Raw genomic sequence first — 56,886 nt, 5'->3', positions numbered from 1 at the left:
ATGTAGCGCACAATCGTAAAGGCTGCCGTTACCTCTGGCTGCAGCGGCACTTTGGGCTTCTTGCGCTCCGAGCCGATCTGTGGGTCGTCGTCGGGAGTATCGATACAGTCATAAATAGGTCGGGTATCGAGCAGCACGCGACCTGCGCCCAGACTGGTGAGCATTTGGTTGAGGCGGGTGGCGTGGGGGGCGGCGAACCAGTCGAGATGGCGCACCTCCACTGCGATCGGGTACTGCTGCCGGGGCCAGCGGGCCAGAAATTCTCGCAGGTCTGACAGGTGTTCAGGGCTGTAGGTGGGCGGCAGCTGAATGAACAGCGGCCCCAGGCGGTCTCCCAGGGGCGTCAGCGTTTGCAGAAATCGGTGGGATGCTGCGATAAAAGGCACCAGCTTGCCCTGGTGGGAGAAGGCGCGGGGCAGCTTGGGGCAAAACCGAAAGCCGGGGGGCATGGTGGTGGCCCAGCGATCGATGGTTTTGGCATCGGGCATGGAGTAGAAGGTGGTGTTGCCCTCGACGGCAGTCATGCGATCGCCGTACAGCCGCAAAAAATCGCTCGCCTTGCTGCCCCTGGGGTAGAAGTTTCCCTCACCCACCCAATCCTTAAATGCCCATACGGCGCACCCGGTAAAATATTTCCCTGCCATTGCGCTGCCCCCGGCGTCGCCTACTCCCCAATTTTGACGCAATCCCGGCTGTTCTTCGCGGGTCGCTGCATGGGCAGATGTCGCCGACGCCACGCACCTGAGGCCGTCTCAAACCGCTGAGGGGGCGTTGTCACGGCGGCAAACATCGTTAAGGGATGAGACAGGGGCAGCCTGGGCCGAGCTAGCGTTAGCTATGCTTAAGACCCTCATCGCAGGGAAAAATGCCCCTCACCCGATATTTTTCATGGATGCTCAATCGTTTCTTAGTGACTTTACCCCAGAGCGCATGGTGGTTAAACCTGGCACCCACGTAAAGCTGCAGAACTTTAACCCTGGTTTTACCGGAGACTTTAACAAAGACGAAGCTAAAGCCTTGCTTCGCCAGGGTGTTCAAGACCTGGCTCGCTATCAGGATGTGCTCTACGCCCAAAACACCTACGCCCTGCTGCTGATTTTTCAGGCCATGGATGCCGCCGGCAAAGACAGCACCATTAAGCACGTCATGTCGGGCATTAACCCCCAGGGCTGTCAGGTGTTTAGCTTTAAGCAGCCCTCCGCCGAAGAGCTAGATCACGACTACCTGTGGCGATCGTTCAAGGCTCTGCCCGAGCGCGGCAACATCGGCATTTTTAACCGCTCGTACTACGAAGAGGTGCTGGTGGTGCGGGTGCATCCCGAACTGCTGGCCCAGCAGCAGATTCCCAAAAGTGTCAAGAGCGATCGCATCTGGCAGCAGCGCTTTGACGACATCAACAACTTTGAGAAGTACCTGACCAACAACGGCATTGTGGTGATGAAGTTCTTTCTCAATGTCTCAAAGGCAGAGCAGAAAAAGCGCTTTCTCAAACGCATCAATCGCCCCGACAAAAACTGGAAATTTTCGCTCTCCGATGTCCGCGAGCGAGCCTACTGGGACGATTACAGAGCCGCCTACGAAGACGTTTTCACCCACACCAGCACCGATTGGGCCCCGTGGCACGTGATTCCGGCTGACCACAAGTGGTTTACCCGCCTGGTCGTCGCCAACCTGATTAGCAAAAAGCTGCAGTCGCTCAATCTGGCCTATCCCGAACTGGAGGAGAACCACATGGATCGACTGAGGGAGGCGAAGGTGATGTTGGAGAGTGAGGAGTAGAGGAATGGATGCGTGGGTACGTGGATGTGTGGATGAATTCAAAATTAACAGTTCAAAATTTTGAACTTTGCACTTTGAATTTTGCACTTCCCCTTCCTTACCTTCTCATCTTCCTCATCTCCTCACCACTCCCTTCTCCGCTAGCCACGCGGCGACCCGAAACAACTGCGCCTCCTGGTATGGGGCGGCAATTAGCTGTACTCCAACAGGGAGGTGGCCAGGGCGATGGATGGGCACCGAGAGCACGGGCAACCCTATGAACGAGAGCGGCTGGGTGTAGAAGCCCAGGTGGGGGCGCAGGGGATAGGTGGTGCCGTCGATATCCAGCGTGGTTTGGTCGAGGGGTGGGGCGACGCAGGGGGTGGTAGGGGCGATGAGAACGTTCACGTATTGAAAAACTTCGCGGACGCGATCGCGGTACCACTGTCTCAACCGCTGGGCCTGCAAATACCAGGCGGCGGGAATCATGGCTCCGGCTAGAAAGCGATCGCGGGTGGCTGGGTCAAAGTCCATTGGGCTGTGGCGCAGTCGCTCCAGGTGCAGCTGGCTGCCCTCGCAGGCGGTAATCAGGTAGGCTGCCGCTCTGGCCCGGTGGGTTTCGGGAAATTCTACCGTTGTCGCGATCGCCAGCGCCCCGGCAACGTCATCGAGAATGTCGCGCACCAGCGGTTCCATGCCGCGATCGAAGTGGCCCCCCAAACGGGCGATTCGCAAACCCTCGATGCCCTCGGTCAGGTACGGCGTAACAAAGTCGGGGGACCGCTGGGTACAGACGGGGTCGGCTGGGTCTGGTCCCTGCATCATGTCGTAGACCATAGCCAGGTCGGCAAGCGATCGCGCGAAAGGGCCCACATGATCCAAGCTGGCGGAAAACAGGTAGGCCCCCGCCCGCGACAGCCGCCCGTAGGTGGGTTTGAGGCCATACAATCCGCACAGCGACGCGGGCACGCGAATTGAGCCATTCGTATCGGAACCCAGGCTAAAGGGCACCAGCCCCGCCGCCACCGCCGCCGCCGACCCGCCCGACGACCCGCCCGCCATCCGGCTGGGATCGTGGGGGTTGGGCGTGGTGCCGTAGTGGGCGTTGATGGTGACAAAGCCGTAGGCGTACTCATCCATATTCAGCGCCCCGACCAGTACCGCCCCGGCCTGCTGGAGCCGAGCGATCGCCGTGGCATCCTGCGCGGCGGGAGGATTGCTCTGGTTGAGCTTGGCCCCCGCTACCGTGGTAACGCCCTGGATATCGAACAGGTTTTTGACCGCGAAGGGCACGCCCGCCAGGGGGCCGGGGTCTTGGCCAGCGGCGATCGCATTGTCGATGGCCTGGGCCTGCGATCGCGCCCGTTCTGCCGTCACCGCTGTAAAACAGTTCAGCGATGGGTTGCGCGTGGCGATATCGGCCAAAGTGGCGTCCACCACCGTCGAGGCAGACAGCTTCCCGGCTTTAATGGCAGCGGCTAGGGCCAGGGCATCGGGCGGTTGGGTCATGGCTCAAAGGTGGCGGCGCTTTCTACCGTATCGGGTAAAAGAAAGGTGAGCACGGGCTGGGCGATCTCCCAAATGTGCTCCACGTTGGCCACCACCGCCGGCATAATTTCGTCGGGAATAGCCAGCTCCAGAGCCGTCGCCATTGCCTCCACATAGGCCGCAAAATCAAACTTGTCAGGTGTTTCCATCGTCATATCGCCGTGCTCTATCTGTGACGTACGCGCCAACCTCTCATCTCGGCCAGTTCTCTATGCGCCAGCCCTCTGCGAGACCGGGGGTGCTGCTTTTATGATGGAGGTATCGTCCGTTGCTGGGTATGTCTTCCCATGGCTTCACCCTTTCCGGGTATGGATCCCTATCTTGAGCAACCTGCCTTTTGGGCATCGTTTCACAGTCGGTTGATTGTGGCCCTAGCCGACGCCATTGAAGTGGCGCTCAAGCCAGAGTACTACGTGGAGGTCGAAAGCCGTACCTACCGTAGCGAAACCGAGGGAGGGCTGCTGATTGGCATTCCCGATATGGTTGTAGCCACTGCACCCCCTCAAAATGCTCCTTTGATTGATGCCCACAACGGTAGCAGTGTAGCTACCCAGGTGAAACCCCAGCGGGTAAAGCTGCCCATGCCCGAAGAGGTAACGGAGCGCTATCTCGAAATTCGCGAGGTAGAGACAGGCAACGTAATCACCGCCATTGAGGTGCTGTCGCCCAAAAATAAACAGCCCGGCAAGGGCCGTCTGGCTTACGAAGAAAAGCGCAACCAAGTGCTCAGTAGTTTGACCAACTTAGTAGAAATTGACCTACTGCGCCGGGGTCAACCCCTAATGCAGCTAGACGGAGCAGACTACCAGGATTACTACATTTTGGTCAGCAGCAGTGACCAGCGCCCCACTGCTGACCTCTACTCGTTTTCGATCCGCCAACCGCTGCCTGATATCCCCATTCCGCTCAAGCCGGGAGATGAGCCAGTGGTCATTGGCGTCCAGCCCATTGTGGCGGGAATCTATGATCGAGGTCGCTATGACAAACGTATCGACTACACGCAACCGCCGCCGCCGCCACCGCTCTCAGAATCTGACCAAGCCTGGCTGACCCATGATGTATTCGCCTAGCCCAACGATCTATCGCTTCTCGGCCCCCGGCTCGCCCAACACGCTGGCACTAAACAGCCCCGCCGCCTCTTGCTGAATGGCGGTGTACTGGTCGATTACGGGCTGCACCGCCGCCTCTTCGTGCTCCACGTAGTCGTAGAACTGGGTAAAAATGCGCTCTACTTCTTCGTAAATAATCCCCAGCTTTTCGTTCAGGCGGCTGGCAATTTCTTCTTGAAAGCGCCCTTTCTCGTTGTCGAGGGCCTGCTCAAACTTGGCGATAATGCGGTTGCGCTGCCAGAGAATGCCGATGCCCAGCACGATTACCCCCACGCCGGCAAAGGCGATGCCAATGGCGCTCATAATGGCCTCTGCCACCGCAAACTGAATCACGTGCAAAATTGTGCCCGATACGGCCAAGATCGCGCCGCCGACAATTTCGTTGGCCATATCGCCCGCCTGGGTTACCAGCATATCCCCCAGGCCCTGATTGACCAGCAGGTTGTCAACCTTGGCACGCACGCTTTCAATCACCTCCTGGCGACGCTCTAGCACCTTGAGCGAGATGTGGCTGCTCTCAATGCGCTGGGCCTTAACACTCTCTAGATCTTGGCTGAGCCCGTCAAATAGCTGTCGAATGCCGTCAACAAAGTGCTGGGCCCCCTCATTCGAGGCTTCTTCGAGCGAGGCGCGCAGGTCGCGGGCGCAGCGTTCCTGAAAGTCGTCTACCCAGGCCTGCATGGAGGCATCCTGGTTGAATATGCCAACGAACGATCGCCGCACTACCATAGGCACCGTCAGGCTGTCGCGAAAGTCGCGCTTAATGCGGGCCGAGATCACTTCGTAGCGGGCGGCGAGGCGATCGGCCAGGGTGTTGACCTCGTAGCGCGATCGCCCCTTGCCCGCATCAATTTTGCCGCGAATGTTTTGGGCGGTGGTGCGATCTACCGCTAGCTGCTGGTTCAGTGCCTCTATGTCGCCGTTGAGCAGGCCAATAATTTGCTGGGTGGTCTGGCTCACCGATCGCAGCTTAATTCTGTAGCTCTCCCCCGACGACACCATCGCCTGAATATACTGCCGCACCGGCTCAAAGCCGCTGTTGGCGGTGTCGCCCTCCTGCTCCAGCGCCGCCGAGGTAGGGAAGATAATTGGCGCTTTGATCTGCTTTTGGTAGGCGTATTCTTTCACCCGCTCCATGTTGGTTTGCAGGTCGGCGGGGCGCAGCAAATCGGCCTGCTGCAAAATAAACACCACCTTTTTGCGCCATTCAGCGCTGACAAAATCGAGAAAATCCCAGGCGCTCTTCTGGTAAGGGTTTTTGGCAAACAGCACAAAGAAGGTCAGGTCACTGTTGGGAATGTAGCGCTCGGTGATGATCTGGTGCTCGGCGATTACTGTGTTGGTGCCCGGCGTATCCACAATCGAAATGTCTTGCAGAATCGGGATCGGTCGGCCAATCTTGCGCAGGCTGGGCTCCACCTGTTCGGCGAACTCCTGCTCGGCGTAGACAATCTGCTGAATTGAGTCGGTGCAGGGCTCAATGTCGGTGGCGCAAACTTCGGCGTCGAGCAGGGCATTGACAAAGCTGCTTTTGCCCGCCTTAACCTCACCTACCACCACAAACAAAAAGGGCTCGTTGATATTGCGCCGCAGGTTGTGGGTGGTGCGCAGCAGGTTGGCATTGTTGATGTGCTTGGTTAAGGCCTGCACGCGCTCTAGCAGGCGATCGAGGTCGTCGCGGTAGGCGTGGAGCGTTTTGTCAATGATTTGGCTGGCCACGGCAACGTCTCCCCAATGTCGTTCTTAAGCCCAGTGGGCACAGCGCTAAAACGCCCGCCTACCATCAAATTAACGCACAGTCACCACTTTGGGCCGATTTTGGGCTATCGAGGAGGGTATGGGCCTCTAATTACGAAGATGCCCTATGCGGCGTGGCGGCGGCTATGCGACAGGTGGATGCGGGGTGGTTGTAAGCGCCATAAATATAGGGCGTTCGAAGCGTGATGTATAGGGTTCGCCTCTATTACGAACCCGTCGAACTAGCCGCTGCCGGTTAGTGTCAAGAGCGTTGCCAAAGCCATTTCAGTCGTCGTCTTCAAACACGCCTTTGAAGAACTCGATGGTGTCCTTAAGGGCAGCCATAAAACTATCAATCTCGGCCCTGGTGTTGTAGAAATATAGGCTGGCCCGCGCGGTGGAATCTACGCCCAAAATGCGGTGCAGGGGCTGAGTGCAGTGGTGCCCCGATCGAATTGCAATCCCCGACTGATCCAGCAGGGTAGACAAGTCTTGAGCGTGGACGCCCTCAACGGTAAAGGTGGCTAATGCTGCCCGACCGCTGCCGTCGGCCTCAGGAAGCGGGCCGTAGAGCTTGACTTCCGGAATGGTCTGCATTTGCTGGTACAGATAGGCTGTCAGCTCGTGCTCGTAGGCGGCGATGTTCTCCATGCCGATCGCAGTGAGGTAGTCGACCGCTGCCCCCAGGGCGATCGCCTCCGCGATCGCTGGCGTCCCCGCCTCAAATTTGTGGGGTAGCTCCGCATAGGTGGAGTGATCGAGAAACACATCGGCGATCATTTCGCCGCCGCCCATAAACGGGGGCATCGATTCGAGCAGGTCCAGCTTGCCGTACAAAAAGCCGATGCCGGTGGGGGCACACATCTTATGGCCCGACGCCACAAACCAGTCGCAGCCCATCGCGGGCAGATCTAGCGCCAAATGGGGAGCGCTCTGGCAGCCGTCGATCAAAACTTTGGCACCGTGCTGGTGGGCGATCGCGATAATCTCTTCTACCGGGTTAACACAGCCCAGGGTGTTCGACACGTGGTTGACCGCCACCAGGCGAGTCTTAGCGTTCACGAGCGCCCGGTACTGGTCCAGGTCAAAGGATTGGTCGGCGGCGAGGCCCACAAATTTGAGCACGGCCCCGGTGCGCTGGGCCACAAACTGCCAGGGCACCAGGTTGCTGTGGTGCTCCATCACCGAGAGAATGATCTCGTCACCGGGTTGCAGGGTATTCATGCCCCAGGCGTAGGCCACCAGGTTAATCGCCTCGCTGGCGTTGCGGGTGAAAACAATTTCGTTGCGGCTGGTCGCCTTCACAAAAGCGGCTACTTTATCGCGTGCCCCCTCGTAGGATTCGGTGGCGCGGGCGCTGAGGTTGTGCACGCCCCGGTGCACGTTGGCGTTGTCGAGCTGGTAGTAGTTTTGCAGCGCCTCCAGCACCGCCCTGGGCTTTTGCGAGGTGGCCGCGTTGTCGAGGTACACCAGCGGGTGACCGTTCACTTCCTGATGGAGGATCGGGAAGTCGGCGCGAACCTTAGCGGCGAGGGTGAGTTCCTGAGCGACGGTCATGGGGGAGTGGGGGGAGAGGGTGGATGGGTGGGCGGGTGGATGGGTGACGGTCCCTGAGCAAAGTCGAAGGGGGTGGTGGATGGGTGGGCGGGTGGATTTTGGCTTGGAGATTTTAGAAAGCTTTTCTAGCTTCCCTTTCCCAGAGGGCTAGTGCTAGGGGGTTACGCCCACTTAGAAATGGTTTCGGCAAGGCGCGATCGCAGCGTTTCCACCGCAATGGTCTCTAACATCTCCATAGCAAAAGCATAGATCAGCAGGCGCTGAGCCTGGGGGGCGCTAATGCCGCGACTTTGCAGGTAGAAAATCTCGTCGGCCTGGAGCTGGCTGACGGTGGCCCCGTGGGCGCATTTAACGTTGTCGGCGACAATTTCGAGCTGGGGCTTGGTATCGACTCGGGCTTTGTCGGAGAGCAGCAGGTTGCGGTTGAGCTGGCTGGCGTTAGTGAGCTGAGCCTTTTGAGCCACCGCCATGCGTCCGTTGAAGACGCTGTGGGCGTGGTCATCGACGATGACCTTGTGCTGCTGCTCGACTGTGCCGTGGGGATGGCTGAGGGCCACCAGGCTGTGGGTGTCGATGTGCTGGTGAGCGGCGATCGCCCCCAGCCCGTAGATCTTGGTGGTGGTTTGCTCGCCAGTCTGGTAAATTTCCCAGTTGTGGCGGGCCAGCCTGGCCCCAAAGTCGACGGCGGTGCCGATGTACTGGCTGTCGCGGGCCTGGGTGACAGCAGTTTTGCCGATGTGAAAGGTGCCTGCGCCCTCCCGCTGAATGCGGCTGTGGGTGAGCTGGGCATTGGCATCGAGCCACAGCTCGGTGACGGCGTTGGTAAAGTGGGGCGCGGCGGACTCTCCCGAAAAATCTTCGATCAGGGTGAGGGCGCTGCCCGTCTCAGCCACCACCAGGCAGCGGGGCTGAACCAGCAGCGGCGTTTCCTCGGGCTGAGACAGGTAGATGATTTGCAGCGGGGTCTCAACGACGGTGTTGCGGGGCAGCCAAACCACCACCGCATCCTGAAAGCCAACAGTGTTGAGGGCGGTAAAGACTTCGTGGTGGCCGCTGGCCTGGGCCAGGCGTTCAACCATCTGAAGGTCGGGGTGGCTGCGAAGAGAGCCGACGATCGCTCCGTCCGGCAGGTTCTGCAGCTGCGATCGCTCGATGCTGATCCGGCCATTCACGACGACGACTTGGGCACCCGCTGTCTCTGGCAGGCGTAGATCGGCAGCGTCGGCCTCCGCAACGGTCACCTCTCCGGGGGCCACAAAGTCGTGGGTGAGCAGGTCTGCCAGGTCGGTAAAGCGCCAGTCCTCGTCGCGGGCAGAGGGAAACGCATGCTCGTTGAGCAGGGCTTCGGCCCGCGATCGCACCGTCTCCAGCGCCAGCTCTTTAGGAACAGCGGCCTTCACCCGCTGCACCAGCCCTTTCAGATAGGTATCGCGCTGGTCAGCCGTCATCCTGGAGCGCACGTCAGCCATAGAACTTGCCATTATGCCGTCACCCCTGCGCGAAATTCTTCCAGCACCCACTCGTAGCCGCGCGACTCCAGCTCTTTGGCCAGGTCTTTGCCGCCGGTCGTAATAATGCGGCCATCGGCCATCACGTGTACGTAGTCGGGCACGATGTAGTCGAGCATGCGCTGGTAGTGGGTGATCAGCACCACGGCATTGTCGGGGGTCGCCAGCTGGTTCACACCACCGGCTACGGTTTTAAGGGCGTCAATATCTAAGCCCGAATCGGTTTCATCCAGAATGGCTAGGGCAGGCTCTAGCAGCGCCATTTGCAGAATTTCGTTGCGCTTTTTCTCGCCGCCCGAAAAGCCTTCGTTAACGCTGCGATCGAGGAACGAGGCGTCCATCTTGACGACACTCAGCTTTTCTTCGATCAGGTCGTCGAAGTCGAACACATCGATTTCCTCTTCGCCCTGCGCCTTGCGGTGGGCGTTGAAGGCGACCCGCAAAAAGTCGCGGTTGCTCACCCCAGGAATCTCTAGCGGGTACTGAAAGGCAAGAAAAATACCAGCGGTGGCGCGATCGTGGGGGTCTAGCTCTAACAGGTCTTGCCCTTTGAAGTGGATCTCCCCGGCTGTAACTTCATAGTCGGGGTGGCCCGCCAAGACCTTCGAGAAGGTACTCTTACCCGAGCCGTTGAGGCCCATAATGGCGTGAATTTCACCGGCCCTTACTTCCAGATTGAGGCCCTTGAGAATCTCGGTGCCGTCCACGTTGGCGCGGAGGTCGCGCACCGAGAGAATAATGTCGCTGTTCTCGTTAATCATGGTTTTCCTGTGGTGTGGGCACCGCCCACCATGCTCCTACGCGTTGAAATTTTGGATTTTAGATTAGGGTTCCTGCCTCTCACCGAGGATTCGTAGGGTGCATTCGCAACGCAATGCACCTGTGGGGATCTCGGCGGGGATGGTGCATCGCTTCGCAGATGCACCCTACGGGTTTACCCTACGGTGTTTTCGAGCTTCAGGGCTAGCAGCTTGTCCGCCTCGGCGGCAAACTCCATCGGCAGCTTGTTGAACACGTCGCGACAGAAGCCGCTGATGATCATCGACACCGCATCCTCCGGTGAAATGCCCCGCTGGGCAAAGTAGAACAGCTGGTCTTCCCCGATCTTGGAGGTGGAGGCCTCGTGCTCGACCTGAGCAGTGCTGTTCTGCACCTGAATGTAGGGGAAGGTGTTGGCGCTGGAGGTGTCGCCAATCAGCATTGAGTCGCACTGAGAGTAGTTGCGTGCCCCCTCGGCTTTAGGCCCAATTTTGACCAGACCCCGGTAGCTGTTCTTTGACTTCGCCGCCGAAATACCTTTGGAGATAATGGTGCTGCGGGTGTTTTTGCCCACATGCACCATTTTGGTGCCAGTGTCGGCCTGCTGATAGTTGTTGGTTAGCGCCACCGAGTAGAACTCGCCCACAGAGTTGTCGCCCACCAGCACGCAGCTGGGGTACTTCCAGGTAATGGCCGAGCCGGTTTCGACCTGGGTCCAGGAGATTTTGGAGTTCTTCCCGGCGCAGAGGCCGCGCTTGGTGACGAAGTTGTAGATGCCGCCCTTGCCGTTTTCGTCGCCCGCAAACCAGTTTTGCACAGTGGAGTAGTTGATGCTGGCGTTGTCCATGGCGACTAGCTCGACGATCGCGGCGTGGAGCTGGTTGCTGTCGTACATGGGGGCGGTGCAGCCCTCCAGGTACGTCACCGAACTGCCCGCTTCTGCCACAATTAGGGTGCGCTCAAACTGGCCTGAGTCGCCATTGTTGATGCGGAAGTAGGTTGAGAGATCCATCGGACACTGGGTGTCTTTGGGGATGTAGACAAACGACCCATCGCTAAACACCGCCGAGTTCAGCGCCGCGAAGTAGTTGTCGCCAATCGGAATTACCGTACCCAGGTACTTCTCCACCAGCTCGGGGTGCTCTTGCAGCGCCTCGGAGATCGAGCAAAAAATGACTCCCGACTCGGCCAGCTTTTCTTTAAAGGTAGTCGCTACCGAAACGCTGTCAAAGATGGCGTCTACCGCGACGTTGGCCAGCCGCTTTTGCTCCGAGAGGGGAATGCCCAGCTTCTCGAAGGTGTCGAGCAGGGTGGGGTCAACCTCGTCTAGGCTGCCCAGCTTTTTAGCCTGGGTCTTGGGGGCCGAGTAGTAGACGATATTTTGATAGTCGATGGGCGGATACTTGACGTTGGGCCAGGCGGGCTCGGCCATGGTGAGCCACTTGCGGTAGGCCCGCAGGCGAAACTCCAGCATGAACTCCGGCTCATTCTTCTTGGCCGAAATCATTCGCACGACATCTTCGCTGAGGCCGCGAGGAATAGCGTCGGCCTCAATGTTGGTGGTAAAGCCGTACTTATAGGGCTGGCTAACAAGGGACTGAACAGAAGCACTCATGATGCGACTCTCTTAGCGGGCTGATAGTGGCGAAATGAACTCGGCGGGCCTAAATCTCGGGTTTCGATGGGCCAGGGCTCAACGGTCTAGTATTTGCTGGTCTCGGTGCGGATGGTGTCAAAGGAAATGTCTTGCTGCTCGCCCGCGAAGGGGTTGTCGGGGGTAAGAAAGAGCATGCAGTGGCACTCTTTGCGCTCTTGCATGGGCACACAGGGGCAGTTCCAGTAGATGGTCTTGACCTCGGCCTCTTTGTCTTCGTAGTGGCGGCAGGGGCAGAGTGGCGAACCAAAGTCGTCTTTATGCTTAGCCAAACCTTCCAGCACCACGGCGGTTACGCCAGGGTCGGAGCAGAAGTAGGTACCGGTGCGCTTGGCATAGCTCTGGGCAAAGTTGCGCATCAGCTCTAGATTTTTGTCGGTGGCCTGGTTGGTTTTGGGGTCAGTCATTACTAGATTGGTACGGTACACAGCCCAATAATTTTATACAATTAAAGCAACATTTAAGTTGCCTAACTAGATTTTAGACTAGTTTAGCAACATAAAGGTTGTCAAAGTAGATTATCTCTCGATGGGTTGGTCTAACGCCTACCCAAATGGGTAAGGTCTATGGGGCAACCTGTGCCACGTTCTCTAATGTCTCGGTGGGCCAACGCCATGACCTCTGTGCAGCAACCCTCTACATCCACAAAAGACGACATTTTGATCTACCTGCTCAGGCAGGGTGAAGCCACGGCCCACGCTATAGCCGACCATGTTGAGGTGAGTACCCAGGCCATTCGCCGCCACCTGAAAGACCTAGAGGCGGAGGGGTTAATTGAGCATCGGGCTGTGCAGGAGGGGATGGGGCGGCCCAACCATCTCTACCAGCTCAGCGCTAAGGGGCGCGATCGCTTCCCCGCTAAGTACGATGAGTTTGCTATTTCGCTGCTCGATACCCTGGCCGCCACTATGGGTCAAGACCAGGTGGGCAACGTACTGCGCAAGCAGTGGGAGCGCAAGGCACTGGAGTATCGCGATCGCGTTGGCACCGGGAGTCTGGCCGAACGGGTGGCTCGGCTGGTGGAGATTCGTCAGGCCGAGGGATATATGTCTGAGTGGCACGAGGTCAGCGATGGCGATGTGCGCCAGACCGGTCCTGGCTACATCATCACTGAGTACAACTGTGCCATTTCCCACATTGCCGAGTCTTTCCCCAGCGTTTGCGGCCACGAGCTAGAGATGTTTCAGGTGGCCCTGACCGACTGTACGGTGCAGCGCACCCACTGGCTGGTGAAGGGTGAGCATCGCTGCGGCTACCTGGTGCAGGGGCGAGGCTAGGGTCCGACATCTTGCCCCTCAGACGTTTCCCTTGACTCTCAGCAAAAAAACAACTGCCTCTGAAGCGGCTCTGGTAGGGTGGCGTTCGACCCGTCTTTGATTGAGCGATGCCCACAGAGCCTGACGTGGTTGATAGCTGTCGAGCCTAAAATCTGCCGTTTGGACCAGCGAAATGGCCCAAGCACCCCGCTTCGCGCGTTCTCCTGGGTCGTGCGACCAGAACAGAATCCATTTACCCATCCATCCATGCCGTCAGGCTCGTAATCTAGAGCAGCCTGACGGCATAATCTTGTCACTCTTATAAAGCTAAGGGGCGCTACGAATGGTTGAAAACACCCTCACCTGGGTTTTACTGGCGGGTTACTGCGGATTTTTGCTCTACCTGGTGCGCCAGACGACTCCCGATCGCGTCAGTCCGCCGGAGTTTTTTGAGGGCCAGTCGAGCACTGGGCAGGCACCGGGCCTGGGGCTGCTGGTGGCTAGCGCCGCTATTTCCTGGATTTTTGCCAAATCGATCGACAACGCCGCCAGTTTGGGGCAGGCCTTTGGGGTGCTGGGCGGTTTTGGCTACGCCATCTACTACCTGAGCTTTGTAACGGCGGCGATCGCGCTCTACTTTCTGCGTACGCGGGGCGGCTACCGCTCGATACCAGAATTTTTGGTCAGCAAGTACGGCAAGGTTTGCTCGCGGCTGTTTTTGGTTGCGATCGCCATTCGCCTGCTCAACGAAGTGTGGTCTAACACCAAGGTATTTTCGCTCTACTTCGGCCCCGAGGGCAGCACCGGGTACTGGCTGGCGGCGGCTGTCGTCACCCTGTTTACCGTGTACTACACCCTGCTGGGTGGTCTGCGCAGCAGTCTGCTCACCGACGGGGCGCAAATGGTGCTGGCTGCCGTACTGCTGGTGGTCATTTTGGCCACCGTTGGCCCTGGCCTAGTCCGCGAGGGGCTGCCCGTAACCGATGCCGACACCCGCCGCGCCGCGCTCACCTTCTGCGGCCTGGCCTTTGTGCAAATTTTTAGCTATCCCTTCCACGATCCGGTGATGACCGATCGCGCCTTCATCACCGGGCCGCGCACCATGTTCAAGGGCTTTATCTGGGCAGGCATTGTCAGCGGCGGCTTTATCTTTTTGTTTAGCAGCGTCGGTCTGTACGCCCGCGCCGTGGGGGCCGAGGGGTCGCCCAGTCTGACCGTACCGGCGCTGTTTGGTCTGCCGATGCTGCTGGTGTTCAACGCCATCATGCTGACCAGCGCGGGCTCAACCCTAGACTCCACCTTTTCCAGCACCGCTAAGGTGGGGGCGCGCGACTGGTTTCACCGCAAGGGTGCCCCCACCGAGGGGCAGGCCCGCATTGGCCGCTGGTGGATTATTGCGATCGCGCTGCTGGGCAACGTGCCTTTGCTGAGCATCTACATGGGCGATCGGGTGGGTCCGGCGATTATTTTGGCGACCACCATCAGCGGCACTATGGTGATGGGGCTGGCCCCAATCTTTTTGCTGGCCTTTTTGCCCAGGGCCGGGGCGCTCAGCTTTCACCTGGCCTTCTGGCCAGGCATTTTGCTCGGCGTGCTGCGGGTGGCCGAAAACGTCATCGGCGCTTCCATTTTTCCGGCCTGGGTGAGCCTGGGCAGCGGCAAGTACGCCGTCGATCTGGGTGTCAATATCTACGGGCTGCTGCTGTGCACCGCTGGCTACCTGCTAGGAGCCTGGTTGGGCCGTCCCAGCTCCAAAGCATCCAAAGTGCTGCCCGAAGCGTAGATCTAATGCGACCCTCTCCAGGTGACGGCGGCGGCTCAGAAACGTCTGGCCGTCGCTTTTTTATGCCTAAGTACCCGCTGGGTACATTCCGGCAGCCGATTTTGCTAACCCTAGCCAGGTCTGACAATATACATACAGTTGCCCTCTGCATACCTCGCCCACCATGCTTGACCAATCCCTCCAGTTCCTCACGCCCGAAGAGTCGGCGGAGGTCGATAAGGCCCTGCTATCGTCCCCAGAGAAATTTTTGGCCCGACTCACTATCTCTACCAGAAAGCTGCTGCAGGTGATCGCCGCCGATATCGGCTCCCCGGTTGAAGCGCTGACAGCGGTACAGATTGTCCAGTGGTTTGAGAAAGACGCCAAGCTCAAGCGCGAGCAGGGGGTGAATGCGTCGGTGCTGAAGTGGGATGCGGAGAATTTGGAGTAGATGGGGGGATGGGAGGCTGAATTTAAGGTTCAAAATTGAGAATTCAAAAGTTTGAACCTTGAACTTTGAATTTTGAACTTCCCCTGCCCCACCCCTCCGCCCGATCGCCGCTGGCTTTCTGTAAACTGGTAAAGACCATCGCAACACCGTAACTAAGGAAGCAGCACGTCATGGGGTTATTTGATCGCGTTAGCCGAGTGGTTCGCTCTAACCTAAATGCGGCGGTGAGTTCGGCTGAAAATCCAGAGAAAATCCTGGATCAGGCCATTATCGACATGCAGGAAGACCTGGTGCAGATGCGCCAGGCGGTGGCGGGCGCGATCGCCAGCCAGAAGCGGGTGCAGCAGCAGTACGACAAGGCGCAAAGCGAAGCCAATACCTGGCAACAGCGAGCCCAGCTGGCCCTGCAAAAGGGCGACGATGACTTGGCCAAGCAGGCCCTGCTGCGCAAGAAAACCCAGGCCGAGACGGCTGTAGCACTCAAGAACCAGCTCGACTCCCAGAGTACGGCGGTCGAACAGCTGAAGCGCAATTTGATTGGCCTGGAGAGTAAGCTATCTGAGGCCAAGACCAAAAAAGACATGCTCAAGGCGCGGGCCAGTGCCGCCAAGGCCAACGAGCAGCTGCAAAACACCACCAGCCGCATGAACACCAGCAGCGCCATGGCCGCCTTCGAGCGCATGGAAGAAAAAGTGCTGCAAATGGAAGCGACCTCCCAGGCGGCGGCAGAACTGGCTGGGGCCGATCTGGAGAGCCAGTTTGCCTCGTTAGAAGCCGGGGGCGACGTCGATCTAGAGCTGGCGGCTATGAAGGCGCAGCTGGCTGGCGGCACCGTAGATCAGGGGCAGCTGCCGCCTGGCGAGACATCCATTCCTGCTACCGAGTCAACGGAAGTCGATGCTGAGCTAGAGGAACTCAGATCTCAGATTGACAAGCTCGACTAGTTCTTTCTGCGGGTCAGGGTTAGAGGCTGCGCTCTCACCTCTGACCCGCCAAGGATGGCTGGGGGCAAGCGCTTGAAGGGGCGTCAGACGCTGGGGCACTCGGCACTGACAAGCATGTGGTCTACGCTAACGGCGCGATCGCGGCCGTGGTTTTTGGCCCAGTAGAGCGCCCTGTCGGCCAGGGTGAGCAGGGTTTGGGGGGTTTCACCGTGGTGCGGGAAGCTGGCCACTCCCAGCGAAATTGTCAGCGGCGGCAGCACCTGACCGTTAAACGAATTAGTGATGTACTTCACCGCCCGCCGAATTTTTTCGGCTCGCTTCAGGGCTACCTCCGGGGTCGTATCGAGCAGCACCATGCAAAATTCTTCACCGCCGTAGCGGTAAACAATATCCTGGGTGCGCACGTGGCCCCGCAGCAGCACACCAATATTTTGGAGCACGGTATCGCCCGCCTGATGGCCATAGGTATCGTTAATCGCTTTGAAGTGGTCGATGTCGATCAAAATGACGCTGATATTTTGCTGCCGATTGCCAGGGTGGCACAGGCTGTTGAGGACCGTCTCGGCATGGCGGCGATTGAGCAGCCCCGTGAGCGGGTCTTTCGCCGCCTGATCCTGCAAGTCTTCGAGCAGCAGCAGCCGCTGCATGACAAACAAAATCTGCTCCGAGAGCTTTTTCAGCAGCGCCGTCTGGACCGTGGTAAACGGTTCTGAATCGAGCTGCACCAGCTGCACAATACAGGTCGTGTCGTTGACCATGCCCAGCACTATGCATTTTGTCGTCTGGGTTGGGCAGTGACTCACCTGGCACTGACGGCATTCCTGGCTAATGCCAGGCTGCTGGTCTAATAGATGCACTTGAGAATAGCAGCACTGCTCTTCGACGACCGCCAGCGGTTTGGCCTCGCCCCACTCGGTCAGCACCGTAAAGGTTTCAGGCGGGCTAGAAAACAGCACCAGCCGACCCGACTGATGCGGAAAAAAGTAGGGCAGGTAGGTGGCCAGCAGCTGGCCCAGCTGCGGGTACGACAGACAGGCCTGGAGCTGAGCCACCATGTCTACCAGGCGCGGATGCCCCTGATGCAGGCGATCGGAGGTAGGACTGGTAGGGCTCAGCGCCACCACCTGCGACATAAAATCGAGGCGGTCGGGCGGGGCGATCGCGTCTACCGCTGAATGGGGCTCAGGCTGAGGGCCGATGGGCTGGGCCATCGTCAGGCACAGCAGCAGCTGCTGTGCGAGGTACTGGAGGGTTTTAATCTGCACCTCGCTCAGGCTGGCTACGGCCAGCCCAGGCACATAGATGGTGAGCTGATATCGGGTATGGGTACTGTGCAGATGCCCTACCAGTACGGTATCTTCACTGCCCTCAGACCGGCTGTAGGTGCTTAACGAAAGCTGTTTGCCGTCGAGCGTAGCCCCTTTCACCGGCTGACTCGACAACACCTCGCGCAAAATAGGGACCGGCAGATGGCCGTAGTTCATCACGCCGCCGTGCCGCCAGTCGTTGCCTACCTGCACCGTCAGTGCCAGCTGAGGGGCCGCCAGGGTGAGCGACGTGAGCTTCAGAAAATTACATAGAGCTGGGTAGGCATCTCCTAAAGACTGGGGCTGAACTCGGTTCATAGCAGGGAAAACCCCCACACCTAAAGGGCATTGACAAAGACTACAGCGAGCTTTGATATAGGGTGCGCTTAGAAGGCGGGCAACCACCTCGGGCAGGGTGAAGCGAGATAATCTGTTACACTCCGGCGGCCGCTGAGCGCACGGTGCGGCAAGGCTGAAACATACAATGGTTTTATAATGGTTGTCTCTATCAGTGTGCCCCGATTAGCTGAGTTGTAATTAGCGCTATTTCGCTCAAGGCCAGACTGATCTCTCACCCCAGCACTATGCAAATTGCCCAACGCATGAGGCCTCTACAGGCCAACGTATTTGCCGATATGGATCGGGCCAAGGCTGCCGCTCGGGCTGCCGGTAAAGCCATTGTCGACCTGTCGCTGGGGTCATCAGATTTGCTGACCCCGCCCCACGTGCTGGAGGCGATCGCGGCCGCCCTGCCCGACCCCAGCACCCACGGCTACTGCCTGTTTTCGGGCACCCAAGACTTTCGTCGGGCGGCGGCGCGCTGGTACACCGACAAGTTTGGCGTATCGGTTGACCCCGAAACCGAGGTACTGCTGCTGATCGGCTCTCAGGAGGGCACCGCCCACCTGCCCCTGGCCATTCTGAACCCAGGCGACTTTGCCCTGCTGATGGACCCCGGCTACCCCTCCCACGCCGGGGGCGTATACCTGGCCAATGGCCAAATTTACCCCATGCCCCTGCTGGCCGAAAACGGCTTTTTGCCCCGGTTTGAAGACATTCCGACGGCGGTGCTGGAGCAGTCGCGGCTGATGGTGCTGAGCTACCCCCACAATCCGACCACCGCTACGGCCTCTTTGGAGTTTTGGCAGGAGGCTGTTGCCTTTTGCCAGCGGCACAACCTGGTGCTTGCCCACGACTTTCCCTACGTTGACCTGACGTTTACGGGCAAACCAGCGGTTTCGGCGCTGCAGGCCGACCCCGACAAGACCTGCACCATTGAGTTTTTTACTATGTCGAAGTCGTACAGCATGGGCGGCTTTCGGGTGGGCTATGCGATCGGCAACGCAGAGCTGATCACCGCCCTGCGTCAGGTCAAGGCCAGCATTGATTTTAATCAGTATCCGGGCATTCAGCGGGGGGCGATCGCGGCTCTCAGCGGCCCCCAAGACACTGTCCACCACATGATTGCCACCTTTCGCCAGCGCCGCGATGCGGCGGTAGCAGCCCTGGAGCGCGTGGGCTGGGCGGTACCCATACCCGAGGCCACCATGTACATTTGGGCCAGACTGCCCGATCGCTTTGCCCACGACTCCCAGGCATTCTGCCTGCGCCTGGTTGAGCAAACCGGCGTGGCGCTGGCCCCCGGTGTTGGGTTTGGCAAAGCGGGTGAGGGCTACGTGCGCATCGCCCTGGTGCATCCGCCCGAGGTGCTGGAATCTGCGATTGAAAAGATTGCGGCTTTTCTCTGAGCGTATTCATCTAAAGACCGTATGGTTTGCTGCTCCCTGACCCGCCCTCGCTGCGGTGTAAACCTCAAATTGGCCTCAGTGGAACCTGCTCAGCTAGGTTTCGGCAATTGCCTAGGTCCGGCTATGCCGGGGGGGAGCTGCGGCCAGAACGCTTTGAGTAAAATGAAACATTGGTCTACGGTGAGAAAATTCAATAGACTCTATATACCGCTGATAAAGACAAATTGAGCAGGGTGCATTTGATATAAGCATTGGGTTAAATTGCCCGAGCTTAATTAATGCTGAGTCACGCCATTATCTAGTATCCAGGGTGCAACTCATTGGAGTATGAGAACAGCGACCTGTTCTCATATCTCTAGTCTCCAGATCAGGATCCAAGGGTTAATGGTGACATCTCCATCCAGCGCCGCTGATGGTCGGCATCGTATCGTTGTCGTAGAAGACGACAGTGCCAACCGATTGTTTTTTGCCGACTACTTAACCTTCTCGGGGTTTACGGTGCTGGCCTTGCCCCACGGGCTAGACCTCGAACAGCAGCTCAAAGAGTTTCAGCCCGATCTGCTGCTGCTTGACCTGGGGCTACCCGAAATTGACGGCTACATGCTGCTCAAACAGGTGCGATCGTCGACAATGTGGCAGCGGTTGCCCGTCATTGTTGTGTCGGGCTATGCCTTTGCCGAAGACCAGCACCGCGCCCTGGCCCTGGGGGCACAAAAGTACCTGGTCAAGCCCGTGCCTCTGCACCAGCTGACCCAGGCGGTACAAGCGGTTTTGCGGTTGTCTAGCGATGAGGCAGAGTAGATAGTAGATAGACTTCGCCGTCGCCCTGAACTGTCTCTTCAAACCAAGTCGATCAAGTTTGTTGATCAGATCTTATGCAGGATTTGGCCTTTACCCCTGCGGCTGGAGCATTGGTATAGTATGGTTAAAACCCCAGTTTCTTCGTCGCTGCTTTAAAGGCATGACTTTTATTTTGGCCAAAAAACCGGGGTTCTGTACCGACGTTCTACGACAAACTGCCACCGCCCGAATCAGGACGCTGCTCGGCCAAAAAGCGCTCTACGTCTCGGCTTAAAATTTGCACAGCTTCGCCAATGTCAGCGATAGTATGCTCTAGCTGAGACGATACCACCATCGCCGACTGTAGCCGATTGAGAATATCTTTAATTTGCTCTCGGTAGCGTACTTCAAACTCTTGAGGGTTCATGTAGGTAGGGTCTTGTGACAGTAATGATCAGGAACGTGATGTAATATTAATTACACTAAGAGCGAAGGTTTTTCCGGAATCAGTTGCCGAAAAAACCAAACTTTACAGTTCTAGATCAATGATGCCCAACGGAATTTAGCGTATCAATCTACTCTAAAAGGCTGCGCATAAATGCTGAGGTTGGCCGAGGAGATTGGACGTTACCCCAACATATCACTCCTGTTTTGTCGTGAAAACCCGTCCAACCAGCAGAATCTTGTTGGGCGGGTTTGCCGTTATCCTGGTTAGTACAAAGGTTTAGACGCGCTGCCTGTGACTACGGTTCAGCCCCCCACCCTGGTTAACGACCCCGATCGCCTAGAGGCGCGGCTCAAAGAGATCCCCAAAGAGCCGGGGGTCTACTTTATGAAAGACAGCCGCGACCAGATTCTCTACATCGGCAAGTCGAAGTGTTTGCGCACGCGGGTCAGGTCGTACTTTCGCGATTTTCACGGCCACATGCCGCGCATTGCGGTGATGGTGATGCAGATTGTCGATATTGAGTTTATCGTCACCGACACCGAGGCCGAGGCCCTGGCTCTTGAGGCCAACTTAATCAAGCAGAACCAGCCCCACTTCAACGTGCTGCTGAAGGATGACAAGAAGTACCCCTACCTCTGCGTCACCTGGTCGGAAGACTACCCGCGCATTTTTATCACCCGCAAGCGGCGCAAGAGTCTGAAGGATCGCTACTACGGCCCCTACGTGGATGTGGGCCTGCTGCGCAGCACCCTGAACCTGGTGAAGCGAATATTCCCGCTGCGGCAGCGACCCCAGCCTGTGCACCGCGATCGCCCCTGCCTTAACTACGACATTGGCCGCTGCCCCGGCGTCTGCCAACAGCTGATTTCGCCGGAGGACTACCACAAGACCCTGCAGCGGGTGGTGATGGTGTTCCAGGGCCGCACTACGGAGCTGGTAGATATTCTCACCGCTCAGATGGAGCGGGCGGCAGAGGATTTGAAGTTTGAGGTGGCGGCCCGGCTGCGCGATCAGATTCGCGGGCTAGAGCGGCTGTGCGCCGACCAGAAGGTGGCCCTGCCGGATGACACCGTGTCGCGGGATGCGATCGCCCTGGCCGCCGACGACAAGTACGCCTGCGTGCAAATCTTTCAGGTGCGAGCGGGCAGGCTGGTGGGCCGTCTGGGCTTTACCGCCGATGCCGAGTCGGGCACCCCCGGCGAGATTTTGCAGCGGGTGCTCGAAGATCACTACCAGACCGTCGAGGCGGTCGAGATTCCGGCGGTGATTTTGGCTCAGCACGAGCTGCCGGAGAGCGAGATCTTGACCGACTACCTGAGCCAGCGTCGCAACCGCAAGGTGTCGGTGGAGGTGCCCCAGCGCCAGACCAAGGCCGACCTGATTGAGATGGTGGAGCGCAACGCCCAGTACGAACTGGCCCGCACCCAGGCCGCCGCCGATCGCAACGTTCAGGCCCTGCAAGACCTGGCGATCGCCCTCGACCTGCCCGACCTGCCCAAGCGCATCGAGGGCTACGACATTTCCCACATCCAGGGGTCTGATGCGGTGGCCTCCCAGGTGGTGTTTGTCGACGGCATGCCCGCCAAGCAGCACTATCGCCACTACAAGATCAAAAACCCCGAGGTGAAACCGGGCCACTCCGATGACTTCGCCAGTATGGCCGAGGTGATTCGCCGCCGCTTTCGCCGCTACGCCACCGACCCCACCAAGCAGCGCCTGGGCAACCCCGACTGGCCCGACCTGGTGATGATCGACGGCGGCAAGGGGCAGCTCTCGGCGGTGGTAGAGGTGCTGAAAGAACTCAACCTGCTCCAGGAGATCAACGTGGTCAGCCTGGCTAAAAAGCGCGAGGAGATTTTTCTCCCCGGTGAGTCGATTCCCCTGGCTACCGAGGCTGACCAGCCGGGGGTGCAGCTGCTGCGCCGTCTGCGCGACGAGGCCCACCGCTTTGCGATCGGCTTTCACCGCAAGAAGCGCACCGATCGAATGCGGCGATCGCGCCTCTCCGAGATCCCCGGCCTGGGTCAGCACCGCCAGAAGGAACTGCTGGCGGCGTTTCGATCGATCGACTACATTCGCGAGGCGAGTACCGAGCAGCTAGCCACCGTACCGGGCATTGGGCCGCAGCTGGCCCAGCAGATCTATGAGTACTTTCATCCTCAGCCAGAGGAATTCCAAACCGAGGAACTCCAGACGGAGGAAGTGGAGGAGATGGCTTGAGCATAGGGGTGAGGTGGGCATTGCCCACCCTACTGTGATCCCTGAGCGATCGCTCTAACCGCCTGCGGTATTGACCAGCAGCACGCCCTGGCTGTCGCGCAGCTCGAAGGAGCGCAGGTCGTCGGGCTGCGACCCCAGATCTAGCCCTGGCGTGGTCAGGGCCACTTGCCAGGCGGCCATATCGAGCTGGAGCCAGTCGCCCAGGTTCACCGTCATCGGTGTGCCGCCCATGTGGGCCACCATCACCACCTCCTGGGGCGGCTGGTGGTCGGCGGCCTGGGGCTGAATGCGGTAGCCGTAGAAAATGGTGCGCTCGTCGTCGCTGATGCGGTTGAAGCGATCGCGGCCAATCAGGTTCTCCCGCAGCCAGGGGCGCTGCCGCCGAAACTCCCGCAGGGCCATGCCAAAGTAGCCGCGATCGGGGTTGGCTTGCTCAAAGTAGTGGGCCACGTTGCAAATGTCGTGGCCGTCTTCCATAAAGGCCATGGCAAACTGCTTCAGCTTGGGCACGTCAAGGGTGGCCAAAAACCGGGGCAGGCTGGGCTGGTTCAGCTCTTCGAGGGCGGGCACTTCACACACCGTGCTGTCGGCTCCATCGCCCAGGCAGTGCTGGCAGATCTGGGCCACCTCTTCCAGGTTGTAGTCGGTTTCGACCATGGCCTCCCGCAGGGCGTTGGCAAAACCCTTGAGCTGATCCAGAGTTTCAAACCCCAGCGATTTGAGCTGGGGAAAGGCGTGGGGCTGCAGGTACAGCTCGGGCTCGATTTCCCAGTCTAAAAAGCCCACCTCTTCGGAGACCACCTTGACGCCGTAGCGATCGTCGGTGTTGCGAAAGAAGCCCCAGGGCGTCTCCAGACTGGCGTTGAGAAAATCCATCGGCAGGCCGGGGCTAAAGCCGTGCACCCACAGCAGCGTGGCCGAGTTGTTGTAGGCCCGGTTGAGGGCCTCGGGCAGGGTTTTGCCCAGGTTCCAGTTGATGTCGGCGTCGAGGTCGATCTGGTTGCCCCGGCGCACGGTGTCGTGGTTGCCGCAGCCGGTAATCCAGTGGTCGCCCTGGAAAATCACCTCGCACACCCGCCGCCACTTGCGGTCCCAAAAGCCCTTCAGGGTGGGGGTGTTGTGGGCAAAAATCAGCGGCCCCCACTGAAACGAGCCGGGCTTGGCCTCGATCAGCTCGCGGTAGGTTGATTTTTCTTCCCAACCCGCCTCGGGCCAGGGGCGACCATCCTCAAAAATGGTGAACATGCGCCGCCGGTAGCCCTGGATATCCTGCACTACGTCGCTCATGGCCAGCAGGTACACATCGTCCTGCTCGACCCGTCCGCTGAGGGGGTTAAAGAAGCGAAAATCCTGGCCGCCATCGACGCGAATGCCGTCGGCTCCGGTGTTGATTTTGCGCCGCTGCATCTCCAGCAAAATGGCCCGCACCTGGGGCAGCTGGTGGTTGAGGTCCTGGCCGTACATGTTGGGGCCTTTAAAGAACTGCTGGGTAAGCAGCTCAATGCCCTGGTTGTCGGCGTGACCATAGACCAGGTCGTAGATCAGCTGAATCGGCCCCGCCGAGAAGGTGTGCAGAGTGGCAATAAACTCCACAATTTCGTCGGGGCGCAGGCTGCCCAGTACGCTAGGGTTGGTGGCGGCTGAGCCCAAAATGGGCACGTCGTAGCCCCAGTTTTGGGTGTTGGGCTGGCGCAGGGTCACAGTCAAGCCAGCGCTGGCGGCTTCGCTGTCGATATCGTCTTCGTTGCTGTCTTCGACAATGGCAAAGAACTCGTGCTCGATATTGGTGTCTTCGCGGCGATACTCAATGGTGGGCTCGACCGGCAGCAGCTGCACCGCGTCGTAGCCGGTATAGGCGGCCTCGGCGGGGGTGAGGTCTTCGCCAGCGGCCAGCTTGTCAGAAATGCGCTGGTAAATGCGGGTCAACCCCTCCAGGCTGCCCTCGGCAGAGGCCGTTTTGACGTGGATTTGCAGAATGTTGGTGGGGGCGGGCACGCGGGGAATTTCGGGGTCGATGCCGCCCTTGGGGGCTGCGCTGCGGGCCAGGTAGCCCAGATCGGCCCGCCGCTGCTGCAGCCGCCGCAGGTCGTACACTTCGGCGGGGGCAAACACCCCGTAGGGCAGCGAGTAGGCCAGCGGGTCGCGAATGTAGTTGAGCCGCCCTTCGGCATCAATGTAGCGCAGCCAGTAGAAGCTGCCGGCGCGATCGCGCCCCCCCGGCTTCACCCCCGCCACTACGGCCCAGACAAACTCGCCCTGCTGCATGACCGGCAGGCGATCGCGCTGAAACCGCAGCGTCTGCTGGGGGGCGCGAAAGTCGATCGGCTGCAGCGGCGTGAGAATCTCTAGCTCCAGGGTGCGCTCCGACTGAATAATGTCGGCGACTAGCTCCGGGGTCCAAAAGCCGAACTCGGTCAGCCCATCGCGGCGGTAGTGGGCACCTAGCCGCCGAGCCAGGCGCTGGCCCCGCTGGAAATAGGTATCATCCGAATGGCCTACGGACGATGCCCAGTCGAGTACCGTTTGGGTTTCATCTTCGACTAGGTAAACCAGGGGCTGGAGGGCGGGTTGAACTACGGGGGGCAGAGTGGGGGCAGAGTCTTTGACGGTCACGGTAGGTCTACACGCTGTGGACGACGCTTTGGCTGCCGTTAGTCTAACAAGCGGCCTTCCCAGCCCGATCGCCTGCGGCCCAAGTTCATCTAATTTATATCCAAGGGTAGAGCCCAATAGCTGCCCCAGGCAGGCGGCTAAGAGCAGATGAACCTGTATTGACGGTTTTATGGGTTAGCCCACCTATCGCGATACCGGGTCAACTCTGACCTCTACCGAGGTGGGGTTGCCCTGGGTGATCACCGCGAACCGGCTGGTGTTGATAAAGCGCAGATCTCCATCGACCAGTATGCGGGCCTGCACCGCGTAGCTCAGGCGGGGGTCGATTTGATCGGGGTTGTACACCAGCTCAAAGGGAAGCGGCACCTGGCGGTCGCCAAACACCATGCTTTGAGACGCCAGGGTAACGGCTGGGGCATCGGCTCGGCTGACATCCAGCAGGCTGACTTCCAGCACGGCGTTGGGCGGCATGGCAATGCGGGGCAGGTAGGTGACGCTGCCGGTCACGCTGGCGGAGTTGGTTTGCACGGTATCGTTGACCTCAAAGGTTTGGCTGCCATCGGGGGCAAGGCTGACGCGTACGGCGGGCTGATTTTGCGCGGTTGAGCCGGACGTTGCAAAGGCAATACCCTCTACCGAACTGACCGCGATCGCCCGAACGCCGTTTAGCTCCTGCTGCCCGCTGGCTTTGTTAAACAGGTTGATATAGGGCAGGCCGTCGCGGGTAAACACCCGCACCGCATAGGTCGGCGTCTGCGAAAATACGACAGTGCCGTCGGGCACCCCAGCCCGCTCGGGGCTGGGCAGCTGGGCCAGCTCGCTGAGGCTGCCGCCATCGACCACAAAGCTGCGGTTGATCACTTCTGTCTGGGTCAGCTGGGCCACATTGATGCGCTGGTTTGCAATGGTGGTGGGGCCGTTGAGCAGAATGCGATCGCCCAGGGCGATGGGCGGTAGTGCCCGAGCCTCCCCGTCAATATCCATCACCGCCGCCAGGTAGGTGACTAGGTTGGTGCCGCCCCCCTGATTGACGCCAAAGAACACAGCGGCATCGTCGTTGCCGTCGCCGTCGATATCGCCAAAGGCCATCCAGTTGGGCTCGCTGGCCAGGCTCACCACCAGCTCGCCAGGGCGGTTGTACCCACCATTTTCGAGCGTCACAGTTTCAAAGGTGGGCTCAGAGCCAAAGCCCAGGGGCACGATGTAGGTGCCGTTTTGCAGCGTGCTCCAGCGATCGCACCAGGCCTGCTTCTCGGGGGTAAATACTTCGCGGGTGAGGCAGTTGTACGGCTCGGGCTGGGCCTGCGCCACAGCCTGACCACCCGCCAAAATCCCGCTGCCCAGAGTAATAGCCATCAGATCAGCCCCCACCAGCGCAGACAACATTCGCTTGTTCATGGTCAATCTCACACCTAAAGTTCAGCCGGGGAATCGCGGCTCTTGCAGCGGCGCAGCTTAAAAACGCTGCATAGCTCTCCCCTGAGTCCTTTAGCAATTTATCAACGAACTATAAGGAAGCTATACAGGGTTACGGTTTTGGCAACGGGCGGCGATCGCGCCACCAGGCGACAAGTTTAGGATTGTTAACCCACGTACTTTGGGGTTTGTTAGATACTCAAAGAATCGCGCCAAGTCGGCTCCCTAAAGAGTTTTGGAGAACCCATGATGCAGATAAACCCTAGTCTCAAGCGGCTGTGGTTGATGATTGCAGCGGCCACTGTGCTGATCGCCCTGGTGGTTTATCTGGGCGTGGTGCCCGTGGTGAAGGGGCAGCCGGTTTTCTTAAAAACAGTGGAATCACACTGGCTGAGGGATGGGCTGCTGCCCCAGGGCGCGATCGCAGAACAGGCGGTCAGCGGCGGCATGAGCCGGGGCGGCTCGTTTAGTCGACCCGCGCCAGCGCCATCGGCCCCGCGTAGCCTGCCTCCCAGTGGCGGCTATGGGGGTGGCTACGGCGGTGGTTATGGCGGCTATGGCGGCGGCTACGGCTACCGCTCGGCCCCCGGCCCGGTGATTGTGCCCTACCCCACCTACACTCCGGCTCCGGTCTACGTTGATACCGGCGACGATGGCGGCGGCGAGCTGTTCTTCGTCATTGTGGTGCTGGGGTTCATTCTGCTGCCCATCGTTTTCAGCTATTTGCAGGGCAGCCGCCGGGGAGACAGCCCCGCAGCGCCGGGCAGCCAGAGCGAATTGCTCAACGATATTGTCACCGTGACGCGCCTCCAGGTGGCGCTGCTGGCCGGAGCGAGAGAGCTACAGCGTGACCTCGATCGCATTGCTCTAGAGGCCGACCTCACCACCTCGGCTGGGCTGGCCGCCCAGCTACGTGCCACCGTACTGGCCCTGCTGCGCCACCCCGACTACTGGACCCACGTGCGGGCCGAGTCGCAAACCGTCGCCGGGCGCGAGAAAGCATCAGAATTGTTTGAGCGTCTGTCGATTCAAGAGCGCAGTAAGTTTGCGGTTGAAACGCTAATCAACGTGGGCGGCGAGGTGCAGCGGCGTGCCATGCCCACTGCACCCAGCGATGAGGTGGCCTCGCACATTGTGGTGACGCTGCTGCTGGGCACGGCGGACGATCGCCCCCTGTTTAAGTCCGTCAGCTCGGTGGCCGATCTCAGGGCTGTCTTGCAGCGCTTGGGCTCGATTTCGCCCGCCTACCTGCTGGTCTACGAACTGCTGTGGACGCCCCAAGACCCCAGCGACAGCCTCAGCGCCGATGAGCTAATTGCCCACTACCCCGACCTGGTGACGCTGTAGTGTCTAAGTGATGGTAGGTTTTAGCAGATGAATGAAGCCTGCCTGCTCGAAGTGATGATCTGTAGTGAGCGCAGTCTGAATCTCTCGTTGCTGCATCAGAATAAATGAGCTGCAATCAACCAAAGACCAATTTTTGTCAGGCCTAGCTTTGCAGAGGTTCCAGGCAGCCGAATCTATAGCGGGATCGATGTGGATAAGGTCTAGGTAGGGGGTAGCTTTGATGGTGTCGATGATGGTGAAGATGTGCGATCTTGGCACTCGCATGGGACTTTGCAAAAGAGACACCAGCTCTGCCAAGACATAGTTGCTGGTTACGATCGCAGCACGATTTTGGCGCATGGCTTGAAAAGCTGCAACTGCCTCTAGATAATAAGGTTGCCGTTTATCAAAGGTATTGGCCCAGCCAGAGGTATCAATAAAAATGCTATTCATCGGAATGCATTTCGTCGTAGATGGCTTTGCCGATGTAGTAGTCGTGGCGATCGGCAGCATCGGGCACGTCAGAACTGATGGAACCGAACAACGCCATTAGTGGGTCAGGTTGTTCTTCTGTCTCTGGAATTAAGTTTTGAGTGAGGAGTTTTACAATCAGCTCTTCGGTAGATTGGTTGGCCTGGGCAGCGGTTTGAGCTAAGGCTTGCTCAAGAGCATCTGGCAAAGTGATGGTCAGGGTTTTGGTCATGATTGTCGTTTCGGTAAGGAGTTTTGAGTCTGCTTAGTTTGATGACGGTTACTTCACATCTTCGCTGACGCCTTCGAGAAATGCGATCGCCCCTTTGCCTGTCATTGAATGATGTTCTTGCTAGCCACACTGCCATAGAAAGGTAACTTGGTCTTTGTGCGTAGGGCATTGCAGGACATAGCCCGTTCCCATATCGCCCCACAGATAGGGAATGTTGTCATCGGATACAAGCTGAAAGATGAGCTGATTCATCTGCTGCTGGCAGATCGGGCAATCGGGATACTCAACATCTTGTACCCAGTTGGGCCAGCCTGCCAGCTTGTCTCTGTGATGATACAGGCCAGAATCGTGCATAAAGACAAAATCATCATGCTCGAAGTCAATTCCCTGGTCTAGGATCTCTTCATAGTCGGGATAGTCATTAACTCTTTGCCAATCGACAATTAGCCTCGCCGGAAATTCTTCTCTGCGCAACATGGAGAGGTTGTAAACCGTTTCAGGAATTTCAAAAACCGCAGGTGTTTCAGTGGGTTGTATGATTCGAACTAACTGGTTTTCTGCAAACGGCATATAGCCCAAACAGTCGTCCTCACAGCTTTTATGCTCTATATGTTTGGCGTTGCCTGTTAAAAGATTTCCGTAGGTGAAAGTTTTGGAAGGAATAGGATGGTCGTGCTCTATTCGAGTTTCGTAGGTGCAGTAGAAAAACTGTAGAATACCTGCGCCAAAGTTTTGATTGAGTTCTTCAGGAATGTCTTGCAGGTTCACTTGAAAGAAGAACCGCATAGGATTGCCGCAGTTGGGGCAAGTTGGCCAGCTTTCGTCGGCATTTAACCAGGGCTTGCCGCCAAACTTAGAGCGGTTCATATCGCCATCGCCCTGCTGTACGACTGGTATCCAGCCGGGGCGCTTTAAGTGCTGAATAGCCTGTTCTATGCGTGCTAAGGCGGGGTCTAATGTGCCATCGGGCATAGTGCAGCCGGAGAGGTTAGCACCTTTTAGATCTGCATCTACAAGGGTTGCGTCCGCCAAATTTGCTTGAATTAGACGAGCGTATCGCAACCTTGCCCGGTTTAAATTTGCTCCTGATAAATTTGCGTGACGTAAATCTGAGCCTGATAGATCAGCACCCTCTAAGTTTGCATTACTTAGATTTGCACTGGTTAAATCCACAGAGCTTAAGTAGGCTTCTCTTAAGTCAGCGCCACTTAGATTAATTTGCTTAAGAACTTTAGAGCCGTGCAGATGGATACCTCTAAAGTCGCGTTCTCCGGCCTGGTAACGCTTTACGACATCAGCCACTCTTTCAGAAATGTCTGTAAGGAAGCAGCTCCCGCTTGAAATAGCCTTGAGTGTCTCTGGAGGAATGCCTTTTTCGTACAGCATCCGGCTTGTCTCTGACGAGATGCCGAATTCAGAGAGTGTTCGCTCAAATTCTGGCGGCAGATTGGATGAGTCTGTCATGGCTAAAAGGCTTGGTGTAAGAGATCATCGGCGCAGCCTAGTTACAAATTCAAATGTACCACTGAAATTTTGAGGGGCAAACCGTAGAGGGCTGGCGTTGAAAATCTGAAGCAATTCGCGCAGCCTCTCCACAAGAATCATCGCTATCTATGCCGAGGCCGGGGCTGGCTAAGGTGGAATCCCCAATCACTATGGTACTTGCAGAGCGTTTGGGAGGTTTAGATCTCGCTGCAACGATATGTCCTAGGGCTGCGATCGCATATCACCGAGCCGCAATACTATGTCACTGAGCTGCATTGGCATATCACCGAGCCGCATTGGCATATCATCGCCCTGCAATGGCATGTCAAAGGGCTGCATTGGCATGTCAAAGGGCTGCATTGGCATGTCATTGCCCTGCATTGGTATGTCATCAAGTGGCGATCGCAATCGCAGCCCTTGCATTAACAATCGCAGGCATAACAACGGCGATCGCCCCAACCATTACCGCCCCCTTCACCCGGCCTATTAAAGGATGATTACAACTGAAGAGCATCTCCGGCGGCAGCCCCTAAGCTGAAGGGGACTCGTTCAGTGTTCGCCATGACTCAGCCCGTCGCCGACATCACCACTGCCGTTGCCCTGCTGCAAACCTACGCTGCCGGGCGGCGCGACTTCGCCAACCTGGTGCTCTCCGCCGTAGACCTGGCCGGGGTAGACCTCAAGGGGGCAGACCTCAGCTATGCCGACCTCAGCGGCAGCGACCTAACTGGGTCCAATCTGCGCGGAGTAGACCTGAGCTACGCCAACCTATCCGAGGCCAACCTAACCGGGGCCGACCTGCGCGGAGCAATGCTGATTGGCACCAATCTGCGCACAGCAACTCTCACCGGGGCTGTGCTGACTGCCGCTGACTACGATCCTCACGACACCCATTTTCCCGAAGGGTTTGACCCAGTGCAGGCGGGGTTGAAAAGCGATCGCTAGTACCGCTACGCGGAGTTCAAAGGGCAAAATTCAAAATGGAAAAACCCTGAGGATGTCAGCGTTTCAAGCTTCCTGAACAAGCGACATTCAATTACGGCCTGCCCCTATCCAGCGATGATGGGGCTGAGCCGTAAAGGAGCGATCGCCCCGCACCCGTACCAACCCTTTCGGTTCACTCGCCATCGCAGTACGGGAGGGAAGTTCGCCACCGCAGTAGGGTTCCTACGACTGGAGGAGAAAGCGACCCTGGCGCACTATAGAAACTGTACAGAGTGAAAGCGCAAATGCTTGACCTGACTCACTTCAACAGTTTGAAAAGGCAAGTACCAGGAGGATCAAAATCCATGATTATTCGTCGCTATCTAGACCCCATCACCGAAATCAACGCCATTCGTCGTCAAATCAATGACGTGTTTGGCGAACTGACTACCGAAGCCCTCAGCAAAGCCGACTGGGCTCCGGCGGTGCGTATGGTAGACCAGGGCAACGAGTTTGTGCTCACCACCCATCTGGCCGGGGTAAACGCCGCCGATCTCGATGTGCAGGTGAGTGCTGATGTGGTGTCGATCTCCGGCACCCGCAACCAGCCCGCAGCTCCTGCCGATGGCACCAAAGTGCTCTACGACGACACCCGCTACGGCAGCTTCCACCGCCTGGTGAACCTGCCCGATGCTGTGCAGAACGACAAGGTCGTGGCTAACTTTGCCAACGGCGTGCTGACCCTGACCCTGCCCAAGGTGGTCGAGGCCCGCAACAAAGTGGTCAAAATTGACCTGGGCAGCACCGAAGCTCCTGCCATCGAAGCAGGCGAAGCCTAAGCGTTGAGCAGAGGTGTCTCTGCGCTAAGGGTTGACGATCAACGGTTGACATTTGAGAGCAAGTCATGATGACGCGGGGAGGCATCGCCTCCCCTTTTTTTATCGCTGCGAAAATCCTGAATCCTGAATCCAAAACCTCTTTAGGGCTGGGGTTTTTCGACGTCGGCATCGCCCACTGTAAAGGTGAATGACATGGGGTTGTCAACCCGCTTTGAGGCATGACGCAGCTCTAGCCCAACAATTAGCCCATCTTCGTCGTAGTCGAGAATCAGGTTGGGAGAAACGCGGGCGGTTTCGTCTACGTCGCGCTGGTTAAAGGCAATTTGCAGGATGTCGCGATCGGGGTCGTAGGTAATCTGCATAGGGCGAAGGCGAGGGGCAACAGGGGCGTGGGGTGTTATGACAGGTCAGGTGATAGCCGCCATCATAAAGTGTTTCGGCTCCGATGGCTTACCCCAGGGGTTTACCCCTTGGCCACCGGCACCGCCCTGGGGCTACGGCTGCTAAACCATCGCGGCCAAACCAGCACCCGCAGCAGCAGCCAGATCGATCGCAGTTCACCGGGGCTGTTCCAGCGCTTCCACTGGCCGGGGCGACAGAACAGGGTGGTGACCAGGGCGCGGTAGCTGGCCGGGGCCAGGGGGCCAAACTGCACCCGCAGGTGAGGAAACTCGCCTTTGTCGTTGTTCTTATAGCTAATGGCGGTGATGATGCCCTCCAGGGCGATCGCATCTTCGGCAATCTCTAGATCGACCGTCATGCCCACGCTGAGGGGCTGGGCGGCAGAGATCTGCTGGGTAAGAGATAGTTCTACTCCAACCTCAGACATCGCGGTGGTGATGCCCCACCAGGTTTTAGGCATTGACCCTGCGGAGAAGACGGCGTCTGGGCCACCGACCGGCTTTGGGGGCGCACTGCCCGATTCGGGTCGCAGGGTGCGAGGCGTTAGCTTGATCACCCGGCGCAGATCAAACCACACGTGGGCGTCGGGGCGGGGCACATCCAGCAAAATCAGCAGCGCCACGGCGATCATGGCCAGGTTGTAGGCGCTCCACACCCAGCCCAGGGCCAGCCCCCGCGAGGTGATGTCGTAGGCCGCATCGCTGCCCCAGCCCGCCATCAGGCACAGGCCCAGGTTTCGCCACAGGCTGATGGCAGTCAGCCCAAACAGCAGCACCAGCGGCCAGCCCAGCTTCCAGTTGAACTGAAACCGCTGGCTGGAGGTGCCCTTGGGCGTGACCTGAAACCCCCGCGAAAAGGGGTTGATCATGGCCTGCACCACGGTAGCCGCCAGCGGAAACACCAGCACCAGCGAGTAGATGTCTGAGAGCAGGGCAGAACGCGATCGCTCATTCAGCCAGGCAAACACCGTCAGCTGCACCAGGTAGTAGGGCACAAAGTAGTAGAGCAGTTCCCGCGCCGTCGCCTGAATTGGTATAACGTTCAGAAACGAGTAGGCCAGCGGCATCAGCAAAAAGCCGATGCGGGGAATGCTGCTAAACCAGTGCAGCAGCCCCTCCAGGTGACCCAGCCGCTGCATGGGGGTGAGCCCAGGAATGGTCAGCGGGTTGGAGTCAATGAAAAAGGCTTGCAGGGTGCCCCTGGCCCAGCGCAGCCGCTGGGTGGCGTGGGCGGCAATATCTTCGGCGGCGAGGCCCGCGCTGAGCTTTTCGTCCAGGTAAATCACATCGTTGCCCTGGGCGGCCAGGCGCACCGAGGTAAAGTAGTCTTCGCTCAGCGACTCGGTGACAAAGCCGCCGCTGGCCTCCAGGGCGCTGCGCCGAGCTACAAACGAGGTGCCCGAGCACACCACGCTGCCCACGCCGTCGCGCATGGGTTGAATCTGGCGATAAAACACCTCTTCTTCGGGCGTCAGCACACCCTCCAGGCCCAGGTTGCGGGCGATCGGGTCGGCGTTGTAGAAGCTCTGGGGGGTCTGCACCAGGCCCACTTTAGCCTGCTGAAAAAAGCCCACCGTGCGGCAGAGAAAATTGCGGGTGGGCACAAAGTCGGCATCGAAGGAGGCGATCAGTTCGCCCTGGGTTTGCTCGATGGCGTGGTTGAGGTTGCCCGCCTTGGCGTGGTGGTTGCTGGAACGAGTAATGTAGCGGCAGCCCAGTTCGCTGGCCAGGGCTTTGATCTCGGGGCGGCGGGTGTCGTCGAGCAGGTAGACGGTTTTGCGCGGGTAGGTCATGGCCTGACAGCCAATGATGGTGCGGCGCAAGATAAAGGCCGGTTCGTCGTAGGTGGGAATAAACACGTCCACCCAGGGCTGATAGCTGCCGCTGATCACATCCTGCTCGAACTGGTCGGCCTGGGGTCTGCGATCGCGCACCCGCAGCAGCAGCAGCAGCTGAATAATGCTGGTGGTGAGGCCAAACAGCTCCATCCCCAGCAGCCCCAGGCTGAGGGTGCCCTCCAGGGGCGAGGCCAGATTGAGCGTCGAAAGGCAGCGCCACACCAGGTAGCGGGTAACCAGGGTGAGCAAAATGCCGATGACAATGCACCGTGACCAGGTTTGGGGCCGGGGCGAAACGCGGGTAATGGCGTAGGCCAGCAGCAGCAGCACCACGGTGGGAGCGATTAGGTACTGGGCCGTCACCATGGGCACTTCTAGCCACATGGGCGGCTGGCCCTGCAATACCTGAAGCTGAGCAAAAATTTTGGTGATGCGTTCCTCGCCAGCAAACCAGGCCAGCACGATCGCCGCCGATAGCCCGACGGTGGCCGCCATAATTAACGTGGCCCAGCGGACGGACGGGCGTGATTTAGCCTGATCGGTCGGCCTGGAAACAGACTTAGATAAAAACGCCATCGTGCTGCTAAACGGTAGAGAGCAAGAAAATCGAGTCTGGGTATCTGCTCTGGCAATGTCGCCGAGCACGCCTGTAGAGATTTTGACGAATGACTCTGAGAGCCGCCTGAGCGACCCTAGCCCAAGCGACCCCCAGTATGAAGGACTGCGGTAGGTTTAAAGCGTACTGAGGGTTACACCGTGACCCCACCTAATGCTTTACGTACCAGCGCCGGGTCTAGATGGCGCTAGGGGGCGATCGCGCCCTTACCGTCACCGCGCTGGGCCGGAGCCAGGGCCTGACGCAGCATCTCGTGGCCAAAGCCGTAACCGCCCCCCACTCGCCGCAGCAGCCCCGCTGCCGCCATAGCCTCAAGCCAGGGGCGAGCGGCTAAAGGCAGGCCCTGACGACCACTCAGCAACAGCCGCACCAGGCCGTGCTGTAGCCCAAACGACAGCCAGAGTACTGCACAGACCAGCCCCGCCCCAATTAGCCGAGCCGAGCTGAGGGGCAGTAGCGCCAGGGGCGACTGGCCGCTGGCCACCGCTGGTAACGCCAGCATGAGCCCCAGCAGCAGGCCCAGCTCAGCCACCAAAATCACCGTATTGCGCAGGGCCAAACGCACGTCCTGGTTAGGAATTAAGCGGCTCTGCATAGTCCCAGGTTGACCGCCGCGCAGCAGCCCAACTAGCCCCAGGCTCCAGCCGATAGTTGCACCTGCGGCCCCGGCCCAGCCAAACCCAGACCCGCCCAGGCCAAAGGGGGTCAGCAATAGCGCTCCGGCGGTGCCCAGCCCCAGCCCCAACACCAGGGCGAGCAGGCCGCAGGTTAAGATCAGGGGCACCAGGCCGCTTAGAGGGGCGATCGCCAGCCCCAGCCGAAAGTAGACAAAAATCTCTAGATCAATCTGAGACAGCATTAGCCCCACGGCCAGCCCCAGCAGCAGGTTGCCGCCCACCAGCCCTATCACCAGAGCAATAGCCAGCCCCAGCAACAGCCGGTACAGCAGCTGGCGGGGTTCGGGCAGCCAGGTGCGCTGCAGATCGTCGAGGTAGAACAACCGCGATCGCGACTCAAGCTGTTGGGCCAGCCAGCCCAGGGTGGCCCGGTGCTGGGCCGAGCTGCCCTGAGCCTGAGCCAGGCGGTCTTCCAGGTAGCGCTGCACCAGGTCGGCCCGGTTGCGAATGGGCGGCTCGGCTGGGTTCGTCATTGCCACCAGCATGGTCAGGTGCAGAGGCAGTCGGGCCAGCTGTTGCAGCACCTTGCTGCCCTTGATCACGGGCCACAGGTCGGGGCAGTTTTGCGCCATCACGTAATCTTTCACCTGCTGCGCCGCCAGCGGAATAATGTGAATGCCGCCGTTGAACTGATCAAAGGTTAGCCCCAGCGACTCCATCACCTGGCGGCGGCAGCAGAGCAGCGCGGTCTGGCTGGGGTTGGTGCGCAGCAGAGCCTCCAGGGCGGCGGCACACTTGCGCTGCTGGGGGGCAGGCAGGTGGTCAAACCCATCGACCAGCAGGGTGAGCTGGGCCTGGTCGACCCAGCTGGCGGCGGTGGGTTTGGCCACCCGGTAGTCGCGCCACAGGGCGGCGATCAGCCATTCGCGCATGGTTTCCCCGGCCCAGGCCGAGACATCGACCAGCACCGGCACCGGCCCGCCGCGCTTGAGCAGCAGATCGCCCACTGCCAGCAGGGTATGGGTTTTGCCCACCCCCGCTTCGCCGACAATCAGCAGGCGACCGTCGATGCCGTCGCGCTGGCACAGGTCTGCGATCGCCCCTACTGAGGTCAGCACCTGATTTTCCTGACGGCCAAACTGCAGCCCCCAGACCCGATAGTTCATCGGAATCTCGCGGCGCGAGGCGACCAGTGGCCACCCCCGGCGATAGGCTGCCAGCTGCTGCCCTACTGCCGCCGCCAGTAGCCGTAGGTCAGCCCCAACGAGGGTTTGGCCAGGAATCAGCGATCGCAGCGAACTGGTAACCATAGCAACAACCCTCGCAGCGGGCCTAGTAACGGGGTACCGATCGATCGACGGTCAGGGCGTAGGCATCGATGCCGCCGGTCACATTCTTGAGCTGGGTAAAGCCCTGCTGGGCCAGCCAGCCGCACATCTGGGCCGAGCGCACGCCGTGGTGGCAGAGCACAATGGTTTCGCGATCGGCCTCGAACCGACCGTGAATCGTACCCGACCAATCGGCAAACGCGCTGAGGGGCAAATTGACAAATCCCGGCAGGCTGGCGGCCTCTACCTCTGCGGGCTCGCGCACATCAATCAGCTGCACCGCCTCGTCGGCCTCGGCCAGGCGCTGGCCCAGCGCCTCAACGCTCAAAGGTTCATAGGGGGCCGGACTGGAGGAAAACGTCATAGGGTCACGGTTAGGAATGGGGGCAATCCGCTAACGCTGCCGGGCAAACCTAGCCAGGCATGCCTAAACTTACGCAACCATAACCCATCGACCCGGAAAGGTGATATACCCAGGGCACGACCTGAAGGGCGAAAAGGAGGCATCCGTTGAAAACCATTGGCCTGATTGGCGGCATGAGCTGGGAGTCGTCGCTTGAGTACTATCGCATTCTCAACCAGACCACCCGTGCCAGGCTGGGGGGGCTGCACTCCGCCAAACTCATCCTGTTTTCAGTCGATTTTGCCGACATGGCGGCCATGCAGCACGACGGCAACTGGGCCGACATTTCAGCAATTTTGGTCGAGGCGGCCCAGCAGCTGCAAATGGCTGGGGCCAGCATGGTGCTGCTGGGCGCCAACACCATGCACCTGTTGGCCAACGATATCGAAGCCCGCATTTCTATTCCTCTGGTGCACATTGCCGATGTGACCGCTGCGGCCATCAAAGCGCAGGGGCTGGGGCGAGTGGGGCTGCTGGGCACCAGGTTCACCATGGAGCAAGACTTCTACCGCCAGCGCTTAATCGATCGCCACGGCCTGGAGGTGTTGATCCCTAGCGACTCTGGCCGGACGATAGTGCATCAAATCATCTACGACGAGCTGTGTCGGGGTCAGTTTAAGCCCGAATCTTGTCAGGCGGTGCTGGCGATCTGCCAAGAACTCGCTGCTGCTGGGGCCGAGGGCGTGATCTTGGGCTGCACTGAGCTAGAGCTGCTGGTGAAGGATGCCGCCGCTGCGGTGCCCCTGTTTCCCACCACCCGCATTCACGCCGAAGCGGCGGTCAACTTAGCCCTAGGCTCGTGAATTTGCTAGCCCCTTATGGGTCTACTTAAGAAATGGATCGTAGCCACTGCCGGAGGTTCGCTTGGGTTTATAAACCGGGCTGCCGGGGCTATGCCAATCTTCCGCCGTAGTGCAAAGCAGAAACCGGGTTTCTGGCGACGGCAAACCTCTCTGATGGACGAGTTTCGGTGCGTTGGCTGGGCGAAGATGCCGTGAGTTTGCCAAGCATGTTGGCCAGCCGAACACACCCTACGGGCCGACCATTAACGCTATCTTATTGGGAGTTTCGTGGCGAATGCCAACCCTTTGACCCCGCCCATGACGGTGATTGCTCCCCTTAAGTGGCTGTCTTTAAAGGCGTTGTCGCCCCAACGGCTGATCGCTCTGGTCGTGCCGCTGGCGCTGGCGACCGTAGTGGGTCTGCTGCTGTGGCACGAGGGCAGAGGTGCCGATGGCACCACCCCCTGGGAGGTGCTTGAAAATATCGTCATCACTCTGATGGGGGAGTACCCCGACAAGCCCAAAAGCCCGGTTGGGCGAGTGCTACAACTGCTGCTGCTGATCTCCGGCACGTTCATCTTTGGGGCGATCAGCGGCAAGATTTCCTCTATTTTTGTCACCCAGGCGCTGCGATCGGAGACTCATGTGAGCGTGTTTAAAGACCACATTATTATCTGCAACTGGAACGACAAGGCGACGGGCATTATCGACCAGCTGATCGAGGGCAACAAGGCTAGCCCGATCGACATTGTGGTGGTGGCGGCCTCGGTGGTCAGCGATCGCGATCGCCTGCCCGAGCGGGTGCACGTTATTCAAGACGACCCCACCCACCACGCTACCCTAGAGCGGCTCTGCGCTCCCCAAGCCAAAGCGGTCATTTTGCTGGCCGACGAAGATACTGAAGCCCCCGACGAAAAAAACGCCCTCATAGCCCTCGCCATCAAGCACCTGGAACGCCTTCCCGGTCAGCAAACAGACATTCACGTGATTGCCGAACTGGTCAACCTCAGCCGCCGTCGCCACTTGCAAGAGGCCGGGGTAGATGAGGTGGCCTCGGCCCGCGACTACAGCGCTGGCATTATGGCTCAGAGCGCCATGTTCAAAAATATGTCGGTGGTCTACCAGCAGCTGCTCACCTACTCTGACGACTCCAACGAGTTTTACTTCATCGACCCAGGCCGCTACCCCAGTGGGTTAGCGGGTAAAACCTTTGCCGAACTGAGCCAGTGGGTCAGCACCTACAGCGCCACTCAAACCGACAATCCGCTGCTGCTGATTGGCGTGCGGCGGGGCAATGGCGAGATTTTGCTCAACCCCAAGCCCCGGTCCTTTGACCGCCTGGCGGCTGACGACGCTCTGGTGGTGATGGCATTTAGAAAGGTCGATCGCATTGATTGACCGGATGGGCGGATTGGCATTGAAAAATCTTTGGTGGCAGCGGTTGAGCGAGGCTAGGGATCCTGTTGTCAAGCCATTTATGAGTCTAAACGCCTATTCATATTACGATCCGTTAAGGTTTGTAGGGGGTGGCGATGAGAGCTGAAATCTCTCGCTATAGACTGGTCAAAGATTAGGAAACCCTTACTGTATAGACCATTTTGACCTACCTTTGAGGGCCATCCTTAAAGCTGTCAAACCCAGTCGTGACCCACATTGGAGTTTTTATTCAATGTCCCATTCTGTCAAAATCTACGATACCTGCATCGGCTGCACCCAGTGCGTGCGCGCTTGCCCCACCGACGTTCTCGAAATGGTGCCCTGGGATGGCTGTAAAGCCGGGCAAATTGCCACTTCCCCTCGTACCGAAGACTGTGTTGGCTGCAAGCGCTGCGAAACCGCCTGCCCCACCGACTTTTTGAGCATTCGGGTCTACCTGGGTGCCGAAACCACCCGCAGCATGGGTCTTGCCTACTAGGGCAAGCTCTCCTGCGCAGCCATAGTTATCGTCATCAAGCTCAAACCCCTGGGACTAACTCCCCCAGGGGTTTTCTATTGATTCTTTAGTCCCCTCTAGCGACTGTAGTGGATGGCGTGGTTAGGAATCTCTAAGCCCGGTGAGCACTTGGGATCGGTGACCGGGGTGGTGGCAGTCAGCCTCAGGGGAATTTCTCCGGCCCAGACGGGCAGGGCGTAGTCTTCTGCCGCATCAACGGGTGGCCCGGTGCGCACCTTGGCTGAGGCCTCGGCGATCGGCAGGGCCAGCACCAGGGTACCGGCTAGCTCCTGGCGGTTGGGGGGGCGCACGTCATCCCAGCGATCGCGTACTACGTGGTCGGTAAACGCTTTGAGCGCCGTCATTTTTTCGTCGGCGTCGTCTACGCGGGTGGCGGTGCCAAACAGCACCACCGAGCGGTAGTTCATCGAGTGGTGAAAGGCCGATCGCGCCAGCACCAGCCCGTCCAGCAGGGTAACGGTGAGGCAGACCGCAACGCCCTGCTCCAGCGACTTGAGCATGCGGCTGGCGGGGGAACCGTGGATGTAAACCTGGTCATCCAGACGACCATAGGCGGTGGGAATCACAAAAGGTTGGCCCTCGACCACAAAGCCCAGGTGGCAGACCAGCCCCTCATCGAGAATGGCGTAGACCTGCTGGCGATCGTAGCTGGCCCGCTGGGGGACGCGCTTGACCTGGGTGCGAGGGGTGGGGAGAAGGGAGGGTGAGGAAGGTGAAGGAGATGGGGAAGAGGGGAAGGGAGGGGTGGACATGGGTGTTCCTAGAGTGTGGTGGGTAGGTGGGCAATCAGGTCGGCGGCGGTGGGGTGGGTTTGCAGGGCGGTGACGACCGCCGCGTGGGGTTGGCTGAAGATGATGGGGTAGTCGATTTCGCCGAGGTGGGGACGGATCGGGAAGGCAAGCTGTTCGCGATCGGCAAAGTCTGGTTCTGGACCGCTCCAGCCAAACTCAGCCTGCACACCGGGTTTGTTGCCCCTGGCATCGAGCCGCATCCAGCGGTCTAGCTCCTTGAGGTAAACGGCATTGAGCCCGTGGAGGGTGTGGAGCGTGGGGTCGGCATCGTCAAAGACCAGGCGCTGGTAGCAAAACCCGGTAGGAATGCCGCAGCTCCGCAGCAGGGCAGCAAGCAGGTGGGCCTTGGCAAAGCAGAAGCCGTGGCCTGAGTGCAGCACTTCGGAGGCGGTGCAGGTGACGGGTACGGCCTGGATGTCGCAGGTGTGGGCGATCGCATCCCGCACCCATTCATACAAAATCCGCGCTTGAGCAACGGTAGATGCCGTCCCTTCCACGAGCGCTTGGGCCTGAGCAGCGATCGCAGGATGGTCAGCATTCACTACCGCTGAAGGCTTCAGGTAGTCGTTGATCTGGGGCGATTCCAAGGCAAGTTCAAGAGACATTTAGCGATTCCCCTCTGGCTAAATCAGTTAAATCTAGCTCCATCAAATTGCTCTCACAGAAGCCCAGGCTGGTGTAGAGCGATCGCGCCTGGGGTGCCGCATTCAGCACCACCTTCGTACAGCCCAGATTCGTCAAATGCTTTACCACCAGCTGGGTCAGCCGAGTGGCTACGCCCTGCTGGCGGTAGGCCGGTTCGACATACACGCCCCAGATGTAGCCGTACTGGCGCTGGGCTGTCGACAAAATGGGCGGGTACAGACCGCTAAAGCGCTGCCCCCCAGCCGAACCGATGATGGTTCCATCCACCTCAGCCACAAAGGCCTGGTAGTCGAGGGTTTGGCGGGCGGTGACGACAAACTCTAGGGCAATATCCTGCCAGTCGGGTTGAATGCCATCGGCAGGAACGCCCAAATCTCGCCACATAGCGTAGAAGTGCTGAGCGATCGCCCCATTCTCTGAAGCCTTGCTGGCCCGAAAAGTAACAGATTCTAGCGCCTCCATAGCCGTTATCCACTGCTGCGAAATATGCAATGGGACTTAGCATAGACAGAGCATTGGCTACCTGCAAGAGCCAATTTTTCTCAAAACAACCAGTCCACTTTTCCCGTCCCCCCCTCGACTTCGCTCAGGGACCATCACCCCCCCCCTCGACTTCGCTCAGGGACCATCTACCCATCCACCCGCCTACCCATCCACCCTTCCCCCCCATGGACTTCGCCCTCGCCCTCGATCCCCACAGCCCGACTCCCTACTACCAGCAGATCTACGAGGCGCTGCGGCAGGCCATTCTGACTGGGCGGCTGTCGGCGCGGCAGCGGTTGCCCTCCACGCGGGCGCTGGCAACTAGTTTGGGCGTTTCTCGCGCCACGGTGACCCAGAGCTACGATCAGCTGCTCAGCGAGGGCTATTTGCAAACGGTGGTCGGCTCGGGCACCTACGTCTGCGACGAGCTGCCCGAAGATCTGCTGCACAGCCCCGCGCCAGAAATTGCCTCAATTTCACCGTCGCCGCCCGTGTCGCTCTCGGCCTACGGTCGCCGCCTGGTCGATTTTGCCGACAGCCCCACGCCTGAACCCGCTGCCCAAATCAGCTTTCGCTACGGTCGCCCGGCCCTCGATCAGTTCCCGCTGGCGCTGTGGCGGCAGCTGCTGGTGCGTCGCTGTCGGAGCGGCAACTGGCTCGACTACGCCACCGACCCAATGGGCTACTGGCCGCTGCGCGAGGCGATCGCCGCCTACCTGAGCCAGGCCCGTGCCGTCCACTGTCAGCCCGACCACATTTTGATCACCAACGGCACTCAGCAGGCCCTCGATCTGGCTACGCGGGTGCTGGTGTCTGCTGGCGATGCGATCGCCCTAGAAGAACCCAGCTACCTCAGCGCCCGCCGCGTTTTTACTAGCCAGGGGGCGATTCTGCACCCCATCCCGGTGGATGAATTGGGTCTGGATGTGGATAAGCTGGCCCAGACCACGGCTCCTATTCGCCTGGTTTACGTCACCCCATCGCACCAGTTTCCGACCGGGGCGGTACTGTCGCTGCCCCGGCGGCTGGCGCTACTGGCCTGGGCACAGCAGACCGGCAGCCTCATTTTTGAAGATGACTACGATAGCGAATATCGTTACGCCGGTCGTCCGATTCCCGCGCTGCAGGGGCTGGGGCTGGGGCAGTCGGTGCTGTATGTGGGTACCTTCTCAAAGGTGCTGTTTCCATCGCTGCGGGTGGGCTACATGGTGCTGCCCCCGGCGCTGGTGCCGCTATTTCGGCGGGCCAAATGGCTGAGCGATCGCCAGGTGCCCGGCCTGGAGCAGGCGGTGCTGGCCGACTTTATTGTCGAGGGTCACCTGGAGCGGCACATTCGCCGCATGCGATCGCTCTATGACCAGCGCCGCCAGGCTTTGGTCGCAGCCCTGACCCAGCACTTTGGCTGTCGCGTCACCGTTCTGGGCGAAAATGCCGGACTTCACGTGATGGTGCGGTTTCACACCAAAATCTCCGAGGCTGAGCTGATCGCCAGGGCCGCTCGGGTCGGCGTCGGGCTGATTTCCGCCAGCCCCCAGTACCTGGGCCAACGCCCCGGCCACGAGTTCATCTTTAGCTACACAGAACTGGATGAGAACGCGATCGTCACGGGTATTCAGCGGCTCGCTACCCTGAGCTTTTAGGGCAGGCAAATACAGGTGAGAAAAAGTTCCCCTAATTGGGGCCCATGGGCAGAATTTCGGCCTTTGGACACACACAGCAAACCTGTTCGTATACCTCGTGAATTAACTTTGCCTGAAGCTGGAACTTTTGAGCATTTAGAACAGTCCACTCTTTTTGCGAAATCAGCAGCTTTTGCTATGCAAAAACGGTCTGCATTGTGACAGTTGAAATAGCGGAAAGATGCCAGGTAAATACAACAAAATCAGCATTAGATTGTCTAAAGGATGACGAAGAAAAGTTGCTCTTCGCACCCAGGGTAAGGATTGTAAAAACCATACCATTGCCCCCTTAATTGCATCAAAAAGATCTTGAGCTGGTTTTCTCTGACTTCCTAAAGAACTGGGCTTTTGGCAGTTTCTAGAGCTGATCTGACAGAGCCTGACTTGGGAAGTACATGCTCAGTTCGCCGGAGCTTCGCGATCGCGAAGCGAATTGGCCCAGCCTACATTCACATCTTTTTTGTCTTTGGAGTTCTCCTCATGTCTAACGCTTTTCGCTTTAAATCTGGAACGGCTCTGCTACTGGCCTTGGGATTGGGGGTCGGCACCGTTACCCCGATCATCACCGCTGCGCCAGTAGTTGCTCAAACTCAAACTCAAACCCAAATTCAAGCCCAGTTTACCGATGTATCGGCAAGCTATTGGGCGCGTGAATTTATCATGCCGCTGGCGGCTAGAGGCATCATCGCCGGTTTCCCCGACGGCACCTTTCGGCCCGACGAGCCGGTGACCCGCGCCCAGTTTGCCGCTATGGTGCGTCAGGCTTTTAACCAGTCTTCGGTGCGGAGCGCCACCTCCTTTGTCGATGTGCCCGCTAACTACTGGGCCGCCGCCGCCATTCGTGAGGCCAACACGATGGGCTTTTTGTCGGGCTACCCCGGCAATGTGTTCCGCCCCGATGAAAATATTCCTCGGGCGCAGGTGCTGGTTTCTCTCTCCAACGGCCTGAACTACACCGCCAGCAGCCAAAACAGCGTCCAGGTCTACCGTGACGCCGCCCAAATTCCTGACTATGCGGTGGCTAGCTTGGCGGCAGCGACAGAACGGCGCTTAGTGGTCAACTATCCCGATGTGCAAGCGCTGAGGCCGAATCAAATTGCGACTCGGGCCGATGTGGCCGCCTTTATCTACCAGGCCCTGGCCAGCCAAAATCAGGTGGCCACCATCAACTCGCCCTACATTGTGGGGCAGCAGCAGCAGGCCGCCCAGCCCACCGTGCCCACCGGTACCGTGCTCAGCGTGGCCTACGAGCAGAGCGATAAAGTGGTCGTGCTTCCCGACGAAACCGCTGCTCTCACCCTCAATGTGGCCCAGGCCGTCACCGATAGCACTGGGCGGGTGCTAATTCCGGTGGGCAGTCAGGTGGTGGGAGAACTGCGTCCCAGCGGCAGTGGCTCTCAGTTTGTGGCCCAGGAACTGGTGCTGCCAAGTGGGCAGCGCCTGGCGATTAACGCCACCTCGCAAACCGTCACCACCACCGAAACGATTCGCCAGGGTGGCTCCTTTGGCGAGACGCTGGCTGGCGCGGTGCTTGGTTCGGGTGCAGCCGCTGCGATCGCCCGCACCACTGGCGATCAGCGGGTCGATGCCCTAGAAGTCCTGGCCGGCAGCGCTACCGGAGCCACGCTGGGCAGAATCTTCGGGCGCAACCGGGTCGATGTGATTGCCATTAACCCCGCCCGCGACCTGAGCCTGACCGTTAACGCGCCGCTGACAGTGTCAGCCCGGTAATACAAACCTGACTGCACAATCCCCCGGTTCGTAGGGGCGTAGCATGCTGCGCCCCTGCCGGGTTTCTGATTGTGAATCGAGGTTTTCCAAATTGAATCTCGTGTAAGCCTTAAACCATTGACCTCAAAACATAACCCCCGATGCCGAAGCACCGGGGGCTGATTCTGTATAGGGGATTGGGTGTTAAGGGGTTCGATATAGGTGAGCGGCGATCGCTCATCCCTACTATGCCTTAGATAACCGCCATCCGATACGCCACGACTCCAGGTTTATCAGGAGTTAGTGTAATTACGGAGAATCCTCAAGTTTGGCCCCGTTGTGATGTCGGTCACTGACAGCGCTAGCCTACCTGCTGGGAAGCCTTCACCTGCTGCTGAGGCTGGGGCTGAAACTGAAACAGCGTGTAGACCACGTTGCGGCGAATGCCCGTCATCATGTCGAGGAAGACCTCATAGCCCTCGCTCTTGTACTCGATCAGCGGGTCTTTTTGGCCGTAGCCACGCAGGCCCACGGTTTCCCGCAGGGCATCCATCTGCTGTAGGTGGTCGCGCCAGAGGCTGTCGATCTGCTGCAAAATGAAGAAGCGCTCGGCCTCGCGCATCAGCCCCGGCTTGATCTGGTCAACCTGGGCCTCTTTAATGTCGTAGGCAATCCGCGCCTGCTCGTGGAGGAAGGTGCGAATTTCGCCCACCGACAGGTCTTCGAGCTGCTCCGGGGTGAGGTCAGAGAGCAGGTAGACAAATTCCTTCACCTTGCCCACCATTTCCGGCAGCTTCCACTCTTCGGGGGGCAGCTCGGGGTTGATGTAGGCAGTCACAATGTCGTCCATGGTTTGCTCGGCGTAGCCGATCACCATTTCTTTGAGCGCATCGCCTTCGAGCACGCGACGGCGCTCGGCGTAGATGGCGCGACGCTGGTTGTTCATCACCTCGTCGTACTCAAACACCTGCTTACGGATGTCGTAGTAGTAGGTTTCAACCTTTTTCTGCGCCCCTTCCAGCGATCGCGTCAGCATCCCCGACTCGATCGGCATGTCTTCTTCCACGCGGAAGGCGTTCATCAGCCCGGCCACGCGATCGCCGCCAAAGATCCGCAGCAGGTTGTCCTGCAGGCTAAGGAAAAACTTGGTCGAGCCGGGGTCACCCTGGCGACCCGCCCGGCCCCGCAGCTGGTTGTCGATACGGCGCGACTCGTGACGCTCGGTGCCGATCACGTGCAGGCCACCCTCCTGAATCACCTTGTCGTGCTCAGCGCTGGTAAAAGACTCGTACTCCTCACGAATGCGGTTGTACACGTCGCGCAGCTTTTGAATCACCGGGTCGTCGGTAGGGGCCTTTTCGGCGGCCACGGCCAGTTTGTCTTCAGCCTGAAGCTCGGGCAGGCTGCGCTCGCCGTAGGTAGACACCGCAAAGTCAACGGTGGCTTTGAGTTCTTCCACCGTCGCTGGCGACAGCTCGATGGGGAAGATATCGGGGGAAGCCTTCCAGGTTTTTACTTTCTTGTTGCCGCCAAAGCCCTGGGCCGGAGCCCGTCCCTTGGTGCCCGGCACCGCCGTCACCGCAAACTCGTCCTCGTCTTCGGGCTTAACCAGGCGGGGCATAAGATACTCACGCACCTTGAGACGGGCCATATAGTCGGCGTTACCGCCCAAAATAATGTCGGTGCCGCGCCCGGCCATGTTGGTGGCAATGGTGACCGCACCGCTGCGCCCGGCCTGAGCCACAATCTCCGACTCCCGCTCCACGTTTTCGGGTTTGGCGTTGAGCAAGTTGTGGGGCACGCCGCGCTGGCTGAGCAGGGCTGACAGCACCTCCGATTTTTCAACGCTGGTGGTGCCGACCAGCACGGGCCGACCGGCCTCATGCATCTCGGCGCATTCTTCTGCCACGGCCTTCCACTTGGCCTCTTCGTTTTTGTAGACCACGTCGGAGAGGTCGCGCCGGGCAGCCGGGCGGTTGGTGGGAATGATCGTCACTTCGAGCTTGTAGATGCGCTCAAACTCAGCCTCTTCGGTCTTGGCGGTGCCGGTCATGCCCGACAGCTTGGGGTAAAGCAAGAAGAAGTTCTGGTAGGTAATGCTGGCCAGGGTCTGGGTTTCGGGCTGAATTTCGACGTGCTCTTTGGCTTCAATCGCCTGGTGCAGACCGTCACTCCAGCGGCGACCGGGCATCACCCGCCCGGTAAACTCATCCACAATAATGACTTCGTCATTGCGAACGATGTATTTGACGTCTTTGGTGAACAGCTCTTTGGCCTTAATGGCATTGAAAATGTAGTGAGCCCAGGGATCTTTAGGATCAAACAGATCCTGCACGCCCAGCACCTCTTCAGCCCGGATAAAGCCTTCGTCGGTGAGCAGCACGTTGTGGGCTTTTTCGTCAACTTCGTAGTGCTCTTCGGCGTTTAGCTCGCGGGCCACTTCGTTGGCGCGGTTGTACTTTTCGCTGGGGCGCTCGACTTGACCGGAGATAATCAGCGGCGTGCGGGCCTCGTCGATCAGAATGGAGTCAACTTCGTCGATAACGCAGTAGTTGAAGGGGCGCTGCACCACGTCTTCGATCGCGGTGGCCATGTTGTCGCGCAGGTAGTCAAAGCCAAACTCGCTGTTGGTGCCGTAGGTGATGTCGCAGCCGTAGTTGTGGCGGCGCTCAGAGGGCGACATACCCTGCTGAATCAGCCCCACGCTGAGGCCCAAAAAGCGGTGAATTTGCCCCATCCACTCGGCGTCGCGACGGGCCAGGTAGTCGTTGACGGTGACCACGTGGGCACCTTTGCCGGAGAGGGCGTTGAGGTAGCAGGGCAGAGTGGCCACCAGGGTTTTGCCCTCCCCGGTTTTCATTTCGGCAATCTGGCCGTCGTGGAGCACCATGCCGCCAATCAGCTGCACATCGAAGTGGCGCATACCCAGCACTCGCTTCGAGGCCTCGCGCACTACGGCAAAGGCTTCGGGCAGCAGGTCGTCTAGCGATTCGCCCTTGGCAATGCGCTGCTTAAACTCGCCTGTTTTGGCCGCTAGAGCTTCGTCAGAGAGCTGCTGAATCTCTTCCTCCAGCAGGTTAATCTCGACCACGTCGGGACGATATTTCTTAAGCTTGCGGGCGTTGGGGTCACCGAGGAGGTTCTTCAGCATGAATTCAGGCCGGTCAGCGTAGGGTATTGCATCTAGTCAATCGTAGTGGAGACCGCGTCACAAGGGGCGATGTCCACACCTGAGCCAGACCAAAACTGGATCAACAGCGCCAGGGGATAGGTTGAAAGTGCCTATCTATCCTATCACTTGGGCCTGGATGACAGGGATCTCGCCGCTGGGGACTGTTTGGGCGGCAATTACGCTCAAATCGCCCTAGGGCGTGTCATCAATTGTGGCCAAAAGCTCGGGATATTAAGCCTTGCCACGCCCGACCCAAAAGACAGGCTAGGGGCTGTAACCCTTGATTTTTGAATGTTTAGCAGCTAATTGATGACAGCCCCCAGATGGCTACCCTTTTTAGGGATAGCTCTTTGTTACAATTTTGGTCGCGCCTCACTGCGGCAAAACTGTAGCAGACCAGCCGCCGCCGCCCTTCGTCACCCTTCCGTCGCCCCTGATCAGCGGAGCATCTTGCACCCTATGAATATGGCCCAGCAACCATCCCCGTCGGCATCGTCTCTGTCTTCTTCCCCTCGCCTGCATCGGGCCACCTTAGAAAATATGCTGCAATCTCCAGAGGCCCCTGCTGCTTGGTCTATCGAAGACAGTGAAGAGCTGTACCGCATTCACAGCTGGGGTGAACCGTACTTTTCGATCAATGCCGAGGGCCATCTGACGGTGTCGCCAAGGGGCGATCGCGGCGGTTCTTTAGACTTGCTTGACCTGGTAGAAGCGATCAAGCAGCGCAACCTCAACCTGCCCCTGCTAATTCGGTTTTCTGACATTCTCGAAGACCGCATCGAGCGCATCAACGCCAGCTTTGCCAAGGCGATCGCCCGCTACAAGTATTCGGGCGTGTATCGGGGGGTGTTTCCGGTTAAGTGCAATCAGCAGCGGCAGCTACTGGAAGATGTGGTGCGCTACGGGCGGCCCTACCAGTTTGGTCTGGAGGCGGGCTCGAAGCCCGAGCTGCTGATTGCCCTGGCCACCCTCGACACGCCGGGAGCGCTGCTAATCTGCAACGGCTACAAAGACAAAGACTACATTGAAACCGCCATGCTGGGGCAGCGGCTGGGGCAGCAGCCGATCATCGTGATCGAGCAGATGAACGAGCTGGAAATTGCGATCGCGGCCAGCCAGCGGCTCGGCATTCGCCCCGTTCTCGGGGTGCGGGCCAAGCTCAGCACCAAGGGCAGCGGTCGCTGGGGCATTTCGGCGGGCGATCGGGCCAAGTTTGGCCTCACCGTGCCCGAAATTCTCGCCGTAGTCGACCGGCTGCGCGAGCACGACATGCTCGACTGCCTGCAGCTGCTGCACTTTCACATCGGCTCGCAGATTTCAGCCATCAGCGTAGTCAAAGAGGCCCTGCGGGAGGCCAGCCGCATCTACGTGGAGCTGGCCGAGCTGGGGGCCGGGATGCGCTACCTCGATGTGGGCGGCGGCCTGGCGGTCGACTACGACGGCAGCAAAACCACCTTCTATGCCTCCAAAAACTACAGCACCCAAAACTATGCCAACGACGTAGTGGCCGAGGTGCAGGAGGCCTGCCGCATCAAGGGGGTGCCGGTGCCCACCCTGGTCAGCGAGAGCGGCCGGGCGCTGGTGTCTCACCAGTCGGTGCTGGTGTTTGACGTGCTGGGCAGCAGCGACGCCCCCTCCCACGAAGAGGTGGAGGTGCCCGGCGACGACGACCACGTCATTTTGCGCGAGCTGTACGACATCTACCAAAACCTCAGCGCCCACACCGTGCAGGAGCTGTACAACGACGCCGTGCAGTTCAAAGAAGAGGCAATCAGCCTGTTTAACTTTGGCTACCTGAGTCTGTCGGCGCGGGCGCGGGCCGAGCGGCTGTTTTGGGCCTGCTGTCGCAAGGCGATCACGGTGGTCAGCGATGCCGACTACATCCCCGAAGACATCGAGGAGCTGCACCAGAGCATGGCCTCGATCTACTACATCAACCTGTCGGTGTTTCAGTCGATGCCCGACACCTGGGCGATTGAGCAGCTGTTTCCGATTTTGCCCATCCACCGGCTCAACGAAGAGCCCAGCTGCCGGGGCACCCTGGCCGACCTCACCTGCGACAGCGACGGCAAAATTACTACCTTTATCGATCTGCGCGACGTCAAGCACGTGCTGGAGCTGCACCCGCTAAAACCCGATCAGCCCTACTACCTGGGCATGTTTTTGGGCGGGGCCTACCAGGAAATTATGGGCAACCTGCACAACCTGTTTGGCGACACCAATGCCGTTCACATTCACATGACCCCCAAGGGTTACCAGGTGGAGCAGGTGGTGAAGGGCGACACCATGACCGAGGTGCTGGGCTACGTGCAGTACGACGCCGAAGACATGATTGAGAATATTCGCAGGCGATCGGAGCGGGCGCTGCAGGACAGCCGCATTACGCTGCAGGAGTCGCAGCTGTTGATTCAGCACTACGAACACAGCCTCAGCCAATATACGTATTTAGCGTAAATTTTCAGGGTAAAGCGGGCGGCAAGTCTGGGGGTAGGCGAGGGGGCGATCGCGCCTCAACTACCCCTAAATACGCTTGCTTAAACGTTTCTTTAACTGCCCTTGCGCGAATTTTAATTTGCTCTTAACCAATAGTGATTGAGTTCCTGTAACCGTAATTAGGGCGGGTAACTTTAGGCCCGAGGTTGGCCTAAGAAATAACCTGTTCTTTACCTTGACAGGGTAAGAAATAGATAGCTACTGGCATGGCCTCAATTTAAGGACTGTGCTTTTTAGTGTGATGCATGTATCACCGCCCTGGTGCACAGCTTGCTACCCCATGAACGAGAAAATAGGAGAAATTGTGAGCAATTTAAATCAGCCCATCCGGAAGATGGGTTTGATTTATGATTTGGCCGATCTCCTTTGAATATGGTCCGAGAAAAGTTTTACAGCTGTTGATTGGTTGACTAAATCATGCTTCAAAAAATGCCAAAAATTAAGTTTGATCTGCGCCTGGCCGCAGCTTTGTTCCTCGCGGCTGGTGTAGCGGCCTGCGGTAGCAGCACCGCTCCCACCGATGATGCCGCGATGGAAGGTGGGGCTACAGAAGGCGAGGCGATCGCCCTTGGTGGCGACGTTGCCCTGGTCGGGGCTGGTGCCTCCTTCCCCGCGCCGCTCTACCAAAACTGGTTCATTACCCTGAACCAAAAAGTACCCGAGCTACAGGTCAACTATCAGTCGGTCGGCAGTGGGGCCGGGGTTGAACAGTTCACCGCTAAAACCGTTGACTTCGGCGCTAGCGACACCGCCATGACCGACGAAGAAATCGCGGCGGTTGATAAAGGCACCATCATGCTGCCCATGACCGCTGGCAGCATCGTGTTTGCCTACAACCTGCCCGGCGTTGACGAACTGCGGCTCAGCCGCGAAGCCTACACTGGCATCGCCACGGGTGCCATCACCGAGTGGAATGACCCCATCATTGCCGCCGACAACCCCGATGTAGAGCTACCCGCGACGCCGATCACCTTCGTGCACCGCTCAGACGGCAGCGGTACCACCGCTGTCTTCACCAAGAATATGGCCGCTATCTCCCCCGAGTTTGAGTCTGAAATCGGCGAAGGTAAGACCGTTGAGTGGCCGAGCACCGGCAACTTTATTGGTGCTAAGGGCAACGAGGGCATCACGGCTCAGATTCAGCAGACCGAGGGCTCGATTGGCTACATCGAGTACGGCTACGCGACTCAGAACGGTGTCCCCTTTGCTACGATCGAAAACAAGGCCGGGAACTTTGTCAAAGTCGACGATGAGATTGCGTCGGAGACGCTGTCTGAGGTCGAGCTACCCGACAATCTGCGCGCCTTCATTGTCGATGCCGAGGGTGAAAACGCCTATCCTTTTGTCACCTATACCTGGATGATGGTGTACGAGGAGTACGACGATCCTCAAAAAGCCAAGGCAGTTGAGGCCATGATCGAGTACGGTCTGAACGAAGGTCAGGAAGTGTCTAGCGAGCTAGGCTACATTCCCCTGCCCAAGAACGTGCGCGATCGCGTCGCTGAAGCGGCCGACGGCATTAGCGACGAGTACGACATCATGGTGAAGTAGGTTTAGGCCTGGGGGGAAAGCTGTCTTTGCGGGCTTTCCCCCGCCCGTACTTTTCAAGCTACAAACTACACGCACAATGCAGGTAAGGTTGCTGTGACCGCCGAAATGCCATCGTCTCCACCGAGCAAACGCCAGCGAACGCCCTTTGAAAAAGGGCTGGATCGCCTTTTTGAAGGCACCACCATGGGGTTTGCGCTGTTTATTTTGCTGCTGCTGCTGGCCATTGGTCTGCTAATTTTGGTACAGGCCTGGCCCGCTATTCAAGAGTATGGCCTGAGCTTTTTGTGGATTAGCAGCTGGAACCCGGTGGAAGGGCGAGAGGAGTTTGGGGTGCTGCCGATGGTCTACGGCACCCTGGTCAGCTCTGCGATCGCCCTGCTGCTGGCCGTTCCCCTGGGGTTGGGTACCGCCCTCTTTCTCAGCGAAGACTTTATCCCGCTCAAGATTCGCACCGTGCTGGTGTTCATGGTAGAACTGCTGGCGGCTATTCCCAGCGTGGTCTACGGCCTCTGGGGTATTTTTGTGCTGATTCCGGCGCTGAAGTGGTTTTTGGGCCTGTTTGGCATCTCCTTTGCTGGCCCCAGTATGCTCGCCGCTTCCCTGGTGCTGGCGATCATGATTTTGCCGATTATCACCGCCATTTCTCGCGACTCGCTGGCGGCTCTGCCCCCCGAGCTGCGCCAAGGCTCCTACGGGCTGGGGGCCACTCGCTGGGGCACTATTTTTCGAGTGCTGATTCCGGCCGCCATTTCGGGTATTGTGGGCGGCGTCATGCTGGCTCTGGGCCGCGCCATGGGCGAGACGATGGCCGTTACTATGCTGATCGGCAACTCAAACAGTATCAACTTCTCGCTGCTGGCTCCCAGCAACACGATTTCGTCGCTGCTGGCCAACCAGTTTGCTGAGGCCAAAGGCATTCAGGTGGCATCGCTGATGTACGCTGCCTTCGTGCTGGTGATCTTAACGCTGATCGTCAATATCCTGGCCGACTGGATTGTGCGCAAGCTTCAGGCCAAGTACTAGCCAAGAACTAGATCTACCCGCCATTACGCAGCAAAACGAGGCAAGACATGACGACCGTTTCTGGGAAGCCTGAGGATATCTTTGACGCCCAAAGCCTCAAGGCCAAAAAGTCTAGCTCCCGCAACCTGTTCAACATCATCATGACCGGGCTGTCGGGCCTGTGCATTCTGCTGGCCGTTATTCCCCTGGTGCTGGTGCTGTTCTACGTGTTTGCGAACGGGGCCAACCGGCTTAACCTCGACTTATTTACGCAGCTGCCGCCGCCGCCGGGGTCGGCCGGGGGCGGTATTTCCAATGCCATCATGGGGACGCTGATTGTCGTTGCGATCGCAACGGTTATCTCCGTGCCCATTGGGGTTTTGTGCGCCATCTGGCTATCGGAGTTTGGCAGCGACGACACCTCCATTGACGAGTACGTGCGCTTTGGGGTCAACATCCTGGCTGGGGTGCCCTCCATCATTGCCGGGGTGTTTATCTACGGTTTGATGGTGCGTCCGGGGCGGCCTGGCTATTCGGCCCTGGCGGGTGGCGTGGCGCTGGCGGTGCTGATGCTGCCCACGATTATTCGCACCGCCGACGAAGCGCTGAAGATTGTGCCCCAGGAAATCCGCTGGGCCGCCCTGGGCGTTGGGGCCTCTAAGTATCAAACGGTGCTGAAGGTCGTGCTGCCCGCTGCGGTGCCGGCGATTTTGACTGGCGTAACGCTGGCGATCGCCCGTGCCGCTGGCGAAACCGCACCACTAATCTTTACCGCCCTGTTTTCGCCCTTTCGGTTCAACGGCGTCATCGAGCCGATTGCCACACTGGCCGTGCTGGTCTACAACTTTGCGACTCTGCCCTTCCAGGCTCAGCAAGAGCTGGCCTGGGCCGCCTCGCTAATTCTGGTGCTGCTGGTGCTGCTGACCAGCATTATTGCCCGATTTGCCACCCGTCAAAAAACCTATTAACTGACCCGTGTTTTGGGGAGAGCCTGACAAATGGTTAACACAATGCCAAAGAGTGGGACTATGACCGACGTGGTGCTGCGGGCCAAGGACTGCGATATCTACTACGGGTCCTACAAAGCGGTGCGGGACGTGTCTGTTGACATTCCCAAAAATAAAATTACGGCGTTTATCGGCCCTTCCGGCTGCGGCAAGAGCACGGTTTTGCGCTGCTTCAATCGCCTCAACGACCTGATCGAGAGCTTTCGGCTCAAGGGCAAGATGACCTACCATGGTCAAGATCTCTACGCCCCCGATGTCGACCCGGTCGAGGTGCGCCGCCGCATTGGCATGGTGTTTCAAAAGCCCAACCCTTTCCCCAAAACCATTTACGACAACATCGCCTACGGCCCCCGCATTAGCGGCTTTAAAGGTGATCTCGATGAGCTGGTTGAAACCTCCCTGCGCCGCGCGGTGCTCTGGGATGAGGTCAAAGACAAACTGCAGGAGAGCGGCTTTTCGCTTTCGGGCGGGCAGCAGCAGCGTCTCTGCATTGCCCGCACCATTGCGGTACAGCCCGAAGTGGTGCTGATGGATGAACCCTGTGCCGCCCTCGACCCGATCTCGACCCTTAAGATCGAAGACTTGATGAAAGAGCTGGTGCAGAACTACACCATCATCATCGTTACCCACAACATGCAGCAGGCCACTCGAGTCGCTGACTACACCGCCTTTTACAATGCTCAGGTGGTGGAAGGGGCCGGAGGCAAGGTGGGCTACCTGGCCGAGTTTGACAGCACCGAGAAGATTTTCAGCGATCCCGATCAAGAATCAACTCGCGACTATGTCACGGGGCGATTTGGCTAGGCTGTAGAGTATTGGTGTCGAGCTTTCGGCAACGCCGCCGCGACTAAAACTAAAGTCGCGGCGGCGTTGCTAATGGGGGATGTTTGGGCAGACGAGGGAAACGCTAGTTGACGCGCTTGGTTTTGCGCAGCACTTCGCTGAGGGTGAGGTTGGGCTGGGGTTTGCCATCAAACACGGTACCCACTTCCCCACTGTGAAAGTTTACCAGGGCAATGTTGTAGGCCTCCTCGGTGAGGGGAATATAGCCCGCCTGCTGCACCATGGCGGGAGCGGTTTCGAGGTAGTACTCGACAAACTCTCGGACGGCCGGGTTGCGCTGAGCCGAGGTGTAGTTGACGTAGATAAACAGCGGTCGAGCTAGGGGTTCATAGGTGGCCCGAATGACGTTTTCGGCGGTGGGAGCTACGGCCCTGCTGCCATTGTCAATCGCAACGGCTTTGAGGTTGGTAGGGTTTTGCTCAAAGTAGGCCAATCCAAAATAACCCAGTCCGCCTGGGGTTTGAGCGACGCCCTGAACCAGCAGGTCATCGTCTTCGCTGGCGACAAAATCGCTGCGGGTGTCTTGACCGACAATGACCTCGGCAAAGTAATCGTAGGTGCCTGAGTCAAGGCCAGGGCCAAACAGCGTCAGGGGTTCGTTGGGCCAGCCCGGGCGCACTTGGCTCCAGTTGGTGATGCGGCCCTGAGCGCCGGGTTCCCAGATTTTTTTGAGTTCGGCGGTAGTAATGTCGCTAGCCCAGCTATTTTGGGGGTTGACTACCACCGTGAGGGCGTCAAAGGCGATCGGCAGCTCGTAGTAGCGCACGTCGTTGGCGTCGCAGGCGGCAATTTCTGCATCTGAAATAGGGCGCGAGGCGTTGCTGATATCAGTCTGACCAGCGCAGAATTTCTCGAAGCCGCCGCCGGTACCCGAAAAGCTGGTGTCAACCTCGACCTGGGTGCTGGCTTCGGTGTTGTAGGCGGCGGCGATCGCCTCTGTAATCGGAAAAACCGTGCTGGAACCATCGATCACGACGGTGCGGCGCTGCTGGGCCGGGGCATCGGGCTGGGGCGACGTGCCCTGGGGTGCTCCGCTGGTAGCCGCAGAACAGCTGGCAACGAAGAGCGACAATCCGATAACCAACCAGCCGCGATGACATTGAGCCGTCATATTCTTACACTCCAAACCTGATAGGGTGAAAGCTAAAGCTCGCTAGCAACTAATAGCCTAGGGAGCCGATTCCTATCATTTCAAATAAATTTGATATGTCGTTTATGGCCGGGTTAAGAGCGTCTACCTTGTCATATAAATTTAGGCTTCTGAAAATTTAGACATCACCAATCCCCAGGCCTGTGGCTATTAATCGAGGGCTTTAATGCAGCGCGGGTCGGGCAGGGTTGCCCGCTCTGGCTGGCGCGGAAACCAGAAGGCGGTACGCCGGCAAAACTCCACCAGCATTAGCATGACGGGCACCTCGATCAGCACCCCGACGACGGTTGCCAGCGCTGCCCCCGAGTTGAGGCCAAACAGGGTGACAGCGGTTGCGATCGCTACCTCAAAGTGATTGCTCGCCCCAATCAGTGCCGCCGGGGCCGCATCTTCATATACTAGGCCCAGTTTTTGCGCCGCCACGTAGGAGATTAAAAATATGGTAATTGGTCACAGCGATAAGGGAGGCTTAATGAGAAAGCCTCCAGAGCTCCAGGATTATGCCGGTAAAAGAGCAGGGGGCGAGCACCCCGACGAGGCGATGAGCTCAAAGAGATTGTCCACGGCGT

47 protein-coding genes and 1 pseudogene (1 of these 48 only partly in view) are annotated in these 56,886 nt (G+C 58.8%); 22 read left to right on the top strand and 26 right to left on the bottom strand.

Features of this window, described 5'->3' with window-relative positions:
- Nucleotides 1-644, bottom strand: the 5' portion of a protein-coding gene (locus ACQ4N7_RS13030; protein WP_430711938.1) for a DUF72 domain-containing protein. The gene continues 259 nt to the left of window position 1, outside the view; 644 of the gene's 903 nt are visible here — the first part of the coding sequence; its start codon is at nt 642-644; the stop codon falls past the left edge of the window.
- A gap of 244 nt (nt 645-888) precedes the next feature.
- Between ACQ4N7_RS13030 and ACQ4N7_RS13025 the strand changes: the two genes are divergently transcribed.
- Nucleotides 889-1,779, top strand: a complete 891-nt coding sequence (locus tag ACQ4N7_RS13025; RefSeq protein WP_430712001.1) for a polyphosphate kinase 2 family protein — start codon at nt 889-891, stop codon at nt 1,777-1,779.
- Nucleotides 1,780-1,893: 114 nt separating this feature from the next.
- Here ACQ4N7_RS13025 and ACQ4N7_RS13020 read toward each other — a convergent pair whose 3' ends face one another.
- Nucleotides 1,894-3,267, bottom strand: coding sequence for an AtzE family amidohydrolase (locus ACQ4N7_RS13020; protein WP_430711937.1), 1,374 nt, complete (start codon nt 3,265-3,267; stop codon nt 1,894-1,896).
- Entirely contained in the window at nt 3,264-3,455 is a 192-nt protein-coding gene (locus tag ACQ4N7_RS13015; RefSeq protein ID WP_430711936.1) for a DUF4089 domain-containing protein, read from the bottom strand. Before ACQ4N7_RS13015 ends, ACQ4N7_RS13020 begins: the two co-directional genes overlap by 4 nt.
- Nucleotides 3,456-3,593: 138 nt before the next feature.
- On the opposite strand from ACQ4N7_RS13015, the gene ACQ4N7_RS13010 reads away from it, so the two are divergent.
- Complete coding sequence (locus ACQ4N7_RS13010; protein WP_430711935.1) at nt 3,594-4,376, top strand: DUF4058 family protein; 783 nt, start codon at nt 3,594-3,596, stop codon at nt 4,374-4,376.
- Nucleotides 4,377-4,385: 9 nt separating this feature from the next.
- Here ACQ4N7_RS13010 and ACQ4N7_RS13005 read toward each other — a convergent pair whose 3' ends face one another.
- From ACQ4N7_RS13005 to ACQ4N7_RS12980, 6 genes are all read right to left on the bottom strand, one after another.
- The gene (locus ACQ4N7_RS13005) at nt 4,386-6,134 is read right to left on the bottom strand and encodes a dynamin family protein (protein WP_430711934.1); all 1,749 of its coding nucleotides are present in this window, start codon (nt 6,132-6,134) and stop codon (nt 4,386-4,388) included.
- A 303-nt stretch (nt 6,135-6,437) separates the two neighbouring features.
- On the bottom strand, nt 6,438-7,709 hold the full coding sequence (locus tag ACQ4N7_RS13000) for a SufS family cysteine desulfurase (RefSeq protein ID WP_430711933.1): 1,272 nt from the start codon (nt 7,707-7,709) through the stop codon (nt 6,438-6,440).
- A gap of 161 nt (nt 7,710-7,870) precedes the next feature.
- Complete coding sequence (gene sufD / locus ACQ4N7_RS12995; protein ID WP_430711932.1) at nt 7,871-9,190, bottom strand: Fe-S cluster assembly protein SufD; 1,320 nt, start codon at nt 9,188-9,190, stop codon at nt 7,871-7,873.
- On the bottom strand, nt 9,190-9,978 hold the full coding sequence (gene sufC, locus ACQ4N7_RS12990) for a Fe-S cluster assembly ATPase SufC (RefSeq protein WP_430711931.1): 789 nt from the start codon (nt 9,976-9,978) through the stop codon (nt 9,190-9,192). Before sufC ends, sufD begins: the two co-directional genes overlap by 1 nt.
- A gap of 173 nt (nt 9,979-10,151) precedes the next feature.
- Nucleotides 10,152-11,591: a Fe-S cluster assembly protein SufB gene (sufB, locus tag ACQ4N7_RS12985; RefSeq protein ID WP_430711930.1), complete on the bottom strand. Its 1,440-nt coding sequence runs from the start codon at nt 11,589-11,591 to the stop codon at nt 10,152-10,154.
- A gap of 86 nt (nt 11,592-11,677) precedes the next feature.
- Complete coding sequence (locus ACQ4N7_RS12980) at nt 11,678-12,037, bottom strand: ferredoxin-thioredoxin reductase catalytic domain-containing protein (RefSeq protein WP_430711929.1); 360 nt, start codon at nt 12,035-12,037, stop codon at nt 11,678-11,680.
- A 207-nt stretch (nt 12,038-12,244) separates the two neighbouring features.
- On the opposite strand from ACQ4N7_RS12980, the gene sufR reads away from it, so the two are divergent.
- From sufR to ACQ4N7_RS12960, 4 genes are all read left to right on the top strand, one after another.
- On the top strand, nt 12,245-12,907 hold the full coding sequence (gene sufR / locus ACQ4N7_RS12975; RefSeq protein ID WP_430711928.1) for an iron-sulfur cluster biosynthesis transcriptional regulator SufR: 663 nt from the start codon (nt 12,245-12,247) through the stop codon (nt 12,905-12,907).
- A 322-nt stretch (nt 12,908-13,229) separates the two neighbouring features.
- The gene (locus ACQ4N7_RS12970) at nt 13,230-14,669 is read left to right on the top strand and encodes a Na+/proline symporter (protein WP_430711927.1); all 1,440 of its coding nucleotides are present in this window, start codon (nt 13,230-13,232) and stop codon (nt 14,667-14,669) included.
- 163 nt (nt 14,670-14,832) lie between these two features.
- The gene (locus ACQ4N7_RS12965; protein WP_430711926.1) at nt 14,833-15,099 is read left to right on the top strand and encodes a hypothetical protein; all 267 of its coding nucleotides are present in this window, start codon (nt 14,833-14,835) and stop codon (nt 15,097-15,099) included.
- 170 nt (nt 15,100-15,269) lie between these two features.
- On the top strand, nt 15,270-16,043 hold the full coding sequence (locus tag ACQ4N7_RS12960) for a PspA/IM30 family protein (protein ID WP_430711925.1): 774 nt from the start codon (nt 15,270-15,272) through the stop codon (nt 16,041-16,043).
- A gap of 83 nt (nt 16,044-16,126) precedes the next feature.
- Here the strand turns inward: ACQ4N7_RS12960 and ACQ4N7_RS12955 are convergent, their stop codons facing one another.
- The gene (locus ACQ4N7_RS12955; RefSeq protein WP_430711924.1) at nt 16,127-17,668 is read right to left on the bottom strand and encodes a GGDEF domain-containing protein; all 1,542 of its coding nucleotides are present in this window, start codon (nt 17,666-17,668) and stop codon (nt 16,127-16,129) included.
- Nucleotides 17,669-17,934: 266 nt separating this feature from the next.
- Here ACQ4N7_RS12955 and ACQ4N7_RS12950 point away from each other — a divergent pair, with 266 nt between their 5' ends.
- A complete protein-coding gene (locus tag ACQ4N7_RS12950; protein WP_430711923.1) occupies nt 17,935-19,098 on the top strand; it encodes an LL-diaminopimelate aminotransferase in 1,164 nt (387 codons plus the stop codon).
- Nucleotides 19,099-19,482: 384 nt separating this feature from the next.
- Nucleotides 19,483-19,899: a response regulator gene (locus ACQ4N7_RS12945; protein ID WP_430711922.1), complete on the top strand. Its 417-nt coding sequence runs from the start codon at nt 19,483-19,485 to the stop codon at nt 19,897-19,899.
- 205 nt (nt 19,900-20,104) lie between these two features.
- Here the strand turns inward: ACQ4N7_RS12945 and ACQ4N7_RS12940 are convergent, their stop codons facing one another.
- Nucleotides 20,105-20,305: a hypothetical protein gene (locus ACQ4N7_RS12940; protein ID WP_430711921.1), complete on the bottom strand. Its 201-nt coding sequence runs from the start codon at nt 20,303-20,305 to the stop codon at nt 20,105-20,107.
- A gap of 312 nt (nt 20,306-20,617) precedes the next feature.
- Between ACQ4N7_RS12940 and uvrC the strand changes: the two genes are divergently transcribed.
- The gene (gene uvrC, locus ACQ4N7_RS12935; RefSeq protein WP_430711920.1) at nt 20,618-22,546 is read left to right on the top strand and encodes an excinuclease ABC subunit UvrC; all 1,929 of its coding nucleotides are present in this window, start codon (nt 20,618-20,620) and stop codon (nt 22,544-22,546) included.
- A 54-nt stretch (nt 22,547-22,600) separates the two neighbouring features.
- On the opposite strand, the gene gghA is transcribed toward uvrC, so the two are convergent.
- Nucleotides 22,601-25,132 carry a glucosylglycerol hydrolase gene (gene gghA / locus ACQ4N7_RS12930; RefSeq protein ID WP_430712000.1) on the bottom strand — a complete coding sequence of 844 codons (2,532 nt, stop codon included), beginning with the start codon at nt 25,130-25,132 and terminating at the stop codon, nt 22,601-22,603.
- A gap of 210 nt (nt 25,133-25,342) precedes the next feature.
- Nucleotides 25,343-26,557 (bottom strand): YbaY family lipoprotein, encoded by a 1,215-nt coding sequence (locus ACQ4N7_RS12925; RefSeq protein WP_430711919.1) that lies wholly within the window; start codon nt 26,555-26,557, stop codon nt 25,343-25,345.
- Between the two features lie 267 nt (nt 26,558-26,824).
- Here ACQ4N7_RS12925 and ACQ4N7_RS12920 point away from each other — a divergent pair, with 267 nt between their 5' ends.
- The gene (locus ACQ4N7_RS12920) at nt 26,825-27,922 is read left to right on the top strand and encodes a DUF1517 domain-containing protein (protein WP_430711918.1); all 1,098 of its coding nucleotides are present in this window, start codon (nt 26,825-26,827) and stop codon (nt 27,920-27,922) included.
- A gap of 3 nt (nt 27,923-27,925) precedes the next feature.
- Here the strand turns inward: ACQ4N7_RS12920 and ACQ4N7_RS12915 are convergent, their stop codons facing one another.
- From ACQ4N7_RS12915 to ACQ4N7_RS12905, 3 genes are all read right to left on the bottom strand, one after another.
- A complete protein-coding gene (locus ACQ4N7_RS12915) occupies nt 27,926-28,354 on the bottom strand; it encodes a type II toxin-antitoxin system VapC family toxin (RefSeq protein ID WP_430711917.1) in 429 nt (142 codons plus the stop codon).
- Nucleotides 28,347-28,604: a hypothetical protein gene (locus ACQ4N7_RS12910; protein ID WP_430711916.1), complete on the bottom strand. Its 258-nt coding sequence runs from the start codon at nt 28,602-28,604 to the stop codon at nt 28,347-28,349. The genes ACQ4N7_RS12915 and ACQ4N7_RS12910 overlap by 8 nt, the downstream gene beginning before the upstream one ends.
- 120 nt (nt 28,605-28,724) lie before the next feature.
- Nucleotides 28,725-30,068 carry a pentapeptide repeat-containing protein gene (locus ACQ4N7_RS12905; protein WP_430711915.1) on the bottom strand — a complete coding sequence of 448 codons (1,344 nt, stop codon included), beginning with the start codon at nt 30,066-30,068 and terminating at the stop codon, nt 28,725-28,727.
- Nucleotides 30,069-30,650: 582 nt separating this feature from the next.
- On the opposite strand from ACQ4N7_RS12905, the gene ACQ4N7_RS12900 reads away from it, so the two are divergent.
- Both ACQ4N7_RS12900 and ACQ4N7_RS12895 read left to right on the top strand, forming a co-directional pair.
- On the top strand, nt 30,651-31,034 hold the full coding sequence (locus tag ACQ4N7_RS12900) for a pentapeptide repeat-containing protein (protein ID WP_430711914.1): 384 nt from the start codon (nt 30,651-30,653) through the stop codon (nt 31,032-31,034).
- A 344-nt stretch (nt 31,035-31,378) separates the two neighbouring features.
- Nucleotides 31,379-31,852 (top strand): Hsp20/alpha crystallin family protein, encoded by a 474-nt coding sequence (locus ACQ4N7_RS12895; protein ID WP_430711913.1) that lies wholly within the window; start codon nt 31,379-31,381, stop codon nt 31,850-31,852.
- Nucleotides 31,853-31,992: 140 nt separating this feature from the next.
- Here ACQ4N7_RS12895 and ACQ4N7_RS12890 read toward each other — a convergent pair whose 3' ends face one another.
- From ACQ4N7_RS12890 to ACQ4N7_RS12875, 4 genes are all read right to left on the bottom strand, one after another.
- On the bottom strand, nt 31,993-32,214 hold the full coding sequence (locus ACQ4N7_RS12890; protein WP_430711912.1) for a DUF2283 domain-containing protein: 222 nt from the start codon (nt 32,212-32,214) through the stop codon (nt 31,993-31,995).
- Between the two features lie 101 nt (nt 32,215-32,315).
- Nucleotides 32,316-34,667: a glycosyltransferase gene (locus tag ACQ4N7_RS12885; RefSeq protein WP_430711911.1), complete on the bottom strand. Its 2,352-nt coding sequence runs from the start codon at nt 34,665-34,667 to the stop codon at nt 32,316-32,318.
- Between the two features lie 227 nt (nt 34,668-34,894).
- Complete coding sequence (locus tag ACQ4N7_RS12880; RefSeq protein WP_430711910.1) at nt 34,895-36,634, bottom strand: NACHT domain-containing protein; 1,740 nt, start codon at nt 36,632-36,634, stop codon at nt 34,895-34,897.
- A gap of 22 nt (nt 36,635-36,656) precedes the next feature.
- Complete coding sequence (locus ACQ4N7_RS12875; RefSeq protein WP_430711909.1) at nt 36,657-37,016, bottom strand: rhodanese-like domain-containing protein; 360 nt, start codon at nt 37,014-37,016, stop codon at nt 36,657-36,659.
- A 146-nt stretch (nt 37,017-37,162) separates the two neighbouring features.
- On the opposite strand from ACQ4N7_RS12875, the gene ACQ4N7_RS12870 reads away from it, so the two are divergent.
- From ACQ4N7_RS12870 to psaC, 3 genes are all read left to right on the top strand, one after another.
- The gene (locus ACQ4N7_RS12870; protein ID WP_430711908.1) at nt 37,163-37,858 is read left to right on the top strand and encodes an aspartate/glutamate racemase family protein; all 696 of its coding nucleotides are present in this window, start codon (nt 37,163-37,165) and stop codon (nt 37,856-37,858) included.
- Between the two features lie 297 nt (nt 37,859-38,155).
- Nucleotides 38,156-39,235, top strand: coding sequence for an NAD-binding protein (locus tag ACQ4N7_RS12865; protein ID WP_430711907.1), 1,080 nt, complete (start codon nt 38,156-38,158; stop codon nt 39,233-39,235).
- A 271-nt stretch (nt 39,236-39,506) separates the two neighbouring features.
- Nucleotides 39,507-39,752, top strand: coding sequence for a photosystem I iron-sulfur center protein PsaC (gene psaC, locus ACQ4N7_RS12860; protein WP_430711906.1), 246 nt, complete (start codon nt 39,507-39,509; stop codon nt 39,750-39,752).
- Between the two features lie 95 nt (nt 39,753-39,847).
- Here the strand turns inward: psaC and ACQ4N7_RS12855 are convergent, their stop codons facing one another.
- The 3 genes from ACQ4N7_RS12855 to ACQ4N7_RS12845 are packed head-to-tail and all read right to left on the bottom strand — an operon-like array spanning nt 39,848 to nt 41,689.
- Nucleotides 39,848-40,543 (bottom strand): pyridoxamine 5'-phosphate oxidase family protein, encoded by a 696-nt coding sequence (locus ACQ4N7_RS12855; protein ID WP_430711905.1) that lies wholly within the window; start codon nt 40,541-40,543, stop codon nt 39,848-39,850.
- Nucleotides 40,544-40,551: 8 nt separating this feature from the next.
- Nucleotides 40,552-41,187: a transglutaminase-like domain-containing protein gene (locus tag ACQ4N7_RS12850; RefSeq protein WP_430711904.1), complete on the bottom strand. Its 636-nt coding sequence runs from the start codon at nt 41,185-41,187 to the stop codon at nt 40,552-40,554.
- Nucleotides 41,177-41,689: a GNAT family N-acetyltransferase gene (locus tag ACQ4N7_RS12845; RefSeq protein WP_430711903.1), complete on the bottom strand. Its 513-nt coding sequence runs from the start codon at nt 41,687-41,689 to the stop codon at nt 41,177-41,179. Before ACQ4N7_RS12845 ends, ACQ4N7_RS12850 begins: the two co-directional genes overlap by 11 nt.
- A 206-nt stretch (nt 41,690-41,895) precedes the next feature.
- On the opposite strand from ACQ4N7_RS12845, the gene ACQ4N7_RS12840 reads away from it, so the two are divergent.
- Both ACQ4N7_RS12840 and ACQ4N7_RS12835 read left to right on the top strand, forming a co-directional pair.
- Nucleotides 41,896-43,350, top strand: a complete 1,455-nt coding sequence (locus ACQ4N7_RS12840; protein ID WP_430711902.1) for a PLP-dependent aminotransferase family protein — start codon at nt 41,896-41,898, stop codon at nt 43,348-43,350.
- Between the two features lie 519 nt (nt 43,351-43,869).
- The gene (locus ACQ4N7_RS12835) at nt 43,870-45,120 is read left to right on the top strand and encodes an S-layer homology domain-containing protein (protein ID WP_430711901.1); all 1,251 of its coding nucleotides are present in this window, start codon (nt 43,870-43,872) and stop codon (nt 45,118-45,120) included.
- Nucleotides 45,121-45,460: 340 nt separating this feature from the next.
- Here the strand turns inward: ACQ4N7_RS12835 and secA are convergent, their stop codons facing one another.
- On the bottom strand, nt 45,461-48,250 hold the full coding sequence (secA, locus tag ACQ4N7_RS12830) for a preprotein translocase subunit SecA (protein WP_430711900.1): 2,790 nt from the start codon (nt 48,248-48,250) through the stop codon (nt 45,461-45,463).
- Between the two features lie 561 nt (nt 48,251-48,811).
- Between secA and speA the strand changes: the two genes are divergently transcribed.
- The 5 genes from speA (at nt 48,812) to pstB (ending at nt 55,128) form a co-directional block, all read left to right on the top strand.
- Nucleotides 48,812-50,725 carry a biosynthetic arginine decarboxylase gene (gene speA, locus ACQ4N7_RS12825; protein ID WP_430711999.1) on the top strand — a complete coding sequence of 638 codons (1,914 nt, stop codon included), beginning with the start codon at nt 48,812-48,814 and terminating at the stop codon, nt 50,723-50,725.
- Between the two features lie 468 nt (nt 50,726-51,193).
- Nucleotides 51,194-52,315, top strand: coding sequence for a phosphate ABC transporter substrate-binding protein PstS (pstS, locus tag ACQ4N7_RS12820; RefSeq protein ID WP_430711899.1), 1,122 nt, complete (start codon nt 51,194-51,196; stop codon nt 52,313-52,315).
- Nucleotides 52,316-52,408: 93 nt separating this feature from the next.
- Nucleotides 52,409-53,338, top strand: coding sequence for a phosphate ABC transporter permease subunit PstC (gene pstC / locus ACQ4N7_RS12815; protein WP_430711898.1), 930 nt, complete (start codon nt 52,409-52,411; stop codon nt 53,336-53,338).
- A 47-nt stretch (nt 53,339-53,385) separates the two neighbouring features.
- Nucleotides 53,386-54,285, top strand: coding sequence for a phosphate ABC transporter permease PstA (gene pstA, locus ACQ4N7_RS12810; protein WP_430711897.1), 900 nt, complete (start codon nt 53,386-53,388; stop codon nt 54,283-54,285).
- Nucleotides 54,286-54,345: 60 nt separating this feature from the next.
- A complete protein-coding gene (gene pstB / locus ACQ4N7_RS12805) occupies nt 54,346-55,128 on the top strand; it encodes a phosphate ABC transporter ATP-binding protein PstB (protein WP_430711896.1) in 783 nt (260 codons plus the stop codon).
- 103 nt (nt 55,129-55,231) lie between these two features.
- Here pstB and ACQ4N7_RS12800 read toward each other — a convergent pair whose 3' ends face one another.
- Both ACQ4N7_RS12800 and ACQ4N7_RS12795 read right to left on the bottom strand, forming a co-directional pair.
- Nucleotides 55,232-56,278: a PstS family phosphate ABC transporter substrate-binding protein gene (locus ACQ4N7_RS12800; RefSeq protein ID WP_430711895.1), complete on the bottom strand. Its 1,047-nt coding sequence runs from the start codon at nt 56,276-56,278 to the stop codon at nt 55,232-55,234.
- Nucleotides 56,279-56,467: 189 nt separating this feature from the next.
- A pseudogene (locus ACQ4N7_RS12795) lies at nt 56,468-56,758 on the bottom strand (arsenic resistance protein); the annotation flags it as partial.
- Nucleotides 56,759-56,886: the final 128 nt, after the last annotated feature.

The sequence above is a fragment of the Nodosilinea sp. AN01ver1 genome (genome assembly GCF_050565655.1).
Lineage (GTDB): Bacteria > Cyanobacteriota > Cyanobacteriia > Phormidesmidales > Phormidesmidaceae > Nodosilinea.
Note: the sequence above shows the minus strand (reverse complement) of the source record. Positions and strands in the feature narration are given on the sequence as shown.

Excerpts from the sequence above, each read along its gene's own strand:
- ACQ4N7_RS13025 (WP_430712001.1), top strand. The coding sequence starts at position 889 with ATGGATGCTCAATCGTTTCTTAGTGACTTTACCCCAGAGCGCATGGTG.
- ACQ4N7_RS13020 (WP_430711937.1), bottom strand. The coding sequence starts at position 3,267 with ATGACCCAACCGCCCGATGCCCTGGCCCTAGCCGCTGCCATTAAAGCC.
- ACQ4N7_RS13015 (WP_430711936.1), bottom strand. The coding sequence starts at position 3,455 with ATGGAAACACCTGACAAGTTTGATTTTGCGGCCTATGTGGAGGCAATG.
- ACQ4N7_RS13010 (WP_430711935.1), top strand. The coding sequence starts at position 3,594 with ATGGCTTCACCCTTTCCGGGTATGGATCCCTATCTTGAGCAACCTGCC.
- ACQ4N7_RS13000 (WP_430711933.1), bottom strand. The coding sequence starts at position 7,709 with ATGACCGTCGCTCAGGAACTCACCCTCGCCGCTAAGGTTCGCGCCGAC.
- sufD (WP_430711932.1), bottom strand. The coding sequence starts at position 9,190 with ATGGCAAGTTCTATGGCTGACGTGCGCTCCAGGATGACGGCTGACCAG.
- sufC (WP_430711931.1), bottom strand. The coding sequence starts at position 9,978 with ATGATTAACGAGAACAGCGACATTATTCTCTCGGTGCGCGACCTCCGC.
- sufB (WP_430711930.1), bottom strand. The coding sequence starts at position 11,591 with ATGAGTGCTTCTGTTCAGTCCCTTGTTAGCCAGCCCTATAAGTACGGC.
- ACQ4N7_RS12980 (WP_430711929.1), bottom strand. The coding sequence starts at position 12,037 with ATGACTGACCCCAAAACCAACCAGGCCACCGACAAAAATCTAGAGCTG.
- sufR (WP_430711928.1), top strand. The coding sequence starts at position 12,245 with ATGACCTCTGTGCAGCAACCCTCTACATCCACAAAAGACGACATTTTG.
- ACQ4N7_RS12970 (WP_430711927.1), top strand. The coding sequence starts at position 13,230 with ATGGTTGAAAACACCCTCACCTGGGTTTTACTGGCGGGTTACTGCGGA.
- ACQ4N7_RS12965 (WP_430711926.1), top strand. The coding sequence starts at position 14,833 with ATGCTTGACCAATCCCTCCAGTTCCTCACGCCCGAAGAGTCGGCGGAG.
- ACQ4N7_RS12960 (WP_430711925.1), top strand. The coding sequence starts at position 15,270 with ATGGGGTTATTTGATCGCGTTAGCCGAGTGGTTCGCTCTAACCTAAAT.
- ACQ4N7_RS12955 (WP_430711924.1), bottom strand. The coding sequence starts at position 17,668 with ATGAACCGAGTTCAGCCCCAGTCTTTAGGAGATGCCTACCCAGCTCTA.
- ACQ4N7_RS12950 (WP_430711923.1), top strand. The coding sequence starts at position 17,935 with ATGCAAATTGCCCAACGCATGAGGCCTCTACAGGCCAACGTATTTGCC.
- ACQ4N7_RS12945 (WP_430711922.1), top strand. The coding sequence starts at position 19,483 with ATGGTGACATCTCCATCCAGCGCCGCTGATGGTCGGCATCGTATCGTT.
- ACQ4N7_RS12940 (WP_430711921.1), bottom strand. The coding sequence starts at position 20,305 with ATGAACCCTCAAGAGTTTGAAGTACGCTACCGAGAGCAAATTAAAGAT.
- ACQ4N7_RS12925 (WP_430711919.1), bottom strand. The coding sequence starts at position 26,557 with ATGAACAAGCGAATGTTGTCTGCGCTGGTGGGGGCTGATCTGATGGCT.
- ACQ4N7_RS12920 (WP_430711918.1), top strand. The coding sequence starts at position 26,825 with ATGCAGATAAACCCTAGTCTCAAGCGGCTGTGGTTGATGATTGCAGCG.
- ACQ4N7_RS12915 (WP_430711917.1), bottom strand. The coding sequence starts at position 28,354 with ATGAATAGCATTTTTATTGATACCTCTGGCTGGGCCAATACCTTTGAT.
- ACQ4N7_RS12910 (WP_430711916.1), bottom strand. The coding sequence starts at position 28,604 with ATGACCAAAACCCTGACCATCACTTTGCCAGATGCTCTTGAGCAAGCC.
- ACQ4N7_RS12905 (WP_430711915.1), bottom strand. The coding sequence starts at position 30,068 with ATGACAGACTCATCCAATCTGCCGCCAGAATTTGAGCGAACACTCTCT.
- ACQ4N7_RS12900 (WP_430711914.1), top strand. The coding sequence starts at position 30,651 with ATGACTCAGCCCGTCGCCGACATCACCACTGCCGTTGCCCTGCTGCAA.
- ACQ4N7_RS12895 (WP_430711913.1), top strand. The coding sequence starts at position 31,379 with ATGATTATTCGTCGCTATCTAGACCCCATCACCGAAATCAACGCCATT.
- ACQ4N7_RS12890 (WP_430711912.1), bottom strand. The coding sequence starts at position 32,214 with ATGCAGATTACCTACGACCCCGATCGCGACATCCTGCAAATTGCCTTT.
- ACQ4N7_RS12885 (WP_430711911.1), bottom strand. The coding sequence starts at position 34,667 with ATGGCGTTTTTATCTAAGTCTGTTTCCAGGCCGACCGATCAGGCTAAA.
- ACQ4N7_RS12880 (WP_430711910.1), bottom strand. The coding sequence starts at position 36,634 with ATGGTTACCAGTTCGCTGCGATCGCTGATTCCTGGCCAAACCCTCGTT.
- ACQ4N7_RS12875 (WP_430711909.1), bottom strand. The coding sequence starts at position 37,016 with ATGACGTTTTCCTCCAGTCCGGCCCCCTATGAACCTTTGAGCGTTGAG.
- ACQ4N7_RS12865 (WP_430711907.1), top strand. The coding sequence starts at position 38,156 with ATGACGGTGATTGCTCCCCTTAAGTGGCTGTCTTTAAAGGCGTTGTCG.
- psaC (WP_430711906.1), top strand. The coding sequence starts at position 39,507 with ATGTCCCATTCTGTCAAAATCTACGATACCTGCATCGGCTGCACCCAG.
- ACQ4N7_RS12855 (WP_430711905.1), bottom strand. The coding sequence starts at position 40,543 with ATGTCCACCCCTCCCTTCCCCTCTTCCCCATCTCCTTCACCTTCCTCA.
- ACQ4N7_RS12850 (WP_430711904.1), bottom strand. The coding sequence starts at position 41,187 with ATGTCTCTTGAACTTGCCTTGGAATCGCCCCAGATCAACGACTACCTG.
- ACQ4N7_RS12845 (WP_430711903.1), bottom strand. The coding sequence starts at position 41,689 with ATGGAGGCGCTAGAATCTGTTACTTTTCGGGCCAGCAAGGCTTCAGAG.
- ACQ4N7_RS12840 (WP_430711902.1), top strand. The coding sequence starts at position 41,896 with ATGGACTTCGCCCTCGCCCTCGATCCCCACAGCCCGACTCCCTACTAC.
- ACQ4N7_RS12835 (WP_430711901.1), top strand. The coding sequence starts at position 43,870 with ATGTCTAACGCTTTTCGCTTTAAATCTGGAACGGCTCTGCTACTGGCC.
- secA (WP_430711900.1), bottom strand. The coding sequence starts at position 48,250 with ATGCTGAAGAACCTCCTCGGTGACCCCAACGCCCGCAAGCTTAAGAAA.
- speA (WP_430711999.1), top strand. The coding sequence starts at position 48,812 with ATGCTGCAATCTCCAGAGGCCCCTGCTGCTTGGTCTATCGAAGACAGT.
- pstS (WP_430711899.1), top strand. The coding sequence starts at position 51,194 with ATGCCAAAAATTAAGTTTGATCTGCGCCTGGCCGCAGCTTTGTTCCTC.
- pstA (WP_430711897.1), top strand. The coding sequence starts at position 53,386 with ATGACGACCGTTTCTGGGAAGCCTGAGGATATCTTTGACGCCCAAAGC.
- pstB (WP_430711896.1), top strand. The coding sequence starts at position 54,346 with ATGACCGACGTGGTGCTGCGGGCCAAGGACTGCGATATCTACTACGGG.
- ACQ4N7_RS12800 (WP_430711895.1), bottom strand. The coding sequence starts at position 56,278 with ATGACGGCTCAATGTCATCGCGGCTGGTTGGTTATCGGATTGTCGCTC.